This window comes from Syntrophomonas zehnderi OL-4, from assembly GCF_000983115.1.
Taxonomy (GTDB): Bacteria; Bacillota; Syntrophomonadia; order Syntrophomonadales; family Syntrophomonadaceae; genus Syntrophomonas_B; species Syntrophomonas_B zehnderi.
Genome location: NZ_CGIH01000047.1, coordinates 1 through 57626, shown reverse-complemented (window position 1 = coordinate 57626; position 57626 = coordinate 1). Strand labels below are relative to the sequence as shown.

Below are 57626 nucleotides of genomic sequence, written 5' to 3'. Positions count from 1 at the left end.
CTATTATATACTACAACTGTAGTATATACTGTACTACAATTGTAATATAAATGCATGGCTACATGTAGCCCAATTGAATCAGCTTTTGCAATCTGCAATGAAGAAAACCAATTTAAAAAACACGGCTGTCTTAGGCTACATTAAAAGCCATGTGCCCGGACAAAGCCTTTACAAGGAGAGGAAATTATAGTGAAAGACACTGTTATGCTTATTGCTTTTTATAATCAAAAGGCACTGGGGGTTAGGTACTTGGCTGAAGCCCTCAAAAAAAACGGTTATAAAGTGGTAGCGGTTTTTTTCAAAGACTTTAACAGTATTTCTCCCAGCAAAGTATCGGAAAAAGAATTACAATTACTGGTTGAACTTATAAATAAGACCGAACCCTCTTTTATAGGCCTAAGTGTTATGTCTTCCCTATATTTGGAGTCGGTATATCTGGTTAATGACACCATAAAAAAATACTTTAACCTCCCGGTGGTATGGGGAGGCGTTTATGCAACTTTATTTCCCGATCACGCACTGGAATACGCTGACTATGTCATCCGCGGTGAAGGCGAGGAAGCAATAGGGGAGTTGTTTGACACCCTGCGGGAGGGAGAAGATCCTTCGCAAATGGCCAACCTGGCGTATAAGGATAGTAGTGGACAAATAGTAGTTAATGATGTTCGGCCCATAGTTGATGTGGATGAACTCGGTTTTCCCTCCATCGGTGATCTGGACTTTTACTCTATCAACGCTGATAAAATTGCGGTCGGGGATCCGCAAATGGGTGGGTTCACCTATGAATTGACTGCTTCCCGGGGATGCCCTTATAAATGCTCCTACTGCAGTTCAATTAATTTACGCAGGATATATAAGGGTAAAGGTAAATATATGCGTTTTCGTAGCGTAGACAGTGTCCTGGCAGAATTAAATCAAGCGAAAAAAGCCCTGCCAAACTTAAAAGTAATCCATTTTTGGGATGAGATTTTTTCTAATGAGCCCGGTTGGGTGGAAGAATTTAGCCAACGCTACGCTCAGGAGATTGGCATTCCTTTTAGAGTCTGGGGACATCCCTTAATGGTTAATCACCGGATTATTAGCAACCTAGTGGAAGCCGGACTTTATCAGATTGTGGTGGGAATACAAAGTGGCTCCCCTCGAATCCGTAAAGAAGTGTTCCAACGCAATGAATCTCAAGAAGAAATTATCAACTGCAGCCGGGTTCTAGCTGAATGTAAGGTGCCCAAAGTAATCTATGACTTTATGATCCATCATCCCTTTGAATCACTTGAGGAACTGAAGGAAACTTACTACCTATGTTTAGAGCTGGAACCTCCTTTTGAACTGCAAATCCACGGTCTGCATTTTCTCCCCGGTACGGACATTGTACAGATGGCTTTGGATGCCGGGTATTACACCTACGAGGAAATGAACGCCAAAATGTATGGGAGTTTGGAAGAACAGTTTAATAGCTGGTACTGGGATGTATCTTCCTCAGATAATATTGATGAACTTACTTGTTGGACCAGTATGATATTCCTGACTCAGTTCCCCGCCTTGCGTCCGATATTAAAAAAATTAGAAAGTAATCTGCAAAATAATAGGGGATTGAAAAATATTTACCGTTTACATCTCATAATGAATAGAATGCTAAGGCTGCGCAATCTCGGTCAAAAAGCCAAATTAGTCTTAAAGCCCTAATAATTAAATTGGAATACAATCGGGTTGGATAACAGTAAAACAGGCGTATCGCTTTGGGATTTTCCAGCCCCTCCTAATAACAGAACCACCTGCCGCCCATTTGCCCGGCTAACAGGCGGTTCTGCCTTATTTACCGCGATATGATCATTATCTGGTTGCATTTTTTTCGCCACTATTTTTGCCAGGCACACAACCACCTTTTGAAAATTCTATACCCTTACTAACGATAGTTAGTATACCTCGTGTTTTTCAATAAGGTTTTTCACCGGCACCCGATACCGTTCCCGGTTACTCGGAAAAAGTATGACAGCGTTTTTTTCGTCCTGAATAGCTTCAATCCAAACCGGCGTACCCTGGTATAAAACCCCAATAGTCTCCGTTGAGTTGAAAATACTTCTGGCCCTTTCAATATCCATATATAACTATCCCTCCATTATGCTTTGGGGTTAGTATTCCTTAAAAGGGATAGAATTATTATTCCTGCTGTCATAGAAGAAACAACTTACTTATGCCGGGATTTTAGTTCGGCAAAAATGTCGTTTAGTTCTACCCCCTGCTCGACTAAAAGTACCAGCAGGTGATAGAGCAGATCAGCGGTTTCATAGATTACTTCTTCCTGGCTGCGGTTTTTGGCTGCGATGATGACTTCGGCGTTTTCTTCGCCTACCTTTTTGAGGATCTTATCCAGTCCTTGGGTGAATAGATAGGTAGTATAGGAGCCTTCCGGCAGCTTGGCCTGTCGCTCGATGATGACATTATAGAGTTCATAGAGGATACCTGGCCCGGCAGGCGCATCATATATCTGCTCCAGATTAAATCTGGCCGGTTCTACTTCCTCGCCTTCGATATTGCGATAAAAACAGCTGTAGTGCCCGGTATGGCAAGCCGCACCGGTTTGCTCAACCTTAATAAGGAGCGTATCTGCATCGCAGTCATATAATATTTCTCTTACTTTTTGCACATGGCCGGAGGTTTCCCCTTTGCTCCACAGGGCTGTGCGGCTGCGGGAATAAAAACAGGTAAAACCGCTCGCCATGGTTTGGCTTAGGGCATCCTCATTCATATAGGCCAGCATCAATACCTGGCCGCTGTTGACATCCTGTATAATAGCAGGCACTAAGCCCTGTTCATCAAATTTAATATTTTTTATCATAATCTTACCGCTACCCCTCTAGCTGCTAAATATTCTTTGGCTTGCCTAATCGTGTATTCCCGGTAGTGGAAAATAGAAGCGCATAATACCGCATCGGCTTTTCCTTCCACACAAGCAGCCCGCAAATGTTCCAGATTTCCGGCTCCTCCCGAAGCGATTACCGGAATTGACAGGCCGCTCGATACCGCGGCGGTTAATTCCAGGTCGTAACCGTCTTTGGTTCCGTCTTTGTCCATACTGGTTAATAGTATCTCCCCGGCTCCGAGGGCTTCTGCCCGTTGTGCCCATTGCAACGCATCCAGGCCGGTCGGGGTACGCCCTCCGTTGATATAGACTTCCCATTCGGGAGTCTGGCGTTCCGCAGGCTGAGATCCAACTGGATTGCGGCGGGCATCTATTGCTACAACCATACATTGACTACCGAAGCGGCGCGCCCCCTCGGTAATAAGGGTGGGATCATTGACAGCCGCCGAATTAATAGATACCTTGTCGGCCCCTGCCCTTAAAATATTGCGGATATCATCCAGGTTGCGGATTCCGCCTCCCACCGCGAAGGGGATAAAAACTTCTTTAGCAGTATTCTTTACCACTTCGATCATAGTCTGACGTTCTTCAGAAGAAGCGGAAATATCGAGAAATACCAGTTCATCGGCTCCTTCTTTATCATAATAGGCGGCCAGCTCAACCGGATCACCGGCGTCCTGCAGATTTACAAAATTAACCCCTTTAACTACCCTGCCGCCATGGACATCCAGGCAGGGGATTATTCTTTTCGCCAGCATCAGTGACCTCCCTTCGCTGCATCCAGGGCCTCTTGGATGGTGATTTTTCCATCGTAGAGGGCCTTGCCGATAATTACGCCGCTTACACCTTTTTTTTCAATTTCCCGGAGGCTTTTTATATTTTCCACACTGGATACACCTCCGGAAGCAATAATACTCAAACCGGTTTGTTCAGCTATTGTACGGGTAAAATCCAGGTTAGGCCCTTGTAATAGCCCATCGCGGGAGACATCAGTAAAAACTGCTGTTTTAAACCCCAGACTATGCATTTGCTTGCCAAAAACAAGGGCATCCAAACTGGATTTTTCCACCCAGCCTTCAATAGCCACCATCCCTTCCCTGGCATCCAGACCTAGAATGATCTTATCCGAACCGAATTCTTTTAATATTTTTTCCATAAAATGCGGGCTGGTAACTGCGCGGGTTCCAATAATAACACGGCTCGCCCCTATTTCCAGAACCGCAGCGATATCTTCCAGGCGGCGCATACCACCACCTACCTGAAAGGGTATATCAATACGGCCGGCGATCTGCTTAATGGCCTTAAGGTTTTGGGGTTGACCATTTAAGGCCCCATCCAGATCCACAATATGCAGCCACTGGGCGCCCTGTGCTTGGAATGAAGCAGCCATAGCTGCCGGATCGGATGAATAAACGGTTTTGTTTTCCACCTTGCCCTGCACCAGACGCACACACTGCCCGTCTTTTAAATCAATGGCGGGATAGATAATCATAATTACATCTCTCCAAAATTTCTAAGTATTCGAAGACCTACAACACCTGATTTTTCAGGATGAAACTGGGTTGCCATAATATGGTTTTCTTCCACCGCACACACAATCCTGATCCCATAATCGGTAGTCGCTGCCATTACTTCCTGATTCTCGGGCACAACATGATAGGAATGAACGAAATAAAAATAGCTGCCCGTGGGTATCCCGGTGAACAAACGGCTTTCCGCCTTGGTTGCAACACTGTTCCAGCCAATATGAGGTACTTTATAACCTGGGGAAGCCTTAATCTTTTCCACTGTTCCGGGAATCACATCCAAACCCCTATGAATCCCATCCTCTTGACTTTCAGTAAATAGCAGCTGATAACCAAGACATACCCCCAACAGAGGTGTCTGGCGGTTTACAAGTTCAAAGATGGTCTGATCGATTCCTCGGTTTTTAATATTCTTAATGGCATCTGCGAAGGCTCCTACTCCCGGCAGCACCACCTGGGATGCCGTCAGAATCTCCTCCGGATCCTGGGTAATCACGGCCTGATAACCCAGTTTGGCAAAAGCATTGCCCACACTGGCCAGATTACCCATACCATAATCGATAATGGCAATCAAATAACTACCTCCCCCGTTGAGTGGTTTTTTAGTTGGGTTTCCCAGCGGAAGCTAAAGCTTCCGCTACGGTGGTGGGTCTATGCATCCGCTCAAAAAAACTAGGTTTTTGAGCATATGCGATGGTGCTGCCAATAGCGTATTGTTAATTAAAGATAAAATCCCCCTTCAGGGATTTCTAGTCCTCCCTTAACTGTCGCTATTTAGGTTGCCGTATAAATCCGCGTAAGTCCGCGTTATCCGCTAAACTACTAAGTCAGCTTGCCTTTGGAGGACCAAACGCCTTCAACCTCGGATACAATTGTGGCTGCCTGCCGCCAGGCCCGGGCAAAAGCCTTGAAGGTAGCTTCTAAAATGTGATGGGAATTTTCACCGCGCAATAGATCGATATGCAGGTTGATTTCAGCCTGATTAACGACTGCCTGAAAAAACTCCCGGATATTTTCGGTAGCCAGATTCCCGATATTTGATACAGGTACGGCTACATTATATGCCAGGTAAGGCCTGCCTGATAAATCCATAACTACCCGTACCAAAGCCTCATCCATCGGCAGGGTAACTTCTCCGTAGCGGTTAATGCCATGTTTTTCTCCCAGGGCTTTTTTTAAGGCCTGGCCCAAACAGATTCCGATATCTTCAACGGTATGGTGATCATCTACTTCAGCCACATCGCCCAGGGCTGAAACACTTAGATTACACCGACTATGAACCGAAAACAAGATCAGCATATGGTTTAGAAAGGGTATCGGGGTATCGATTTGATGGCTTCCATCTCCATCTAAATTAAGCTCCAGTACGATATCGGTTTCAGTCGTTTTGCGCACGACCCTGGCAATACGATTCTCCCCCATTCTAATTCTCCTTCCTGACCCGCAGGCTGTTGGCATGAGCCGTCAGCCCTTCTACTTCCGCCAGTTTAATAATGTCATCAGCATCATCCTGCAATCCTTCCCGGGAATAGCAGATTATGCTGGAGGCTTTCATAAATGTATCTACGGTTACCGGAGAATAAAACCGGGCGGTTCCGCCGGTGGGAAGAATATGGTTGGGACCCGCCAGATAATCACCCACCGGCTCCGGGGTATAACTGCCCATAAATATAGCCCCGGCATTATGAATTCTGCTTATAATTTCAAAAGGTTTATCTACCATCAATTCCAGATGTTCAGGTGCCACGAGATTGGATACCTGACAGGCCTGGTTTATGTCTTCAACCAGTATAAAGGCTCCATAATCAGCCAGTGATTTTTCAATAATCTCCCGCCGGGACAGACCGGCTATTTGCTTATTAATCTCCTCTTCAACCTTATCCAACAGCTTTTTATCGTCAGTCACCAGAATACTGCGTGCCAAAACATCATGTTCCGCCTGGGACATCATATCCGCAGCCAGATAGTCGGGGCGGGCAGTAGAGTCGGCGATTATCAGAATTTCACTAGGGCCAGCCAGCATATCGATATTGACATCTCCATAGACCATTTTCTTGGCCAGGGTTACGTAAATATTGCCGGGTCCAGTGATCAGATCAACTTTTTTAATTGTCTGGGTTCCCCAGGCCAAGGCAAACACAGCCTGGGCGCCTCCCATTTTGTAAATTTCACTGATGCCTAATTCGGCTGCCGCCACCAGGGTATAAGGGTTCATTTTGCCATCGCGATCCGGAGGGCTGACCATGGCTATTTCTTCCACTCCCGCAACCTGGGCGGGAATGGCATTCATCAAGACCGAAGACGGGTAAGCTGCGGTTCCGCCGGGCACATAGATTCCCACCCTTTCCAGGGGACGATAAACCTGTCCCAGGATATTGCCTTTCTCATCAGGTTCCATCCAGGAATTGCGCAACTGTTTACCATGGAAAAAATCAATGTTGTCAATCGCTTTGCGTAGGGCAAAAATATAATCGTCATCTACCAGATCATAGGCTTCTTCAATTTCCTGTTCGCTGGCCATAAAGTTATCTGCATTGATTGCAACGCCGTCAAAGCGTAAGGTGAATTCGAAAACGGCCTGATTGCCCTGTGTTTTTACTGCGGCTGCTATCTCCTGCACACTTTGTTCATACTTTTTCATGTCGGTTTGATGAGCGGCCAAAAAAGCGGTTAGATCGTCCCGGGGGCTCAGTCTGCGAATTTTCATGTTATTATTCCACCTTTCACAATCATTTGTATTTTCTCTACCAAGGGCTGAATTTCCTGGTGTTTGGTCCTGTAACTGACCCGGTTGGCAACTAAGCGCGTAGTAGAGTCCATTATACTGACTAATTCGACTAGATTATTCTCTTTAAGGGTTCGGCCTGAAGACACGATATCTACAATCACATCTGACAACCCCATCAGGGGAGCTAATTCAATATTTCCATGCAGGGTAATGATCTCCACCTGCAGCCCGTTGGCGCGAAAAAAGCGTTCCGCTACGGCTGGAAACTTGGTAGCAACCCTTTTATAGTTAAGATCCTGGAGTTTTAAATCTTTGTCTTCAGCCGGCACCGCTACTACAAACCGGCAGTAACCGTATTTGAGATCCACCATTTCAAATAAATCCTTACCCTGTTCAACAATGACATCCTTGCCGACAAAACCCAGATCTGCCGCACCATGTTCAACATACGCAGGTACGTCAGTAGGACGGCAGATAATATACCTTATCTCCGGGTCGCCGGTAAAGCTAAAAACCATGTTGCGGCTATCGGCTGTGATGCCGGCACAGGGAAGATTAGCCTGCTCAAGCAGTTCAACTGTAGGTTTTAACAAGGTTCCCTTGGACAGGGCAATCGTTAAACAGCTGTCCATATTCGCTTACCTCCCCATTTTTACTCATCATCCAGATAGATCATAATTAAATCATCGCGGTCCCGGATTTTTTCCTCCAGTACTTCCCGACTGGCTGCTTCTACATCTAATTCAACGATTTTGCCTTCATGCCGCAGTTGATCTGCCCGCGCCGCTAAAACCTGCAGATTTTTGCCCCCCAGAATATAATGCGGGGGTTCCTGCTCCTGATTGGTCAATACCAGAGCCAGGCGATCCATTCCCAGGGCAAAACCGGTCGCCGGACAGGGGAAACCGAACTGCCCTAAGAGATTATCGTAACGTCCTCCCCCCAGCAATCCATAACCTAGTTCAGGGGAATAACCTTCAAAAATGATGCCGGTATAATAATCCATTTCCAGATCCCGCAAGACACCCATATCAACAACTATATGTTCTTCCACCCCAAAGGCTTGCAACGCCTCATAGACCCGCAGCAATTCCTCCACAGCCTCGTTGGCGGCTTTATTTTTTTCAACATAGGGAATCCGGTTTAATACTTCCAAGCCCCCATGCAGGATAGGCAAACGAGCAATCGTTTCTTTTAATAAATCTGGCACCGGCAAGGTATCAAGACACCGGGACAGTTCCACCAGATCCTTTATCTCCACCAGATTGCGGATGTTGTCTTTTTCATCAGGACTAACCGGACAGTCTGCCAAAAGACTGTTAAATATTCCGATCTGGTTGATGCTGATTTTAAAATTATCCAGTCCCATGGCCTTAAGTATTTTTACCGCCAGGTTTATAACTTCGGCATCAGCCCAGGGACCTGAGGCCCCCAGCATTTCAATACCGATTTGCCAGAATTCCCGGTATTGAGCCAAATGAGGCTGAACATGACGGAAAACGTTAGCCGAATAGAAAAAACGCTGTGGAAAACTGCTATCTTTTAAATGCATGGCTGCCAAGCGGGCAATCGATACGGTCATTTCCGGACGCAGGGATAGTATGCCGCCTTCCCGATCCATAAATAAAAAGAGTTTCTCCCGGTTTTTGCCCGCACCAGTTTCCACTACCTCCAAAAACTCAAAGGTAGGTGTGAGAACTTCTTTATACCCAAAAGCAGTAAATACTTCGATGGCCTTTTGCTCAAGCTTCCTGCGGTTTTTAACTTCATTAGGCAAAAAATCGCGCAGACCTTTAGGTATTTGTCTGTTTTTCATCTTCGGCCTCCTTTTTCAGCCTGTCAAGTACCGTGCGGTAACCATCGGCACCGTAGTTTAGACAGCGGTTTACCCTGCTGATGGTAGCTGTGCTGGCTCCTGTCTCCCGGGCAATAATATTATAGGTAGTATCTTCAAAGAGCAGCTTGGCTACATGTATGCGCTGGGTCATAGCCTTTACCTCCGCAATCGTGCAAAGATCATCCAATAAACGCCAGACTTCTTCTTCGGTTTTAAGACTCAGTAAAGCTTTGACCAGCAACTCGGAGTTTTTATCCTTCCAATGCGGTGTGAAACTCAATATATCCCTCCTTTGTTGAGTGGAGAGGGACAATCCCCGCCGAGCGTCTAGGAGGACTGTCCCCGACTGACTATAATAGACGGGTGTTGTTTATTACTAATTTGAATTCACAGCCTAGGAATTCTGCTGAATGTCGGCACATCATCATTTTAGTAAGAAATATCTCAAAAAACTCCATAACTGAACATACGTTGGTGTCTATTTCAAGCTTCATTGTTATAATGCGCTCTTCTGCCTGGATGATAATTTCGGAATGAGTAGCGGCATAATTTACCCGGTCGCGGGGTGTAAAAGTAGTCTGATCTGTTTTGCGGACTCGGGAGCGATTAACATCAGACTTGTCTGCCAGGGTAAGTGCAGCCGCCACGTTGTTAACGGCACAGCCTTGGGCATGTTCTTCGTGATTGCCGATAGCTCCCATGATGATGGCAATTTCATCGGCATCCATGTCCATCTCCATCAGTACCGAAAAAGCAATTAAGGCTCCTGACATCCCGTGTCCATAGCGATTAATCAGGTTGCCAATATCATGCAGGTAACCGGCTATGGCTGCTAATTCCGCCTCCCGGGGAGGAAAATCCAGTTCATCCAGGATACCCGAGGCCAGACGGGCGGTTAATTCAGCATGATGCAAATTATGTTCTATGGCTCCGATATTGCCCAAAAAAGCATTCCCGGAGTCCATAAATTCCTGAATAATAGGGTTGTTTTTAACCATTTCAAGGGTTACCATTGCCCTACACCTCCATTTGCAAATATCATCCTGTGTTATTATTTTTAAAGGCCTGCCAACCAATTCGAGCAGTCTACGGTTTTAGCTGGGAGCGCAATTCGCGAGCCTGGGATGCTGCCCGTGTACCGGGAGGAATCTTTTCAATTATCTCCCGGGCTCCTTGCTTATCACCGGCGGCCAATTTCTGTCTGGCCTGCTCCAATTGCTGTTGAGCACTTTTTTCCAGGCGGGCCTGACTTATCTTATCTTCCATTTTGGCTTTCTGCCCCAGTTTTTCCAGCTGCTTATATTTATCAATCGCCTGGTCATATTTGCCTTCAGCCACCAGGGTTCCGCCCTGGCTGATAATTTCGCGGGATTCAATACGTTCGGGCAGATGCAGCAGCAGATACCCATAAAACAGTAAAACACCCAAAACCAAAAGGCCGCATATTATCCAAAGCGGAGAATAGCGAGTCTGACGGCCCATAAGAGAATAAAACAGCAAACCAGGAATACCCATTATAAAAGTAATTTTTAAAAACTCCCGGGTAGGAGCGAAAAACAGCATCGTCAACACCGTAACAAATAAGAAAACCCTTATGAAAGGTTTAATTGGTGAATTGGCCGCGTCCACTCCCATCCCTCCCTTTAGCTATACACATCATTAAAGCAAAAAAAGTATAGCCTGGCACTCAAGTTGAGTGCCGACCGCAATCTCCAACAAAATAGCTTCGTGTGTTACGGATTGGAAACTTCGTTTCCTAGCGGAAGCTAAAGCATCCGCTACATCGGGCGAATAGAGGTCGCCCCTACAAATTGCCGGATCGCTATTAAGGTAGCACCCTGCGGGTACTACTGGTGCTCCCTAACGGTCGCTGTTAAGGTAGCCGCGTAAATCCGCGTTATCCGCGTCTATTTTCTCATTAAATCCGTGCCTTGCTGGCAATATCACGCCGGTAGTGCATATCCTTAAAATGAATTTTCTCGATCTCTTGATAGACTTTCTTTTGTGCTGCCGGGATGGATACGGCCTGCGCGACCACCGCCAGAACCCGACCGCCGTCTGTTACAAGCCGGCCGTCTTTTAGGGCCGTACCCGCTTGGAAAACGATCGTATCAGGGTTTAACTTATCCAGGCCCTGAATAACATATCCTTTCTGATATTCTCCCGGATAGCCGCCGGAAGCCAAAACCACAGCGACGCAGGCGCCTTCATTAATTTCCGGGCTTTCGTTTCCCAGGTTGCCGTCTGCCGCAGCTTCCAGTATAGGGAGCAGGTCTCCCTTAATCATGGGCATCAGCACCTGAGCTTCCGGGTCACCAAAGCGGGCATTGTATTCCAAAATCCGGGGGCCTTGCGGGGTTATCATCAATCCGGCGTATAATACCCCTCGATACGGACAGCCCTCCATTTGCATGGCTTTAATAGTAGGTTCGATGATCTTGGTTAAGATCTCTTGCTTTAATTCTTCATTATAAAGAGGAGGATTGGTATACGCCCCCATACCGCCAGTATTAGGGCCTTTATCATTATCATAAATCCTTTTGTGATCCTGAGCGGCCAGCAGAGATACATAGTTTTGGCCGTCACTGATGGCAAAAAAACTTAACTCTTCTCCCTGCAGACATTCTTCTACCAAAACCTTGTCACCGGCTGCACCGAAGGCCTTGTCAGTCAATATGCTGTCAATGGCGGCAGCAGCCTCAGCATAATCAGCTGCCACCACCACACCTTTGCCGGCGGCTAGTCCATCAGCTTTTACGACTGCTCCGGCACCGTTTTCAGTTAAATGGCGGGCAAAATCTTTTGCCTTTTGAGCTTCCTCAAAAACTTCAAAACGGGCCGTTGGAATTCCATATTTTTTAAACAGGTTTTTGGAGAATACCTTGCTGCCCTCCAAACGCGCTGCAGTAGCATTAGGTCCAAATATTTTCAGGTTAGCCGCCTGAAAACGATCCACAATTCCCAGGGTTAAAGGCGCTTCCGGCCCGACCACAGTCAGGTCAATAGCCTGGTTTTGGGCAAACTCAACCAGGGCCTCAACATCTGTAACCGCAATTTCGAGACATTCGGCCAAGTCAGCCATTCCCGGGTTGCCGGGTGCAGCATAGATTTTATTAACCTGCGGACTCTGAGCCAGCTTCCAGACCAGGGCATGTTCCCGACCCCCAGAACCAATAACCAGTATTTTCTTGCCCATATATATCTCCCCTCGATGTTCCGTAATCTAATAACCCCCAACGGTTAGCACTCAGGTTCGGTGCCGGGCCGCTTTTAGAATTGCAGCGCACATAAGAAGCTTCATCGTCCTCCTGCACCTAAAAAACCTTTTATACAATTAATGCTTAAAGTGGCGAATACCGGTGAATACCATGGCTATACCGTGCTGGTTGCAGGCATCGATACTTTCCTGGTCACGCACCGAGCCTCCGGGCTGGATGATGGCTTTGATACCTTGGGCGGCAGCCAGTTCAACGGTATCTTTAAAAGGGAAAAAAGCATCTGAGGCCATAACTGCCCCCCGACATTTTTCCGCATCCTGCAAGGCAATCGCAGCCGAACCTACCCGGTTCATCTGTCCGGCCCCCACCCCAATGCTGACACCATCCTTGGCGACAACGATAGCGTTAGATTTTACGTGTTTGACAATCTTCCAGGCAAATAACAAATCTTTTACTTCTTCTGCACTAGGTGCAGTCTCGGTTACCACCTGCAAGTCAGCCGCGGTGACTTCGGCCTGATCAGCCTCCTGGACCACAAAACCGCCTTCAACCGATCTGATTTGCAGTTCCGGTTCTGTATTTATTTCCAAGGCCAAGACGCGCAGATTCTTTTTAGTCTGCAAGCATTCCAGGGCATCGTCATCATAACCAGGAGCTATAATACACTCCATGAAAGGTTCCGCCGCTTTACGGGCTGTAGCTAAATCTACTTGGCGGTTGAAGGCTATAATACCGCCAAAAGCAGATACCGGATCGGCAGCGAACGCTTTGTCATAAGCTTCAACCAATGTATCAGCAGTAGCTGTACCACAAGGATTGGTATGTTTAATAATGACACAGGCGGTTTGGTCAAATTCTTTGACCAGTGCCCAAGCCGCCTGGGTATCAATAATATTGTTGTACGACAGTTCTTTCCCATTCAGCTGCTGGGCATCTGCCAAGCTGGTTCCTGGTGTCATGTTGCGATAAAAACAGGCTTTTTGATGAGGGTTTTCCCCATAGCGGAGATCATAAACCTTTTCACCGGCAACTACCATGTTGTCAAGGAAGGTATCGTTGGTTAAACCGGCCAGATAAGCGGAAATCATGGCATCGTAAGCAGCCGTATGAGAAAAAGCTTCCAGGGCCAGTTGCAAACGCATTGTTTTGCTTATATTGCCCTCCGTTTCCAGTTCCTTTAATACCGGCCAGTAGAATTCCGGTTTTACGACTACAATCACATCTTCGTAGTTTTTGGCAGCCGAACGCACCATGCTGGGGCCGCCGATATCAATATTCTCTATCGCTTCCTCAACTGTAACTCCGGCCTTGCTGATCGTTTCCCGGAAAGGATAAAGATTAACAGCCACGATATCAATAGTATCAATCTGGTTGGCTTCCAGTTGCTCCATGTGCGCAGGAATCCTTCGGGCAAGAATGCCGCCATGAATTCTGGGATGCAAGGTTTTTACCCGGCCATCAAGAATTTCTGGAAAGCCGGTGATATCAGCCACTTTTATTACCCTAACCCCGGCATCCTTGAGCGTATTATAAGTGCCGCCGGTGGAAATAATCTCATAACCCAGTTTCTCCAGTCCTTTGGCAAAATCGACTACGCCTTCTTTGTTAGAAACACTGATTAGTGCTCTTTTCATAATTGTCAACCCCTTCTGCTTGTTGTTCATAGCTGTATGTCTGCAATATGTATGTTACGGGTTTCAAGCAGTACCTTTGCTTAACAGTCCTTAACAATAGATCTTGATCCGTCAATAAACACCTTGCCTGCCGCGATCCATTGCAATACCTGCGGGTATAATCTGTGTTCTTCAACGAGGATACGTTCTGCCAAGGTATCCTCGTTATCATCCGGTAAAACCGGCACGACTGCCTGAGCAATAATTAGGCCTGTATCAACCCCATCATCTACCAAATGAACGGTGCAACCGCTGAATTTCACCCCATAATCGACTGCCTGTCGCTGGGCATGCAAACCCGGGAACGAAGGCAACAGAGCCGGATGAATATTTAGTATTCTCCGGGGGAAGGCATTTAGCAACACCGGCCCCACTAAGCGCATAAAGCCGGCCAGAACTAAAATGTCAACATTGTTTTCATGAAGTTTTTTTACGATTTCCGTTTCATAGGCGGCTTTATCATTAAACTTCCGTGGATCAATAAAACAAGCGGTAATACCAGCCTGCTCAGCTATTTTGAGTGCTTGCGCATATTCCTTGTCACTGATTAATATTTTGATTTGGGCGTTTAGTTGGCCATTTTCAATGGCTTCCTGTATAGCTGCAAAATTGCTGCCACGCCCTGAAGCCATAACTGCCAACTGCAAACATTGTGGTTCTATGATTCTTTCCATTATCTAATCACGACCTCCGCAGATTGGGCAGTAATCTTTCCAATCATTATAGGCTTTTCTCCTTTAACGCGCAAGCAATTTAACGCTTTATCAAGTTGCTGTGGAGCAAGGGCGATAATAAAGCCTATTCCCATATTAAATGTCTTAAACATCTCCTCACGTGGTACCCGTCCTCGGGCTTGGATGAGTTTAAAAATCGCCGGGGTATTAATGGCGGCAGAATCGATTTCTGCCCCCAATCCCGGCGGAATGCTTCTTTGCAGGTTTTCAGCAATGCCGCCTCCGGTGATATGAGCCATTCCTTTCACATTTGTCTCTTCCAGCAAAGCCAATACGGAGGGAACATAAATACGGGTAGGTGTCAGCAGTTCTTCGCCCAGACTCTTTTCCAGTTCGTCAAGCTGATCATCAAGCTTTAATCCGGCTTCTCCCAGCAAGGCTTGGCGCGCCAGGGAGTATCCGTTAGAGTGGATGCCGGAAGAAGGCAGACCGATCAGGACGTCCCCCTCTTCAATGGCGTCCCCGTTAATCAACTTGCCTTTATCAACCACCCCGACTGTAAAGCCGGCCAGGTCATATTCATCCTCTTTATAAAAGCCGGGCATTTCAGCGGTTTCCCCCCCAATTAGGGCACACCCGGCCTGCACACAACCTTCGCTGACGCCCTGTACTAAAGCTTCCACCAGTTCAGGCTGGAGCTTGCCTATCGCAATATAATCCAGAAAAAACAGAGGCTCTGCCCCATGAACCAGAATATCATTGACACACATTGCCACCAGATCTATACCCACTGTGTGATGAATCCCCATCATTTGGGCAATCCGCAATTTAGTCCCTACCCCATCGGTGCCTGATACCAGCACCGGTTCCCTATACTTTTGATTATTTAGAGCAAAAAAACCCCCGAAGGAACCTATATCCGCCAGCACTTCCGGCCTTTTGGTACGGCCTACCCACTTCTTGATCAAATCCACGGAGTAATTGGCGGCATCGATATCTACCCCGGCTTTTTTATAAGTCAATCCTTCGTTTTCCATATAGAACCTCCTGGTTTTAACATTAATGTTTTTTACAGACGCGGATAACGCGTATTAACTCGGCAACCTTAATTATAAAACATATCAGTAGTGCCCGTAGGGTGATGTTTCAGCTTCCGCTGGGAAACCCATTATCGGTTATGTTAAAGACAGGACAACTTGCGATTATCTGCCTCGTAAGTTTGCGGAAACTATAGCTTCCGGTGAAAAGCAGAGCTTTTCCATCCGTATAACGTAACGATTTTCAGGATGGTTGTTTCCTTGCGCCCTGCTGGGTTAATATGCCAGGCATATCAATTTAATTGTTTATCCGAGTCGCTTCTATGCCGGCTGGATATTTCCCGCTGAAACAGGCTGCACAATAATTGTCGGCATCATTTTTTAGGGCGGCAAACATCCCCTCCATGCTGATATAGTGCAGGCTATCCGCCCCGATAAACTCTTTTATCTGCTCATTACTCATGATGTTGGCAATAAGTTCTTCCTGACGGGAAGTATCTATTCCGTAATAACAGGAAAACTTGGTGGGAGGCGATGCCACCACCATGTGCACTTCAGCTGCACCAGCATTGCGCAGCATCTGCACAATTTTTTTGCTGGTCGTTCCCCGCACAATGGAATCATCTACCATTACGACCCGTTTGCCGGCCACGACCTCGGGAACGGCATTGAGTTTCAACCTTACTCCCAGTTCACGCATCTGCTGGGTAGGCTGAATAAAGGTGCGGCCAATATAGCGGTTTTTCATAAGCCCTTCTTCAAAAGGCAAACCGGAAGTTTCCGAATATCCCAGAGCAGCCGCTGTTCCTGAATCCGGTACGGCAATAACAATATCTGCCTCAATTTTGCATTCGCGGGCTAATTGTTTGCCCAGTTCGCGGCGGGCTCGGTTTACATTTATGCCATCTAAGGTGCTGTCTGGACGAGCGAAGTAAATATATTCAAATATACAGTGGGCTTGCCGGGGGGAATGTACGACCTGCAGGGAACGCATTCCCTCCTTGTCAATTACGATAATTTCTCCTGGTTTAACATCCCGAACCAGCTTCGCTCCTACGGTGTCCAAGGCTGCTGATTCCGAAGCCAGTATAAAATCACCATTTAAATTTCCGATACACAAAGGACGTATGCCCATTTGATCCCGAACCCCTACCAGACGATCCTCAGTCATAATAATAAGCGCAAAAGCCCCTTTAATATCGATCATACATTTGGCCAAGGCATCCTCCATCTTGTCCTGGGAATAACGGGCGAGGAGATTGGCAATTACTTCAGTATCAGTCGTTGTCTGAAAAACTGAGCCATACGTTGCCAATCGTTTTCTCAGTTCAAGGGTATTGGTTAAGTTGCCGTTGTGGGTCAGGGCCACCATACCATTCAGGTAATGAAACACCAGGGGTTGTGCATTGACTACCGCGCTGCCTCCGGTCGTTGAATAACGCACATGGCCAATCGCTATATGCCCGGGCAGTTCATCTATATGACGGGTTTTAAAGACATCGGAAACCAGCCCCATGCCTTTATGCAGCTTAATACTGTCCCCATCGGAAACCGCAATGCCAGCACTCTCCTGTCCGCGATGCTGCAAGGCATACAGCCCGTAAAAGGTGTTGCGGGCGGCATCGGTGCTGGCGGGCGGCTTATTCATGAAAATCCCAAAAACACCACATTCATCTTTCCATTTACTATCGGTACCAGACACCATTTCACTTTGATCAAAAAACATATTATAGCCTCCCCTTAGATTGCCGAACCTCTAAACCGCATCATCTTTACGCCAAAACGGCTTCTATTCTTTTAACGACTTCCTGGTAGGCTTCGGCTTCTTTGCCCATATCCCTGCGAAAACGATCTTTGTCCAGTTTTTCCAGACTCACTTTGTCCCAAAGGCGACAGGTATCCGGGGAAATTTCATCACCCAGAACCACCCGGCCTTCGTAAAGTCCAAACTCTAGTTTAAAATCTACCAAAATAATACCGATGCTATCATAGAATTGTTTTAGCACCGCATTAATTTCATGCGCCAGCCGATCCATTTCCTGAATCTGCTCCGTAGTTGCCCAGCCCATTACCCGTATATGGTACTCATTAATCATGGGGTCATGCAGTTCATCGTTTTTATAATATAGCTCAACTACCGGCTCAGATAATTCAACGCCTTCAGCTTTGCCAGTACGCTGGCTGAGACTACCTGCAATTACATTTCTGACCACCACTTCTATGGGGATAATAGCCAGTTTTTTAACCAGGGTATCGCGCTCATTAAGCTGTTTGATGAAATGGGTTTCGATACCCTCCTTTTCCAGGAGCTGAAAAAGCAGGTTGGAAACCCGGTTGTTGATTATACCTTTGTTTACAATCGTTCCCTTCTTTTGCCCGTCAAAAGCCGTAGCATCATCTTTGTATTTAATCAAAACAACCTTTGCATCGTCAGTGGCAAAGATTTGTTTGGCTTTGCCTTCATAAAGAAATTCTCCTACCTGCATATTATTCCCTCCTCAGATTAAAAAAACCGGGCTTTAACTCAAACCACAGCGTTTAAATATATAATCCACATTGGCAGTATATATCCCATAATCAAAAATCTGTTCCAGTTCCTCGACTGAAATCAGCTTCATAATCTCTTTATCGTTTAAAACCATTTGCTTAAAATCGATCTTCTCCTGCCAACTACGCATGGCATTTCCCTGCACCATACTATATGCCTGTTCCCGCAAAAGTCCTTTTCCTACCAAGACCAGCAATAACTGTTGGGAAAAGACCAGGCCTAGGGTAGTCTCAATATTTTTTGCCATATTGGCTTCATATACCACCAGGCCTTCCATAATGTCGGTAAATTTTTCCAGCATATAGTCCAGAAGGATACAGCTATCCGGTATTATTACCCGCTCTACCGATGAATGGGTTAAATCCCGCTCATGCCAGAGAGATACGTTTTCCAGGGAAGCCAAGGCATTTCCTCTGATTATGCGGGATAAACCAGCGACTCTTTCACTCATCATGGGATTGCGTTTATGCGGCATGGCTGAGGAGCCTTTTTGTCCTTTCTTAAAGGGCTCTTCGGCTTCCAGAATATCGGTTCTTTGCAGGTTGCGTATTTCGGTAGCCATTTTTTCCAGCGAGCTGGCTACAACCGCCAGATTTGTTAAAAAATCAGCGTGGCGATCCCGTTGAATAATCTGGGTTGAAACAAGACAGGGTTTGAGGTTGAGTTGTTCACAGACATACTCTTCCACCCGGGGATCCAAGTGGGCAAAATTGCCTACAGCCCCTGATATCGCCCCATAGGAGATAATATCGCGAGCCTGTTTTAAGCGTTCTATATTGCGCTCCATTTCCGTGTACCACAGAGCCATTTTCAGACCAAATGTAGTCGGTTCACCGTGTACCCCATGGGTTCGGCCAATACACATGGTATATTTGTGTTCCAGGGCTTTTTCTTTAATAACCCCTTTAAGTTTTTCCAGTTTGAGCAGGATGATATCGGCGGAATCTCTCATCTGCATGGCAATACCGGTGTCCAATATATCCGAGGAAGTAAGCCCCAAGTGAATATACTTGGAAGCGTCCCCTACATATTCACCCACATTGGTCAGGAAGGCAATCACATCATGCCTTACTTCAGCTTCGATTTCGCGAACCCGATCAATATCAAAGCATGCCCGTTCTTTAATGGTTTTAACTGCTTCAGGAGGTATCTTGCCGAGGCTGGCCCAAGCTTCACAGGCAGCAACTTCTATTTTAAGCCAGTTGTTCAACTTGCCTTCTTCCGACCAGATAGCCCCCATCTCAGGCAGAGTATACCTTGCTATCATGAACCGGCCTCCTTCTGTTTTAAGTATTTGCTATGCCCCAGTTCTTTTAAGAGCTGATCTTTTTGCAAAACCTCAGCACTCATCTTTTGACGGTACTTAAGGAGTTGGTTTTTAATATCGGTATCCTTTAAAGCCAGCATTTCCAGAGCCAAGAGAGCAGCATTGGCGCTTCCGTTAATGGCTACCGTAGCAACCGGAATCCCTTTGGGCATTTGGACGATAGAATACAAAGAATCAATTCCCGATAGCGTACTGGTTTTAATAGGCACGCCGATTACCGGCAAAATAGTAAAGGCGGCAATTACCCCAGGCAAGTGGGCTGCTCCTCCGGCTCCGGCGATAATTACTTCCAACCCCCGATCCTCAGCACCGGTGGCATACTCGGCAGTCTCATGGGGAAGCCGGTGGGCTGAACAAACCGTTACATCATAATCCACCTGAAACTCATCCAGTATATCACAGGCATCTTTCATAATGGGCAAATCCGAATCACTTCCCATTATTATCCCAATCCGGGCCATTAATCTTCACGCTCCTTGTTAATTGCTTATTTTGCCAATGTAAAAACCCAAGCGGAATGGCTTCGCAACCGAAACCTGTCCGCCTGGGCTTTTATCCCTATACGGTGTAGTGCTTTATAAAACACCTGTGTCACTCGGTCCTGCCCATGCTTCTGCACGCGGAACCCTAGACACACTTTCGTGCTCATATATTATTATACCCGATATATTTTGATATTAGCAGAGCTTTCCAGGGGTGTCAACAACCCCAGCAGGGAGTTGGTGCCTCTTAAAATTCGAAATGAACTTCATTAAAATCATGCGGATTACCCGGAACAAAGCTGCGCTCCCAGAAGCGTATGCGCTGACTTCGTTCTGCCAGTATAACTGTTGAGACCCTGGTACCGTACCTGGGGCTTGTTACAAAAGCAGGGGACAGCATCCTCTCAGTTTCCAGGCTGACACCGGTTCGGGGTAAGTCCTGGTCGGGCGGCTGCTCCTGGTCGGCCATAATCCTAAACAAAGGTTCCGCTGTGCAAGAATCCTGCTGCAGGCAATCGGCCATTTTTTTTATTCCTTGGCGTACTTTGGGCCAGGGCTCATTAAGACGTCCGTTGCTTAGGCCATGAATGCCCGGCTCAATTTCGCATAGCTGTTTATCACGGTTGGAAAAGCAGTATAATGAATCATACGTTCCCATTAAAAGATTAAAACCGTTATACGCCGCCCCCTTATCTGCCAGATTGGCTATAAAAGATTCAGGATCAAGCCGACTGGTCAGGTAGTTCTGAACCAGGTGCCCGCGGGAAGGAGCATCTGGTTTATAACTGGAAGGATCTCGGAAATTGGTCAGACCGGCAAACCGCCCCTCTCTGGTAACCCCCATCCAGGTTCCGCCCTCTTTTAGATCCCTGCCGGCCAGGATCAGAGGCTCATCCGGCCAAAAAGCGGCTGGCCGGGCGGTACGCTCGTAAAACTCATCTCGATTAGCAGCTACCACCAGTCGATAGCGGGGATGATAATCGTAGGCAAAAATAATCAGGCACATATTTCCTCCCTCATTAAATAGACGCGGATAACGCAGGTTTACACGGATTTATGCGGTTTTTATAGATATTATTTAACCACGGGCGCTCAGTGAAACGGGCCAGGGTTGCGCCCTACGGGTACTACTGATATGAACTTCGGTCATAATAAGTGTAAAACTGTTTTATCTGTGTAATCTGTGTCTATTAAAACCGCGAAAATCGGCGTTATCGGCGTCCATTTCCGAATTTAAGGTGGAGTTAATTAAAACCGGAATCGTAGTGATTCCGGTTTTAATTTTCTACGCCAACATGAGTTCTTCCAGTTCCAAGGGCTGAATATGCCTGCCATCCTTGAAAGCCCGCATATTGCCGCCGGAAATCTCATCGATCAGTACAATCTGCTGTTCTGGACCTACCCGTCCAAATTCAAATTTGATATCATAAAGCTCAATGCCTTTTTTAGCCAATTCCGCTTCAACCACTTGCGTAATCCGCCGGGTAAGATCTTTTAGAATCTGATATTCAGCCTTGGAGAGGATTCCCAGCATATCCAGTGCATCTTCGGTTATAGGCGGATCCTCGCGCGCATCATCTTTTAAAGTAACCTCCACAAAGTAATCCAGGGGCTGTCCTTCCTGCGCATAAGCGCCATAACGCCGCAAGAAGCTACCAACCGCTCTTAGCCGACAAATTACCTCCAGACCATCGCCAAAAAGAACGGCTGGCTTTACAGTCATGGTTGCTTTTTCAATATCAGCATCAATGTAGTGGGTGGGAATATTATGCTCTTGCAATACTTCAAAAAAGAACTTGGTCAAACGCAGACCGGCTCGGCCTGCCCCTTCTATAGTCAGCCCCACCGTATTGGAACCAGGATCAAATACACCGTTGGTTCCGGTGGCATCATCTTTGAATTTGAGCAGGAAATTGCCATCCTCCTGACGATAAACATCCTTGGTTTTACCGGTATAAACTACTTCCATTGCCACTTTCCTTTCGCCCATTATTTGGGGACAATTATAAGCATATCTGTGCCAAAAATCAATGTGGTTTTTCCTGATGCCAAGTCTACAATTCATAAATAAGTGTAATCCATTGCCTGCAAAGCCTATCTATATCTGAAATATAAGCGCACCAGCCGCATTTATTTCCTCCCATTAAGTAAAGAGGGATTTCTCCCTCTTTATCAACTTTATGCACTTGTCATAATCTAGCTTAATGCCTGGATCAACTCCGGCAGTACATCTTCCAAATCGGCCACCATGATATAATCAGCCATACGCATGATATCGGCATTTTCATCATTATTGACGGCCACAATGGTTTTGGCATCCCTAATACCGACCGTAAACTGCACCTGCCCGGATATTCCCATTACGATAGCCAAACTAGGCTTGCACTTCTTTCCGGACAAGCCGATGATTCTTTCTTCAGACAGCCATTTTTTATCGGTGGCTATTGGTTTGGAGCAAGCCACCTCTCCTCCCAGGGCTTTGGCAATTGCTTCCACCTTGGCCAGATCTCCTTGGTTTTCCAGGCCCTGTCCAACTGCCACCAGGATGTCGGCCGCTTCTATGTCCACACTGTCTCCGGCCTTGGGTTTTACCTCCAGTACTTTAATCCGGGGCCGTACCTCTACAGTCAACTCATGCAGGCTGCCGCTGCCTTCGGGAGCCTTTTCAAAGGCCTTGGGCATAATCGCAATAACCTGATTAGCCGTTTCAATCTGTTGCACAGCGACCGTTGCTCCACCTAACGCATTACGGGAGCACTCAATTTTGCCGCTGTTGATTGTGAAGCTGTTTACATCACTTAAGCAGCCGGCTTGCAAGGATTGGGCCAATCTTCCGGCAACTTCTTTGCCCCGCCGGTTGGAGGACAGTAAAATAATATTGGCAGACACCTGTTCGGCAGTCTGTTTTAGGGCTGAAGCAACCGCAGCCGTATCGGCCAGGTTAATGTCATCATTTGCAATCTTATAAACTTCAACCCGTTTACCCAGTTCAACTGCCTGGTCAGCATCATTGATACTGACCGCCTGCAGAGGCAAACCCAGATCTTTGGCAACTATTTGTCCAGCCGTTACTAATTCCAGCGCGTAAGGGGTTTTATCACTATATATCAGTATTCCTGCCATATTATCACCTCCCGATTAGGCCTTCAGTGGTGAGGGCCTTGACCAGTTCATCAACCGACTTGACCACGATTTGCTTGCGATCGGTTTCCGGTGCCAGGTTGCTTAAGGTAGTAACCTGAACTGAGCCAATTGCAATTTCCAACTCATGGGGAGATACTACCTCTTTTGGTTTTTTCCCGGCTTTAAGAATCTGGGTTACAGCCGGAATACGGGCTTCATTAATTTCCGATACTACGGTGATAACAGTCGGCAGTTCCACTTCGACCAATTCTTCACTTTCTTCCAGTGAACGGGTAACCCGCAGTGATTGGCCATTTAATTCAATTTCTTTGGCATAACCTACTTCCGGCAGTTCCAGGATCTCAGCTACCCGGGACGCTACCTGTCCGGAATAGTTGTCCCCGCTGCCTTCACCGAAAAGAATTATCCCGACATCATCTATTTTCTTAATGGCAGCGGCAATAAGTGTGGCACTGGTATCGCTGGCAATATTGTCCAAAGAATCGTCAATCACCAAATAGGCTTCATCGGCACCTGCGGCCAGAGCCTCTTTTATCGTATCTTCCAGTTCCTCATTGCCTGCTGATACTACAATCAATTTGGCATCAAGGGCTTCTTTTAAAGCGACACCTGCCTCCAGGGCATTCTTATCTATGTTGCCCAGGGTATAGGGCACATCTTCGAATACCGGCTGCCGATTACGAATCCTCACCTGCTGCAAATCTGGTATCTGCTTCATGGCTACAACTATATTCATGCCATCCCTCCTTAAAAATTATTTAAATAGGAATTTAACCAAAGCGAAACTGAACGCCGCAGCCGCCGTTGGGATAATTCCATTCCAAAACCTCTATCCCGCAGGCTATCCTACAGGTTCCGCATTCCAGACAACCATCTATGGTAAGCTCCACTTCACCCTGATCATTCTCGCTGTATAAGCCGGCCGGGCATACCCAAACCGCTCTTTTTAAGCGGGGGTCTTTTTCCATGCCTGGCTTAATCTTAATGTGAGCTTCCTTATCATGTTTAAAAACATCCAAGCCTAGTTTGGCTTTTAATCCCATTAGTTCACTCATATTTTCTTTACCCCCCTGAAGTCCTTGAACATGGCCCACATTTCACCGAAGGTCAAATACTTTTTGACAGTCGGATAAATCCTAGCCTTAGAACCAGCCGGAACCTCATAAAGATCTTTCATCACGTTGCCAGCCAGCTGCGGATAATGCTGGAAGAAGCGAGGATTCTCCATTACCCGGGGAGCATCCTTAAAATTCTTGAAGTCAGTCATTACAAAACTTTCATTAAGCAGTTTTTCATAAACCGCCAGGGTTTCTGACTCGAAGTTATCGGCTTCCTTAGCCTTTATAACTGCCTGGGCAGCATAATAGCCTGAAGCCAGGGCATATTCCATCCCCCGCACGGTAACCCCGATATTCATCGAAAAACCGGCCGCATCTCCAGCCAAGAGAATACCCGATCCGTAAAGTTTGCTTAGGCTGTTGTAACCTCCTTCAGGGATTACATGGGCTGAATATTCGCTCGTTTCGCCCCCTTTGATGAGACGGGCTATTTCCGGCCTGAGTTTAAAAGCATCTAGTAAGTCAGGGGCTTGTACCATGGGTTCTTCCATTAAATCTTTAATACCCACCACGATACCTAGGCTGACGCTCTCTTTATTGGTATACAGGAATCCTCCGCCGAATTTACCCCGGGTCACCTCTCCCATGAAAAGGCGAGCCGCTCCTTCATCCCCTTCCAGGTTAAAGCGGTCTTCAATAGTGGTGCGATCCAGCTCAATTATTTCCTTAAATCCCACCGCATGATCCTGGGGCACACCCGGTTTGCGCAAGCCGGCCTTTTCAGCCAACAAAGACAAAACCCCATCGCAAGCAACAACAACATGGGCGGTCAGATCTTCACCTCCGGCCCGTACCCCTTCAACTTTTCCGTTTTCAATAATCAAATCATCGACCCGGTTCTTGTTGACAATAGCTACGCCTTTTTTTTCAGCCTGTTTGGCAAACCAGCGGTCAAATTTTCCCCTTAATATACTATAGCTCTGGTATGGTGCCTGAACCAACTCAGCACCATCATAGCGCACGGTAATACTGCGTTCCTTATCCATAATGCTTAATTCTTCATGGGCAATAAATCTCTCCAAGGGAGCTTTTTCCCATAAATCTGGAAACATTTCCCGCACCGGGTTCAAATACAGGCGACCGCCGGTTACATTTTTGGCTCCCGAATAGTCGCCTCTCTCTAAAAGCAGTACTTCCAATCCGGCATCGGCTATGGTATAAGCGGCGGCTAACCCCGCCAATCCTCCGCCAACTACAATGGCATCAAAATCTTTTTCCATCCTCGGCACACCTTTCTATATGGCATATGGCAGATGGTTTTTAAAAAAGGAACCCTTTACGGGTTCCTATATTATTTTAACCTTAACCCTTCAAAATCACCCCGCTGATAATCATCTTCTGCATATCTGTAACCCCTTCAATCTGAGGACCCATGATGGCATCGCGATACAGCCGGGATATCTTGTAGTCTTCCATGGCACCATATGAACCATGCACATCCAGGGATATACGGGCCACATCCGCCGAATTTTCGCAAACTACTGTTTTGGTCAAAGCCGCTTCTTTAGCAAATACCGCTGGGTTCTTTACGTTATCGGCCAGATAGCCCAGACGATAGGTCAACCAGCGGGAAGCTTCGTATTTCATAGCCAGATCTGCTATTCTTAGCTGAATAGCCTGGAATTTTGCAATGGGTGCACCGCGGTGGGTTTTCTCCTTGGCGTATTTTAAGGCTTCTTCGTAAGCTGCCAGCATTCCGCCTAAAGCACATGAGCTTACGCCTACTTTGCCAAAAGAGATACCCATCTGGAGAATAGGATAACCCTGGCCAATCTGACCGAGTACATTCTCAGCCGGGACGCGGACATCTTTCAGATATACATCCAACAAAGGCCCGCCATGCATGCCCATCTTTTTCCAAGGCTCGGAGATGGAATAGCCTTCACAGAATTTATCAACGATAAAAGCCGTAATTTCATTGGACTCAGATTCCCGGGCAAAAATTACAATCGGCCCCGGGAAGTTGGCATTAGATATAAAACGTTTAGTTCCATTCAAAATATAGGAATCACCGTCTTTTACCGCTGTAGAAGTAATTTGTTTGGGATCAGAACCGGTTCCAGGCTCGGTAAATGCAAATGAAGCTATCTGTTTACCTTGACAACAAGGGGGCATATATTTTTTCTTTTGATCTTCTGTTCCAAATACGCCTATGGCCCCTACCGACAAGGTGTGGGCTGACATAATCATTCCGACCCCGGACGAACAACGGGCAATCTGCTCTACGGCCAAAACATAGCCTGCATATCCTCCGTCCGCTCCTCCATACTTCTCAGGGAAAGGCACCCCGAACAGTTCCAGTTCCGCCAAACCTTCCAAAATCTCTTTGGGCACCTCGTTTTCCTGATCAATTTTTTCTGCCAGGGGTTCAATATGCTTTTCGGCAAACTCCCGGGCCATTTTTTGTAACAGCGCTTCCTCTTTAGTGAATCCAAAATCCATCTGCCTAATCGCTCCTTTCTAACTTTAGTCAGGTCAAATTTATGAATACCAATATTACGTATTAGTATTATTTTATTGGTTACATTATAACACAACCATAACTTAACCTAAACATTTTTTTCAAGATATTTTTAGCTCTAAGTAGACAAATTTTGACTTCAATAAGTAAATGGGAAAAGCTTAATATTAGCTTTTCCCATTTTACTAAGTTAATTCTATTTTATAAGTCTCTGGATTTTATTACATCCAACAGTTCAATCATTGGTTTACCTGAGCTGATTACTTTTAATTCACCGTTTTCTAAAACCTCCCTAATAATCAAGCCGCTGTTGTACTGGGTGGGAGGATCCGGCCTTTTCGCCAGTTCTTCAATAAACAGAGCCGGTTCTATACATTCCGGGGCAATAACTCCCTTTTGAGTGATTTTGCCTGCGCCGAGTAACAATGCGCCGGCCGCGGTAGGGATAGCAGTTGATTCGCCCATTGATTGGGAGCTGATTCTCATGAGCTCAAATTTTTTAGGTGCGCCGTTTTTGGTGCCTTTTACCGAGACATACATCCCGCCCGCACCGATTGGGGCTTCAAACTGCATCAGATGTTGATTCTGCATCAGAAATGCTACGATAAAATCGGCCGGAGATACCGATGCGTTGCCGATTTTAACTGGTTCTTCCCTCCATAATTCCAGATCTACTATATTCTTAATCAGTTTGGTATAGGACATGACTGAACCTTTATTGGTAACTGTTTTGACCCCGTTGATAAAGTATGGGATAGTCATAGGTTCGGGGTGACCGATATCGTAAAACGTTACTTTTCCTAATGGGTCGGGAAATGTCACCGTTAATTCCCCGGCATCATTCATAGGTCTGACTTCTACAAATTCGGAGTTCTGGAAGGATGGCACGGTTCCCGCACAGGCATGCAGCAAGTGCAGCAAGACAGCCGCCCCTTCTTCCGACCCTTCTCCCTGTCCATCTCCCGTATCTCCCGTTGCCCAAGCGGTATGGATTTCTTCTACTTCATCGAGCCAATCAGAACCGATACGGGCAAACAGATTAGTAATTCCAGGTGAAGCGCCTGTGCAGATAAGGATGCTAACACCTGCTTCCTTAGCGGCCTTATCATATCCAAGGAGTTTTCGGGTGGCATCATAGTCATCACAAACATCCACATAATTAACTTTAGCTTCGATAGCTGCTTCGACAACATAATGCGCCAATCTGTAAAAAGGCCCGGCAAAGTTCATCACTACAGAAGCCCCTTTGATTACTTCCAATAGCTTAGGCCGGTCAGTCACATCAACCTGGGCTGCCGTTATTTTGGGGTTAGCCAATTGATCTTTAAGTTGGACGGCCGCATCGTAGTTGTAATCAGCAATTACGATTTCACTGCACTCAGGTCTTGTGGCTAAGTATTCGACCGCAACCGAACCCATTTCCCCAGCTCCGCCAATAATTACAATACGCATAACTATCCAGCTCCTTTATGTTTATTTTTGAAACTAACATAATTGTGGCCTTGAGACTAAGTCCAGATATTTTTCCCCTCAAAGGAAAAAAATATGCTGCTTTAAGCTATGCTTGATATTTTTTTCACAAATTGAGGTATAAAAATTGTCAGCAGTATGTTGCCTGCATACCCCTGACCCAATCGAAATTAACCAATTATATGTGTTTGTGTTGTCGAATCCTGTCTAAGACCATCATAAGACATCCCGGAGAGTCCGTCAAGTAAAATGATAGATAATAAAATCTTTAACCGCCAAATCCCCGCTCCTATATGGTTGGAGGAGCAAATCCACACCTATCTAAGTTGTCTGTATCATTTTTTATACGTAAACCTACCGGTTAATACTCATATTCACCAGGCGTCCTTTTCGGAATTCAAAATCGATCCAGGTTCCGCTGCCGCTTTGGGGAATGAATGTACCCCAGTAGTTTAGTACACCCGACCAATCCCGGGCATATTGCCATGATCTTTGCGGGGCACGAGGAACGCCGTATACTTTCAAAACTTCCTGTATTGATGCTCCTAGGCGGATTCCCCCTGGGGTTATGCCGCTTTTTTTAAGTATATAGTAAGTATTGCCTCCGGGGGCGGGTTCTACGCAGGGTATTTCTTTAAAATTGGTTTGGTTTATTTGAGCAATTTCTGCATCGGAAATTAATGTATAAGGCGTAATATAAACATCAACCTGTTTTTCATGCCAAAAATCACTGTAGGCAACTGAATAACCCAGGCTTTCTGCCAAAAAGCGCAGCGGTACAATGGTTGTATTCATCAACAAATAAGGAGCCGGGTCAATTTTAATGGAATCACCGTTTACCAATGCTTGGTTATTGCCGATCTGCATTTCAATCACCTGCTGGTTTCCATGAACTATTATTTTACGGCTGTCGGCGTGCCATTTTACCTTAAAACCAAGTGTTTCAGCAACGGTGCGCAAAGGGATTAGGGTATGTCCGTTTTCAATACTGGCCGGTATCTTTAATTCCAGATATCGAGGATACTCGTCCTGGGGGCCTTCTATAATCACTCCCACCGGCACTGCCAGAGCTGCGGAGGTAAAAACCATCAAAAAAATAATGGCCAGGGTTAAAACGACCGGTTTTTTAAACATACCGCATCTCCTTTCTAAGGGCTTACCACAATCTATGATCTCCGCAGTCAAGATATGATAAGAAAGCAGCGGCAGTCTGATGTGCTTTCTACAAACTTTTTGCGCCTCCCCTATTCGATGATTCCTCCGCCTAAAACCATAGCGTCTTTGTAAAACACTACGGATTGTCCGGGTGTCAAAGCTCGAACCGGTTCTTTAAAATCCACCCGCACATTTCCGTTGGTTTCGCTGCGCACGACTGCCGGCACCGGTTGGGCCGTATATCTGATCTGGGCTTCTACCTCGAGTTCTTCCTCAAGTCTGTCAAAAGCAACCCAATTAACATTGCTGGCGGTACATCCCCGGGAAAAAACGTCATCCTGGTCACCAACTATTACCGCATTGCGCTCGGCATCCAGGGCTACAACATAGATGGGATAGCCCCTGGCCAAGCCTAAACCGCGGCGCTGACCTATGGTATAATGGGCAATCCCCTCATGATAGCCCAGCACTTCCCCATGGGTACTTAATATTGGCCCAGGCAGGATTGAGCCGGGCTTGCGCTGGCGAAGAAACCTAATATAGTCATCATCTTCCACAAAGCAAATCTCCTGACTCTCAGGTTTTTGGGCTACCGGCAGATTCAATTCATCAGCCACATGCCTAATCTGAGATTTTTCGTACCCCTCCAAAGGAAATAGCACATGGGCCAATTGATCTTGTTTAAGATTATACAGGACATAGCTTTGATCCTTGCGGCGATCCCGGCCTCTGTAAAGTACATAACGCTGCCGCTCCTTTTCATATTCTACGCGGGCATAATGACCGGTTGCCAAATAATCCATTCCCATAGATAATGCCTGCTGCAAAAGATCGCCGAATTTAATAAATCGGTTACAGGCTATACAAGGATTGGGTGTTCGTCCCGTCAAATACTCAGCGCAAAAATAGTCAATAACCTTTTTTTCAAAACGTTCCTGGAAATTGAAAACATAGTGCTTGATACCTAGTTGTTGCGCAACCCGGCGTGCATCCTCTACTGCAGAAAAAGCTTTGGATTTAAGATTATCATCAGGCATTAGCTGCAATGTTGCGCCGCTTACGTCATATCCGGCATCAAGCAGTAGTTTAACAGCTACCGAACTATCCACTCCGCCACTCATCGCAACCAATACTTTGTTTCTCTCCATCACCTATCACCTCATCATCTTGTATATCAAACCGCCAGTGCGCCGTTAGGTTTTATTATAGACGCCGATTACCCGGTTGACACAAAATTTCATTTTTTTATTTAGTTAGTTGTCGGGTATTACTGTTTTTTCCCAATGGCGTAGTCTAAATACCCCCATGCTAATGAGCCGCGAAAATCAGTTCCCACGGTGTAGTTTTGGTCTATTGAGTGTTTAAAATTATCTCGCTAATTAAAAAACAGGAGGCAGACCTCCCGTTTTTGCGATTCTATTCCAAAACCAGCACTTTAAATATCGTCCATATCCTTTTAAAGTAGTTGCTGATTGAGTGCAGCAGTTTTTGGGCTTTATATATGGCTTGCCGGTTATCTTGTATTAATTCCCGGCCGGAATACGTATATTCCTCACCTAAAGCGACAACTTCAAGGTTCTTGTCCACAATTTTGATACTAAAAACTGATTTGCGGGCCTCCGCGGTCAAAATATTGTTGCCCTGATTACTCGTGTTCAACCCCGCGATTATCAGAATGATTATAACAAGTATCATAACCGACCGAAGTAGTCTCGTCATTGCGCCTTAAAAATCCTCCTTTAATACCTGAATCAGAACTTCGGTAAACAAGCGAGCCGCATAGTTTGCCTCTTCCAGAGTATTATAATCGCTACCGAATTCCAAAAGCAAGGCGCTCGAATGAAATTCTTGGTTGTAGGTTCCCGCTTTGGTGGTAATACCTTTGATCAGACCCGGATACATTTTTTCACCTTGCACATACAGATTTTGCGCAAAACGAAAATTCTTTTTCCAGTTAGGATGTGGTTTTCTTTCATCGGTTCCTACCACAATCAATATGCGGGCAGATTTTTTACCCTTAATTTCTATAGTAGGGGCTGTGCTTGCTCCAGGAATACTGTCCCGGTGAATATCAAGAAGCGCCATAATATTATTGTTATCTTGCAGCAATTTCTTGACAGTAGCCCGCGAGTTAGTATAACTACTGTTATAATCCGGAAAATCGTGGATGGTGTTTATATACTGGGCATCTATACCTTTAGCTTTAAGTTCCTGCTCAATCTTTTGGGCAACTGAGTTTATCAGACCCCTTTGGCCATCTACACGTGCCTGTCCGCTGTCGGGAATATAGGTTTCCGCGCTGTGGGTACAGTATAAGCAGATTGTCTTACCATTAAAAATGGTCGTATCAACCGGATCTGCCGTTTCGATACCATCCCGTCCGAAATCTTGGCTGACCGGATTATTAGCCTCGGTTTTACTGGGATCTTCATTTCCATATTCCTGGCTCTTTTCTTGCAACCCGGTATAAGCCAGAACCTGAATTTGCGAACCGATCATGTTTTGAGCCATATTATCGGAACTCAGATCAACCCATCCTAACTGTTTAATCAGCCCCGCACTACCAGTTAAAAGCAGACTATTTTCCTGCACAAGCTGTTCCGCCTGATCTTCGTTAATATTAATAATACCCAAAGGCTGCAGCAGATTTAAAGGTCGAGCCTTACTCCAGGAATTTAAAAAGCCGCCATTTAGATCAACGGTAAGTCCTAAAACAACTGTCAATAAAAAAAGCTGTATAAATACAATTCCTTTTAAAAATAAATACCCATTCCTACGCCTCATCCTGCTCACCTCACCCGCAATTATCCCCTAACCCGTACCAAAGATCTGGCGCATCAAAAAAAGTGTATGTCTGCTTCTGATTTATCTTATGGCATACCGGGAGGGCTTAGAACTTAAAGCGGGTATGCGGTTGTGCTGCTTTAAATTTAAATAGACCTATATAACTCGGGCTTTAACCGAAAGTTTTTTGAAAAACGGGAAGGCACTAAATACTATAAATAACACTGAATCAATTTAATTGCTATTTTAAAATGACGGTAGCGACAACGTCAGGAGTCCCCCATAGGGTGCTCTTGGCTGAGTCGCATTTACTTTGTCTCTTGAGGTGCCTTTTAGTAGAAATGACTTTATCAAGTCTGATATTGCATTTTAAAATACATAATGCTATAGTATTTCTGTTAGCTTTACATATCCAAGGAGGTGAAACGGTGGCAAAAAGTAAAACTCCCGCAAAAAGAGCCCGTATAGCAGAGGATAATCGTCTCAGAAACAAAGCCTACAAGAGCAAATTAAAAACTTCCGTCAAAGCTTATGAGGCTTCTTTATCCGCTGATAATGTTGAAGCAGCCAGGGAAAACTTGATTAAAGTAACCTCCCTGATTGATAAAAGCGTATCTAAAGGTGTACTCCATAAAAACACCGCTGCCCGCAAAAAATCCGCTTTAGCCAAAAAACTTAACGCTATGAACACAATAGCTGAATAGTAAAACACCTATCTTTTAAAGCGGCCAAAAGAAATTTAATTAAAAATACGGCATAGTTGTAATGTTACGGCTATGCCGTTTTTCGTTCACCAGCCAAGGATACTTTTTCAGTGGTCTCGTACTGTCCCCTTGGCTGATCTTTAATATTAAACCCCTGCTATATAAATAATGTAGCAGGGGTTCATTGACAGTCTCAGACATAATGCCCGTCTTAGACGTTTAATAGATATGCACTTTTTAAAACTCCAATAATTAAGCTTTTGCCATTCTAGCTGCTTCCAATTCAGCGTCAATTTCTTCCATGCTTTTGCCTTTAGTTTCAAGAGCAAAGAAGAAAAGTATTGCCTGGATTAAAAATAATACTGCCAGGAACAGGTAAACCGGGGTAATAGCTTCAATGGTAGCTTTAGGGCTAACCAGGTTGGATGAACCGGCAAATAAAGCTACTATAACCGGTCCAACCAGTTTACCGATACCACCCATGCCATATGCAGAACCCATGCCGGTTGCCCTTAAATTGGAAGGCCAAACTTCGGAACTATAAGGTCCTACCAAAGCATAGCCGCCATCAGCAAAGAAGTAAATACCGATCATACATAGCCAAAATACGGAGACCCCACCGATGTAGTTTCCGGTATTAAATATGGCAAATAACAACATCACCGCTGCGCCAACCCCCAGGATCATTCCACTAACACGGCGACCAATGTGGTCAGACATGAAAGACCAGAACCATCTGCCAATAAAACCACCTAAAGTAACAACGATAAATAGTTTGGCTGCTTCTGCAGGAGTCCTGCCGATAACCATGGCTAACAAAGCTGGTCCCCACATGGTAAACAAAGAGTAGCCCGTCTGTTGACAAATATTGGTTCCCCAGCTAATGATAACACTACGGGGATACTTGAACAGTTCGCTGAACTTAACCTGAGGCTGGGCAGGCAGATCGTCAATCCATTCTTCGCCCACTTCTCTGACATCGCGGAAGTCATGGTGTTCTTTAGTAACCCAATCCACAGCTGCAGCAGCTTCATCATATTTCTTGTTACGGATAAGCCAACGGGGGGACTCTGGTACCCAAACTCGAATTAGCAGAGCCAGAAGGGCCGGAATCAATCCCACTAGAAAAAGACCTCTCCAGCCTATAAACGGCCTTAAATAGGCGGCACTGGTGCTGGCCAGCAAGGTCCCAATCGGAATAAAAGCGGTTACTATCCCACCTACCCGGCCACGGTAATTGGCCGGTGCGAATTCCTGAACCAAGGGCATATCAACACAATATAACCCGCCCAAAGCCAGACCAACGAAGAAGCGAAGTACCACCAGATATATCCAATTACCTTCCGGGGTAAAGAACATGAGTCCCGTCATTACCCCGCTAAATATGATGGTAAACATAAAAATTGGTCGTCGTCCTACTCTGTCAGCTATATTGCCGAACATTATCGCACCGATAATGGATCCAAACCCCGCAGCGAGCAAAATACTGGCAGACGCGGTATAAGTAAGTCCCCAAGGAACAGCGATAAATGCAATAACAAAGCTGATAAGGGCCAAATCAAAAAATTCCAACATGTCTCCTAAGACAGCGGCACTAATAACCCTAATATGATTCCCGGTCAGCTGGGATTCGTCAAGTGTAGTAATCAGTTTCGATGTATGCCTTGCCATTTTATTCCTCCTTACTACGTTCAATAGCATCCGAAGCTTTTTGTCTTGATTTGATTATTACTGGGTTGAACATTATTACCAGGCCGTCCAGCCCCCGTCAACCATAACCATCGAGCCTGTTACAAAATCAGCGGCACTGGAAGCTAAATATAACACCGTACCAGTAACATCACGTACCTCACCGATACGATTTAGCAAAATTCGGCTTTCAACATCAGCCTTAAATTCGGCGTCTTTAAACATAGGCTCTGTAAAAGGTGTATTTATAAAAGTAGGGGCCACGGTATTAACCGTAATGTTATACGGTGCCCATTCTCCGGCTAATACTTTGGAAAATTGGGCAACGGCTCCTTTACTGGCACAATAAGCTGCCCTTTTTACGTATCCCACTACCGACATGGCTGAGCCAACGTTGATTATTTTGCCATATCTCTGCTCCATCATTTTTTTGCCGGCTGCCTGACAACAAAAAAAGGTCCCTTTAACATTGACATTCATAATCTTGTCCCATGCTTCTTCCGTAACCTCATGGGCTACCTGTTGAATATTTATTCCGGCTGAGTTAAGCAGGATGTCAATATGCCCTTGGGTATCATAAATGTGATCCATCATGTCATCAATCTGCTTTTTATTAGTTACATCACAAACATAAGTTATGCATTGACCACCTAAAGCTTCAATCTCTTGTTTAGCTGAAGTTAAAGCTTCTTCGGATAAATCAGCAAGGGCAACCGCTGCACCAGATTGGGCAAAGGCAATACCACAGGCCCGGCCTATACCATTGCCGCCACCAGTTACAACTGCTACCTTCCCGGTCAAATCCACCTTAAGGTCAGACATTTTCATTCCTCCTAGTCTTCCCAGATAGCAAATGCTCTAACGGGACTGCCGGTTAATCCTACAAATTTAAGCGGGAATAATGCAAAGTAGAAATCTTTCTTTTTAGGTATCTTAGTAATATTCACTAAGCTTTCCGTATGAATTATTTCTCTTTCCGCATGAACAGTATGGTTAGGGTAATCAATGTCTGCAGGGGTATCTAAGCTAGCTGCGTCAGTGCCAATATTTACTAGCCCTTGATCTAAAAGCCAGGTAGTTGCTTCTTTATTTAATCCGGGATATTGGCTTAAATAATACTGGGCATCGGTTTCCCCATATGGTTCAATTCCAGTCCAGTAGAGTAAGCTCATACCTGGTTTTAATGTTACTTCAGCCGCATCTAACCCTTTTTTTACTGCATCTAAAGTTATATGAGTACGTCCGGTTACAAAAGATAAGTCAATCCATGCGGACGGGGTTATTAATTCCGGTAAAGTAATTTTATCTACGGATAGATGCGATTTGCTGGGATCAAAATGGTAAACTGCATCAACATGTGTAGAAGTATGGTCACAAGTAACTATACCCTTTACTCCAAAACCATAGGGGTAATTACTAGATTCGCCTAAGCTAAATTTAGTTTCTTCATGGGTCTTATGCCACCAGAATGAAGTTTTCATATGACCGGGATAGACAGGTACATCAGGGCCAACATCCTTACCCAAATCTAAAAAATTTAACTTTTTCCCAAACATTTCAATAACACTAGTTGGCAAATTGTTGTTCGACATTTGAAAATTCCTCCCAAAAAAATAATTAAAGTATTAGGTATGTTCTCTCCTTTCATTTTAATATGGGGACTACTTTGTATAATATAAGTAGCAATAACCATGCCAATTATTAAGGCTAGGAGAAACTATTGATTTCTTGGGGGAATTCTCATTTATACTTTCAAAGACACGCAGACCAGCGACGCATATTTGTTACGCATTATCAGAGTTTAGGAAAAAATTCACGAAATCAAGGCAGAAGCGCCCGACACCTTTTGGTGACGGGCGCTTCTTTTTGGTGACGCTATTATTCTTTTTGCAGGTCTATTTCATACTGGAGGGCTTTACGCCAAATCGTGGTTTGGCTTACTCCTAAGGCAGCCGCAGTTTTTCGAGTAGACTTATAACGAGCTATATATTTCACTAGCAACTCTTTCTCGTAAGCTTCTACAGCCTCTTTTAAAGTAATATGAAAATTGGTATCCAAGCCTGGTTTTTCTATATTCTCTTCAGTTATTAATAGTCCGGGTATCTCCATTTCACTTATTATAGATTCACTGGAGGTAACTAAGGCTCTCTCAATATGGTTTTTTAATTCCCTGACATTACCAGGCCAACTATATTCCATCATATGCTTTATTAGATTATGGTCTAATGATTTGTCCAAATTATATTTTTTGTTAAACAGATCTACAAAGTAATTTATTAATTCGGGGATTTCTTCCTTCCGCTCCCTTAGGGGAGGAACCTGCAGGGGCACTACATTTAATCTATAATATAAATCGTCTCTAAACGCATTTTTTTCTACCATTTCATACAAGTTCCGGTTAGTTGCAGCGATTATCCGCACATCAATTTTTATTGGGTAACTTCCTCCGATTCTGGTAATTTCACCTTCCTGCAAAACACGCAAAAGTTTACCCTGAAGTTTTAGAGGGAATTCACCAATCTCATCTAAAAATAAAGTACCTTTATTAGCCAGTTCGAAAATACCTACTTTTCCTTTTTTAGAAGTTCCGGTAAAAGCCCCCGGCTCATAACCGAAAAGTTCGGATTCTAAGAGTGATTCGGGTAAAGCTGCACAGTTAATCTTAATGTACGGCCCCTCACTGCGCAGGCTGTATTTTTGAAGCTCTTGGGCCACAATCTCTTTACCAACCCCAGACTCCCCTTGAATTAATACGGTTGAGTCAACTTGTCCTAACCTTCTTACCATTTCCATCAACTCTTTAGATTTCCTAGATCTAGCTATATAAGTTGGCGAACCGTCCTGAAGCACTCTTTTTAGTTCCTCTTGATAATGACGGTTAAGGCTTTGGGCTTGTTCTATTTCAAGTTTTAGTTTATTTAATTCCGTTAAATCACGGCAATTGACTAATACCCTGACTATGTTCCCTTCTTCATCATAAATTGGATTTCCGGTAGCCAATATAGTTTTTCCGGTTTCCTTCACCTTTTGGGTTAAGGTAACTGGTTCTTTATTTTCGATAACGGCCACCGAAGCAGCTTGATCATAATAACCCTTATCTATAAGGTCATACATATTTTGGCCTTCGAGTTCCTCTAAAGTAAATCCTGTAATTCTAAGATATGCTTCATTTACCCTTAAAATATTAGCCTTATTATCTGTAATAAAAATCCCGTCAAAGGATGCTTCTATAACTGCATCAAGTTCTTCCTTTAGCTGTCTTGTGTATTGTAATTCGGTTGAGACCGTTTCCAATTCGGTTATATCATGAATATTAACCAAGGCATTTACTATTTCTCCTTGTTGGTCAAAAATCGGAGTTCCTATGAATAAGGCTGTTTTTCCGGTAGAAGTCCTTTCCGTATACGCAACCGAACGTTTTTCTTCTAATACCATTATAGCGGCAGCTCTATTGTAATAGCCCTTTTCTATCAATTCATACATGCTTTTACCCAATATATCTTCTGCCTTAATTCCCGTCATAAGGGTATAAGCTTGGTTAACACTTACTACTTTCGCATTAGCATCAGTTACAAATATACTGTCTAAGGAGGCCGCAATAATTGCTTCCATCCCTTCTTTTGACTGCGTGGCATTATGCAGCTCATTCGTAATACTTTCCAAATCAGATATATCTTGCACCACAGCTACAGCTCCGGTTACTTTTCCATCTACCAGTATCGGCGTACGGTTAGCAATCAAAACCTTATCCAGATATTCAAATTTCTGGTTAGTCTCCGTTGAACCGGAATGAATAACTTCCGCTAAAGGCCCGTGAGGGAAAATCTCATCATATGGTCTACCTAGGGCAAATTCTTTAGGAATACCAAAAATCTTCTCGGCTGCCCGGTTAAAAGTTCTTATATGATAACTTTCATCTATACTCAAGATACCATTGTACACCGAATCTAAAACGGTATTTAACTCCGTAGAAACATCCTTAATCTGATCGAGATAGGCAGCCGCAATATCAGATTTAGTTATCATTCCAACTACCTTATCACCGTCAACTACCGGCAGTCTTCTAAAATCATTACCATAAAAACGTTCAGCATCATTGTCTTTATTTATAGTAGTAACATTTTTAGTCATGATTGATTCGACTAATACCTGAGAATCCAAATTGTTTTCTATAGCTTTATAAAAGTGGGTTTTAGTTATAATACCAACCAACTTATTGGTATCATCTACTACCGGAGCACCGTCAATATGGTGTTCAAGGAAAAGGCGGGCAACATCCTTTAAGGTATGAGTGGGATTTAAAACTACTGGGTTGGAAGTCATGACTTCAGCTACGAGCATTTTTCTCACTCCTGTATAGTTTAGAATTATTGCGAATATTGCATTAATTTTATTTTACCATACAAACCAAGGGCTCACGACTTACTTATTTTGCTTGATAGCGTCAAAATACTATTGGTTTTCAAGCAAAAAACTCCTGTATTAGTACTAAGACTTAATTCTATTAGTATGACAGTATTTTTAGGGGAAAGAGATAATACCTCTTTCCCCTGCTGAAATTACTGTTAAAAATCCAAGACCGGTCTTACGCTTAAGCCAATATATATTCCCTGGCTTCACCAACAATAACAACTTCATTATTCTGGTTAACACAGGTAGTTTCAATCTGAACCATACGTTTGTCTTCCAATTTTTCTTTTATTACAGCGGTAGCGGTAATGGTATCGCCAATGTAAACCGGCTTAACAAATTTTAAATTCTGCATGGCATAAACATTACCAAAAGTAACCTTAGTTACAGCCGCCGAAATCAAGCCGGCCACACATAGACCGGGCACCACTACATCCTTAAAACGGGTATTTTCACTATAAACACGATCGATGTGAACCGGATTCATATCTCCGGTAATGCCTACCCAAAGCATAATATCCGATTCCGTCATGGTCTTGGTCATTGTTTCGGCATCACCCAGCTTTAGCATCTCCCAGGTTTTTATTTTGTCCTGATAATTCATAAATTGCGCCTCCTAGTATGATGGTTACCTAAAAAGTTAACGTAAAATACTGTTACTGATGACGACCCTCTGAATTTCGCTTGTTCCCTCATAAATCTCCGTTATCTTAGCATCCCTCATGATTCTCTCTACGGGGTACTCCCGTGTATATCCATAGCCTCCATGAATTTGTACTGCCTGATTAGCTACCTTATTAGCCGTTTCAGATGCTTTCAGCTTTGCCATGGCAGCGTCTATTCCAAAGTCCATATTTTGACTCTTTTTCCAGGCGGCATTATAGGTCAAAAGTCTTGAGGCTTTGATTTCTAATGCCATATCGGCTAATTTGAATTGAATAGCCTGCAAAGCAGAAATAGGTTTACCAAACTGCACTCTCTGTTTGGCATAGTCCCGGGCAAGTTCAAATGCACCCTGGGCGATACCTACCGATTGAGCAGCAATTCCTATTCTTCCTCCATCCAAAGTCTGCATGGAAATCTTAAAGCCTTCTCCTTCTTTCCCCAACAGGTTTTCTTTAGGTATGCGGCAATCTTCAAAAACCAAATCACAATTCTGAGTGCCCCTTAACCCCATTTTCTTTTCAAATTTTCCAAAAGAAAAGCCAGGGGTGCCTTTTTCCACGATAAATGCACTGAATGCTTTGCTCCTCAATTCTTTGGGGCCTGTGCGGGCAAATACTACATAGGTATCAGCTGCACCTGCATTAGTAATAAATATCTTCCTTCCGTTCAAGACATAGCTTTCTCCATCCAAATCCGCCTTACAGGTCATGGCAATAGCGTCCGAACCTGCTCCCGCTTCAGTGAGGCCAAAAGCACCTAATTTAGTTCCCTCTGCCAGGGGGATCAGGTATTTTGACTTTTGTTCTTCGGTGCCAAAGGCCAAGATAGGCCAAGCGCCCAGACTCACATGGGCGGAAAGGGTATCTGCGGCAGAGGGATCAACTCTCCCCAGTTCTTCTACTGCTATAGCATAGGCCAAGTAATCCATTCCCGCACCACCGTATTTTTCTTCAAAGGGAATGCCGGTCAGCCCTAATTCTCCCATTTTATCGAATACACTGCGGTCAAAGTATTCATTTTCATCCCGGTCAGCTACCCCAGGAGCCAATTCTCCTTCGGCAAAATCCCTGACTGACTGTCTTAACATTTCATGTTCTTCACCTAGTTTAAAATCCACTATTCTTCCTCCTTTGCCATGTTTCAACCAATACCTTGAATAGACTACCCTTAGCACCTATTCCCTTGTCTTGCTGATATAATGATGCAAGAAACTTGCCAACCCCAGTAATCAAACCCTCAAAGTCTTAGCAAATGCAACTAGCAAGTGCCCCCTCCCTGTCAAATCCTAAACCCGAACCAACCATAATTACTGCCCAGTCATTTCAAGATCGGTTCAGCATTAGCATAATGTTGCTATCTTCCCAACCAAACATCGTGATTCATTTTCGGCTCATGTGAACTATGCTCGGTTCACCTCTTCTTGTCCCCCCAGACTTATTCCATAGAGAGCAACTTTGCGCATGATAGTTGTTTGACTTACGCCCAGGGCTTTTGCCACTTTGCGACTGCTTTTATAAGTTTCAACATAATGCTTTATCAGGTCCCTTTCGTAAGCATTAACCTTTTCCCGCAAGTCAATTTCGGGCGAATCTTCCGTTCCCGTAACATATTCTTTTTCATCCAGGATAATATTGCCGTTTAATTTAATGGATTTTATCACTGTATCCGGACTAGTTACCACCGCCCGTTCAATAACGTTTCTTAATTCCCTAATATTACCTGGCCAATCATGTTCCATTAATCTGGCTATTAGTCTTTGATCGAGCTTCTTTTGCAAGTCATATTGCTCGTTAATAATCCGCAAGAAATGATACGCCAGCGCAGGTATTTCTTCTTTTCTATCCCGTAAGGGAGGTACGTGGATGGGAACTACATTCAAGCGGTAATAGAGATCTTGCCTGAATTGTCCTTTTTTAGCCATCTCCCATAAATTTCGGTTAGTGGCGGTAATTAAGCGTACATCAATCTTTATCGGTGTGGTTCCTCCAACTCGCAGGATCTCTTTTTCTTGAATCACCCGCAATAATTTAGATTGCAGGGTAATAGGCATTTCGCCAATTTCATCTAAAAAGAGGGTGCCCCCGTTGGCAATTTCGAATATCCCCATTTTACCGCCCTTTTTAGCCCCAGAAAAAGCACCGCTGTCATAACCAAATAGCTCGGACTCCAGAAGGCTCTCCGGAATGGCAGCACAATTTATGCTTATCAGGGGCCGGTCTTTTCTAAGGCTATTTTTATGCAGTTCCCGGGCAACCAATTCTTTGCCCACCCCTGATTCCCCGTAGATTAAAACACTTGAATCCACCTTGCCGAGCCGTACGGTCAGATCCATAATTTCTCGGGATTTATCAGAGTTAATTACCATTTCCCTGGAATTCATGGTGGCCTTTTTCAGTTCTTCTTCGAAATGCCTACTTAAACTTTGGGCCTGCTCAACCTCTTGCTTGAGTTGCATCAGTTCGGTAATATCACGGCCATTGGTCAGTACCCTGACAAACTCCCCTTTATCATTAAACACCGGGTTGCCTGTAACCAGGAGAGTCTTACCGGTCTTGATGTTTTGCGTAAAGGTAACCGACCGATGCGTTTCTATAACCTCTATCGTAGCCGAACGGTCATACAAACCCTCTTGCACCAGATCGTACATATTCTTACCCATAATATCTTCGGCTTTGATACCCGTAATTCTCGTATAAGCATCATTAATACTCAAAACATTTCCCTTAGCATCAGTTACAAAAATACTGTCAAACGAAGCTTCAATAATGGCGTCTACTTCTGCTTTAAGCTCTTTAGTATATTCCAATTCATGTGTTATACTCTCCAATTTTGATATGTCCTGCAAAACCGCAATGGCACCTATTACTTTATTTCCGATCACAATCGGGCAGTTTATTGACAAAAGGGTTTTATCCTCATAGCTTACCTTTTGGTTCAAGGCGCCTAGCCTGTTTTCCAGCACTTGAGGCAAGATTCCCTGGGGAAAAATCTCCAGGTAAGACCGGTTCAGGATTGATAATCTACTTATGCCTAGTAGCTCTTCAGCAGCTTTATTGAAAATGAGAATGTTTTGATTAACATCTATGCCAATAATAGCATCGTAAACGGCATCAAAGGCAGCTTCCATCTGCACTGAGTAATGACTGGAATTTAGGTTGCTAAAACTGGCAACCGTTTCCCGGGTGACCACACCCAATATTTTGCCATTCTGAATAACCGGCACCATACTATTACTTAAGGGGAGTATTTCCTCTAACGTGGTTTCCGGCGCCACCACCGACATGTTACTCACCATTAATTCATGCACCGGAGTATTAAAATCAATGCCTTTAGCAATGGCGCTATACATTTGCTTTTTACCAACCCATCCAACAAATTCCTCCAGGTTGTTAACAACTGGAAGTCCATCAGCATCGTGCAACAAAAACAAATTTGCCACTTCTTTTAAGGTTTGTTCATGCTTACATACCCAAGGTAAAGGTATCATGATATCCTGTACTTGCATTCATATCCCTCCTGAAATAAAACTTCAATAACAAGCACTTTCGAGGTTAGTTCCAGGTTGTTAAATCTTAACTTAATTTCATCTTATAATAATTAACCACGTTTCAGCAAACTTATTGTCGAATTATTTCGAACTATTCTGCAGGTTATGGAAATCATAAAAACGCTATCCCTTCAGGCAGTTATGCCCAAAGGGATAGGGAATTGCTACCATAAACATTACAAACCCAGATAAGCTTTCTTTATATGAGGATTGTTTAATAATTCCTCCGAGGAACCTTCCATGGAAAAATAGCCGTTTTCCAGAACATAACTTCGCTGGCTCAGGCGCATGGCTTTTTTAACATTCTGTTCCACCAGCAGTACGGTTATATTTTGTTCACCTATTTTAGAGATAACATCGAATACTGTATTTACTAATAATGGTGATAATCCCATTGAAGGTTCATCCAACATCAAAAGCCTGGGCATAGCCATTAAGGCTCTGCCAATTGCCAGCATTTGCTGTTCGCCTCCACTCATGGTGCGACCTACCTGATCCTTGCGCTCGGCTAAGCGTGGTAGTAAATCGAAGACATATTCCAGGTTTTCTTCGCGTTTACTTTTTGCCCGCGGCAAGGAAGAGCCTATTAATAGGTTTTCATATACAGTCATGAGTGGGAAAATCCTTCTCCCCTCAGGAACCTGAACAATTCCCAATTCGGTTATTTTATGTGCAGGAAGTTTGTCTATTCTCTGATTATCTAGCCAAATCTCTCCACTTTTTGGACGGATGATTCCGGAGATGGTATTTAGTAGCGTAGTTTTACCAGCACCATTGGCACCAACAATGCTTATTACTTCTCCTTCTTCTATACTTAAGGTAATATCCTTTAATACGGTTATGTCCCCATAACCTGAGTCTATTCCTTTAACTGTCAGCATTTTCATATTCATCACCTAAATATGCTTTAATTACTTCGCTGTTACTAGTTACCTCTTGTGGGCTTCCCTCAGCTATTTTTTTACCATAATCCAAGACTACAATGCGGCTGCATATGGCCATGGTTGCCTGTAATACATGTTCAATCATCAATATCGTGATTCCGTCACGATTTATGGTTTTAATTAGTTGAACCGCCTCCTCAATTTCCGTTTGATTCAATCCAGCCAATACCTCATCCAATAATAGCAGTTTGGGTTGAGTAGCTAGAGCCTTGGCCATCTCCAATCTTTTTCTTTCAGGGATGGTTAGATTTTGGGCCAAGTAGTCTCTTTTTCCTTGAAGGCTCATTTTTTCCATGATTTCTGTAGCTATCAGCCGAGCTTCACTTTTTTTGGATGTATTGACAAAGGCTCCCACCATAATATTTTGCAGTACAGTCATTTTACCGAAAGGTTTTACTACTTGGAAGGTACGACCGATACCCTTACGACATACCACATGGGGAGCTAAACCAGTAATATCCTCTTCGTCAAAGATTACCTTACCTACAGTTGGTTGATGAACACCGACAATAAGGTTAAAAGCGGTGGTTTTACCCGCTCCGTTGGGCCCAATCAATCCTACTGCTTCGCCAGCATTTATCTTCAAATTTAACCTGTTTACAGCTGTAAGGCCACCAAACTTAATGCTTAAATCACTAAGCTCCAGAAGGGTCTTCTGCACCGCTTCTCCCTCCTTCATCGTTATGTTTTCGTGAAAAGCGCCGACCGATTTTTTCAAAAAGTTCAATAATCCCTCGTGGTTGATAAATAATCATAAGAAGAACAATCATTCCATAAATGAATAAGTGTAATCCCATCAACTGACCGCCCAGATAGAAACGAATTATCTCACTAATTAAAGCTAGGAGTATTCCACCAATAACCGGGCCCAATACTGTACCAGATCCACCCACTATAGCCAGAAACACCATCTGGGTAGACATACTGGCACCAGCAATTGCATTTGGTTCCAGGTAACGTATCAACATAGCATAAAACACACCGCCTAAGGCAGTAAAAAATGCACTAATTGCTCCGGCAATAAGCTTGTTATGCCGTACATTAATTCCCATAGCCGCAGCTGCGTCCTCATCTTCCCGTAAAGCCACCAAATAATAGCCCAGTTTTGATTCTTTTATCCATTTTGCAATAAAAATGATTAAAAATAGCATGATCAAAACTATATAGTAATAAGGTATTTTGGAATTAAACTGGAACGCAGCTGCCGAACTACCAACCGATTTAACGATTAATCCTTCGGCTCCGCCCACGGTAAATCTTCCAATACTACCGGTATTATTTAGTAACACTACTATTCCCTCGGAAATAGCTACCGTAGCCAGAGCGTAATAAGCCCCACGTAAACCAAACGTTGGATAGCCAATCATCAGGCTAAGCAGTATTGCAGCCCCACCGCCGACAAATAGTCCCAACCAGGGCGAAAGACCAAAAGTGTTAAAAAGAATTACTGTTATATAGGCGCCTATTGCGGTATATATGCCATGACCTAATGAAAGCTGACCCGCAAAGCCACCAATTATATTCCAGCACGAAGCCAGGTAAGCCCATAGTAGGCATATAATAATAACGTGCAGATAATAAGGCTTGGTAACAACCATAGGCAGTAGTAATAAGAGTACTACCAAAACAGCTAATATTACGGAATTCTTATTAATATTAATACCTGTCACAAATCTCACCTACCATTCATAGGGCGAGCCAAATATACCCGATGGCTTGGTGAAAAGAACCAACAAGAATACTGCATAAACCAATATAACCGTCAAAGTAGCAGTCATATACTGCGCAGCTATTGATTCAATCAATCCGATTATTATGCCACCCAAAAGAGCACCGGGCACACTACCCAATCCACCCAAAACTACAACGATAAAAGCTTTGGTCATAAAGACCTGTCCCACTGATGGATGTATGTAATAAAAGGGTATTAGAGCTACCGCTGCTACAGATAGCAAGGCGGTTCCTATCCCAAAGGCGATGGCATAAGTTCTAGTAATATCTATGCCCATCAATGATGCTGCATTACGATCCTGACCAGTAGCCCTAAGATTGCGTCCGGTTTGGGAATACATAAGAAATAGGTAGAAAAGCCCCGCAACCACTAGAGCAATAATTAGTCCGTAAAAACGGGCAGCGCTAACCGTAACTGGTCCGAAAGCTAGCGTAACATCTGAAAAACTAGTTTTGGCCATTACATAATCGGCACCAAAAACCATCAAGGCCAAATTTTCCAGGACTATTGCCAGGGCGGCTGTAAGCAAAAGTACACTTACCGGTTCACGTACATCTTTTTGTGCATCCAGCACTGGTTTTATCAAAACCCGTTCACATAAATAACCAACCACAAACATTATTGGGGCAACTATAATGATTAAAACGTACGGACTAAGGCCAGTGGCTGCCCACAGCCAATAAGATATCATCATTGATAACATAAGCAGTGCACCCTGTGCAAAGTTAATTATCTTCATTATGCCAAATATTAGAGTTAAACCCAGAGCTATCAGACCATAGATAGCCCCCATACTAAGACCATTAGCAACTACTGATAAGAAGCCCACTTAAAATAACACCCCTTTCAATTGGGAGGAGAGATTGACCAGATACTCTGGTCAACCTCTTACACTCTTTTCCGGGTGATTTATTTTGCTACACCTGGATACGGCCAAATTATTTCAGAACCAACCCGAGCTTCATTTTCCGGCCATACCGTTACACGTTCCATTTTGCCATTTACTTTCTGATACTGGCAGATTACTAGAGGCGCATTAATCATCTGTCCAGTTTTGTCAAATTTTGTCTGGGATGCATACATTTGAGTCGGACCTTCATTGATATTGGTCGCTGCAAAAGCTTCCCGAATCTTTTCAGGTTCAGTTGAGCCAGCTCTTTCGAGTGCATCAGCAATAACATACATACCCGCATAGGCTTTAACCGCCTCGGCGTTCATGCCGTAACCATATTTGGCCTTGAAACGCTCATTTACTTCTTTAGATGATGGCCGATTCACATCGGGTTCCCAGGTGAAAATATCAAAGTAATATTCAGAGGCATCTCCAGCCAGATTATAATAAGTGGGATCAGCAAAGCCTCCACTGGTACCAATAAAAGCCAGGGGTTTAACCTGATGTTCGGCAAATGTTTTGGTCAAAAGGGCAGCATCAGATACATAGGATACCATCATGATAATATCCGGATTAAGTTGCTTGGCTTTTAACACAACTGGGGTAAGGTCTGAAGAATTGGTGGGATAGGGTTCTTTCATTATGATTTGTAAACCTGCTTCCGGCAAATATTTTTCCCAAGCTCGTACGGCACCTTGACCCCAGGCGGTATTTTCATATATAAGACCTACGGTTTTGACGGGGGTATTATATTTCTTGGACATTTCAGTTACAAATTCAGTCTGAGCTAGATTTCGCCAGCTAGTTTTTTCCGCCAAACGGAAGATATACTTATAACCACGTTCTGTAATCTGATCTTCTGAAGGAACATCTACAAAGTACGGAATCTGATAACGTTCTGCTACTTCAGTGGAAGGCATTGCTACTCCGCTCTGATAGCAACCAGTAATCAAGCATACTTCTTCCTGGGTTATTAAACGTTCTGCTTCAGATACACCAACAGCAGGGTCACCTTTACTATCCGCATAGACCATTTTTATTTTGGCACCGCCCAAAGACTTAATGCCTCCTGCCTCGTTTATCTCTTCTATAGCCATGTCGCGGGCTTGCTGACCTATCTTACCAAGGGGAGCAGCTGAACCGGAAAGAGGAAGTATAGTTCCCATTTTAACCTCTTTAGTAGCGGTTCCGCTATTTTGTCCTCCACATCCTACAACTAGAGTAAAAGACATAGCAACTGTTAATAATAAGCCTAAAAACCTTTTACATTTGTTATTCATCCTATACACCTCCATTACAAAAATACATCATTCCTTCCTAATGGGCCAGTAACTATACAGATTAAATCAATTATCACCCGCCTTCTATATTGCACTTCATCTCTTCAGTACTACAAACGCAAATGGTCGCAAACCGATCCTTATAACTTAAAATAAGTACTATATGCGTCTTTTCTTATCTCTGCTCTAAAATCAGGGTGAGCAATGCTGATAAGAGCTTCAATTCGCTCTTTTACCGTTTTAGCTTTTAAATAAGCAATACCATACTCGGTTACGACATATTCCACGTCGTGCCGGGAAGTAGTTACCGCTGCTCCTTTGCTTAACACCGACACTATTCTGCTCGCTTTGCCTTTCATAGCCGTGGCTGGAAAAGCTATTATAGCCTTGCCACCCGGTGAACGAGCCGCACCCCGGATGAAGTCTACCTGCCCCCCTACTCCGCTAAACTGTCTTGGCCCCAGCATATCTGCCGCGACCTGTCCCAAAACATCAACTTCCAAAGCCGAATTGATAGCTACCATGCGATAATTCTGAGCAACTACGAAGGGATCATTTACATAGTCTTCCGGATACAGACATATGGCGGGATTATCATGTACCCAGTTATACAGTTCGGGAGTGCCCATCACAAAGTTTGCCACCACTTTGCCCTGATGCAGTGTCTTTTTCTTACCGTTTATAACTCCTGCTTCCACCAAGCCTCTGACTCCATCGGAAAATAACTCTGTATGCACTCCCAGATCATGTTTTTCGTGCAAAAAATTTAGTATTGCATCCGGTATGGATCCTATACCTAGCTGTAAAGTAGATCCGTCATCGATAAGTGAAGCTACATTCATTCCAATCTGTTTTTCTACCGGCCCAATAACCGGAGGTTCCAGTACAATAAGAGGTTCTTCCGCAGGTACAAAGTAATCTATTTCACTTACATGCAGGAGAGTATCTCCATAAGTACGAGGCATCTCCGGATTTACCTGGGCAATGACCATTTTTGCCGCCCGAGCGGCCTGAATAGTGTAATCGATGGATATGCCTAGAGAGCAATACCCATGGCTATCGGGTGGAGTTACCGTTATCATGGCTACATCAAGCGGAATTTTCCCCGTTAAAAACAAATCTGGAATCTCACTTATAAAACAAGGGGTAAAATCCGCTCGCCCATCAGCTATGGCTTTTCTAGTGGGGGCACTGCCAAACAACGAATTTAGTTTAAAATGGCCCTGCATTTCTGGGTCAACATAAGATGATTCTCCCATAGCCACTCTCTGAACTATTTCGACATCCTCCAGTTCATCAGCTCTCGCTACCAGAGCCCGGGTCAATACCTGAGGTTCTCCACAAGCATGTCCAAGTATTACCCGTTGGCCAGAATTGATATATTTTACAGCTTCAGAAGGTGTCCTTATACGATCGCGATAATAATTTTGCCAGTCCAACACCTTTGTCTACTCCTTTCTGTAGCTTGATAATATTTATATACGCAATTTGCATACCAACCCAATAGAACAAGACCTGCTGTTCCAGTAAAATACGCTTTTAATCACCATAATTTATTGTTTAGATTAAATTTAACTAGAATAATGCTGTTTTTATTTTTTAAAAAAACTGCATCGGCAACCAAAGTGAATCGTATTCGTTTCATCAAAATTTAACAACAACTGTCGGAACCTACGTTTTTAGCTACAAACAGCCTGTGATTCGTTTTCGGTTCAATTGAAAACAGGGTGATTTATAAATGGTTCAGGTTAGATCTTGCTATAAACGTTTTAAACTTCGCCGCAGATCCCCTCAAACCCGGCCTTAAAGCTGCTTGATTCAGCACTCATTTATATTAGGCCTGCTCCTTAACTTAAGTGCGAGTAGATCTATGCTTTGGTTAGATCGCTTATTTAATAATTAATCGGTAGCAAGTTGTTTTAGTGTTGATATTCCCAACAGCAGGCAGCCTCCTATCCAGGTTGGTTCCTGCCCATGGCATAGAAATTGCATCACATTAGTATTGGTAGTACAGCATACGCAAAGATAGTATGTATTGCAGTGCACTAACCAAGTTGTAGAAGTATTAGAGAAAGGTGGGACAACTATGTCTTTAAAGACAGCCCAAGAGTATATTGATAGCTTGCGCACCAGAAAGCTAAATCTATATATGTTTGGGGAAAAAGTTGACAATTATGTAGACAATCCAATTATTAGACCATCAATTAATGCTATGGCCATGACCTATAAACTGGCCGAGGAGCCTGAATATGAAGACTTAATGACGGTTACCTCCAGTCTTACCGGGGAAAAGATTAATCGTTTTACCCACTTGCATCAGAGTACAACCGATTTGATGAATAAGGTTAAGATGCAGCGCCTGCTGGGGCAGAAAACCGGTTGCTGTTTTCAACGTTGTGTAGGTATGGACGCCTTCAATGCAGTTTTCAGTACCACCTTCGAGATAGACGCTAAATATGGTACCAATTATCATGAACGCTTCACAAAATACCTAATATATGTACAGCAAAATGATCTGGTTGTAGATGGATGTATGACTGATGCACGTGGTGATAGATCTAAATCACCGGGACAACAACCCGATCCCGATGCTTACTTGCGTGTTGTAGAGAGGCGGGAGGATGGGATAGTAGTAAGGGGCTGTAAATTGCACCAAACCGGTATGGTTAACTCCCATGAAATACTGGTTATGCCTAACAACTCAATGAAAAATGATGAAAAAGACTGGGCGGTTTGCTTTGCCGTTCCTACTGAGACCCCAGGTATTATCTATGTATATGGTCGGCAGTCCTCCGACACCCGTAAATTGGAAGCAAACAAAATCGATACCGGCAACATCAATTTTGGCGGTCAGGAAATAATGACTATATTTGATGACGTGTTTGTACCCTGGGAGCGGGTTTTTATGAATGGCGAAACTGATTTTTCCACTATGTTGGTAGAACGCTTTGCAGGATATCATCGCCAGAGTTATGGGGGCTGTAAAGTTGGAACAGGTGATACGCTGATTGGCGCTGCCAAAGCCATTACTGATTATAATGGTGTCTATAAGGCTTCCCACGTAAAAGACAAAATAGTGGAGATGTGCCATCTTAACGAGACCCTATATGCCTGTGGAATAGCCTGCTCAGCTGAGGGGCGCAAAACACAGTCCGGCAACTATATGATAGATCTGTTGCTGGCAAACATTTGTAAGCAAAATGTAACTCGTTTTCCATATGAAATAGCCCGCATTGCTCAAGATCTAGCCGGAGGTCTACTGGTTACCTTACCCTCGGCAGAAGATTTTGATCATCCAGAAATTGGGCCGCTAGTAAAAAAATATACTCAAGCAGCCGGCGATAACACCAGCGAGAAAAGGCAACGGTTATTAAGACTAATTGAAAACATTACGATGGGATGCGGTGCAGTTGCTTACCTGACTGAATCCATGCATGGAGCAGGTTCACCCCAGGCTCAAAGAATAATGATTTCCCGCCTGGTTGATCTGGAACATAAAAAGGAACTGGCTGAAAAAATCTGCGGAATACAAGAAAACAGCGATATTAATTGGAAATAGGGCATTTTCTCTAACGTGGATTACCCCCTTGTTGATGCAAAACAATATAACCCGACAACTTGAATAGCTTACCCATAAAACAAGCGGGGTTTAAAAAGCCCCGCTATTACAAAACTCTACAATCAAGGTCTCCATCAGTAGCTGGGGGTTTTTGCTCTCTCCTTTAAGACTGATATCAACCTCCAACAATCTTTTAAAAAGGACACGAATATCACTGTCTGAAAAACGTCTGCCTTTTTCCATCATCTTACGGATAACAAAATCCTTCTGCTTGCTTAAACCGGCAATCTGCTCCGGTGAGTAACCCGCCTCCTGATAAAACTTTATTTTGCTCATGACAACCAGCTGGTTGCTAATCATATGCAACATAAGCAAATAATGCATGCCCTGTTCCTGCAGTTGATAAAAAGCTTCCAGTGATGCGGCCAGATTACGGCTAAGCAGTGCATCCGTTAATTTAAATACCTTTATTTCCTGTTTGCGATCCAACTCCGCCTCTATTTCAGCTGGATCAATCCGCCCTGTTTTCATCAGAGATAGCTTCTCCAAAAGGTTTATAAGGTAATACATATCCTGACCGCTGTTTACCAGGAGATTTTGGGTGGCCGAATCCAGCTTCAGATCCCTGCGCTCAGACTCCTTTTTAAGCCACTCCCCTAATGCCTTGGGGGTCAGGGGTTTAATATTCTTTGTTTGGGCTTCCTTGTCCAGCATTTTAACCAGCGGGTTTGTACTATGATGCTCCGGGCTGCAAATTACGAGCAGTTGTCCAGCTTGATTTCGGGATAAATAATCTTTGAATACCCGGGCAATTTCCTCTGCCTTTTTAACCTGGCGAGCGTTTTTGCCTAGCCAGGCAGGGTTTTTAATAACAACGATCCGGCTTAAGGCAAATAAAGCGCTGTGCTGCAGGGTTTCACCCAATTCCAAAGGGCTTAACTCATCTGCATCCACTAAAACCAGCTCAGGTTCTTCGCCGGTGTCCTCATGCATCCGGGCTGCCAGACCTTTTATTTCCTGGTCAATCAAATATGATTCTGCACCCCAGAGGTAATATACGCGTTTTGCTTCCATAATGTATACCCCTTGTATTTACCCCCCCACCAAACATCTGGGTGGGGGGCAAGCGATTCTAATTCTATACTATGATATAATCAAACCGTACTCAAGTATATCATCATTCCACCGCTTAATCAGACATCGGTGCAACACTGTTTCAAAAAGGGGGAAGCTTTTTGTCAAATAATTATGACGTAATAATTATCGGAGCAGGCCCAGCCGGTATTTTTGCCGCCCGTGAACTCAGCCTGCATAGCTCTTTAAAGGTTGTGCTGCTTGAAAAAGGCAAAACCGTTGATAAACGCAGTTGCCCGGTAAATGACGGAGCCAGCACCTGCTTAAATTGCCAACCTTGTTCCATTATGAGCGGCTGGGGCGGCGCGGGAGCGTTTTCAGACGGCAAGCTTACCTTGACCACAGAATTCGGAGGCTGGTTAAATGATTATATCGGCAAAGAAAAACTGTCCGAATTAATCGATTATGTAGACCAGATATATCTTGCCAACGGAGCCCCGGAGAAGTTATACGGCAATAATGACGAGGAATTTGAGCGGCTGCGCCAGCACATGGCTCATGTCGGCCTCAAACTGCTGCCGGCCCATATCAGGCATATGGGAACGGACAATACCCTTAAGGTTCTCCAAAACCTGAAAAATAACCTGGATAAAAGCATAGAAATAAAAACCAGCGAAATCGTGGAGGATATCCTAATTGACGGTGCGAGGGTGCAAGGGGTCAAAACCAATAAAGCCACTTATTATGCTCCCCGGGTGATCTGCGCTCCGGGACGGGAAGGTGCCCACTGGTTTTCAGAGCAAGCCCGTAAACTAAATATCCCCTTAAGTAATAACCAGGTGGATATCGGGGTGCGGGTTGAGCTGCCGGCGGTAACCTTACAGAACTTTACCGATAAGATCTATGAACCTAAAATCGTTTATAACACCAGAGAGTTCGATGATCTGGTACGCACCTTCTGTGTTAACCCTAACGGCCATGTGGTAATGGAAAACACTAATGGAATTATTACCGTAAATGGGCATTCTTTCGCGGAAAGTAAGAGCAATAACAGCAACTTCGCCCTGCTTTTAAGCCAGGAATTTACGGAACCTTTTAACCAGCCAATTGTATATGGACGTTGTATTGCCAGCCTGGCCAATATGCTAAGCGGAGGCATTATTGTGCAACGTTATGGAGATTTGAAACGGGGCCGACGCTCCACCGCAAGAAGAATCTCCAAAGGTCTGGTAGAACCTACCCTAAAAGCAGCGGTTCCCGGTGATTTATCTCTGGTACTTCCCCACCGTTACATGGTGGGAATCAAAGAATGTCTGGAAGCTTTGGATCAGGTCATTCCGGGGATGGCTTCAGATCATACCCTTCTTTACGGGATTGAAGCCAAATTTTATTCAGCCCGGCCACAATTAAGCAATCACCTTAAAACCTGTATTGACGGCTTGTGGGCCAGCGGTGACGGAGCTGGCATAACCCGCGGCTTGATCCAGGCCAGCGTTTCCGGGGTGATAGCCGCCCGGGATATTCTAAACGATGTCGGTTAAAAAGAGCGAAACGTTCTATTGGGCGGAACTTCTCTCTTGCTTCATGACCAGCAGTTCCTGGACATTCTTTAAAATAGCTTCGCTTTTCACCGGGATTGATAGCCATTTGGTGCCATTAAAAGGACGAGCGGATGCAACGATGTCTAAAACCACAGGCTCAAATACTTCAGTCATGGCGCTTATAATGTGAGCTAATTCCAACTTAACCACAATCAGAATAGTAAAGAAATGTTGTTCAGGATAAAGTGTGCACAGCGATTTGCCGGACTTTTGATATTTCACGTTCCAGCCCTTTTGCATCGAGCAATTACTGTAAGTGGTTTTTGGCTTTATATGGTACTTTTCCTGAATAAAAGTATTAAGCGTCTTCCACCAGGTTAAAGCCGGTTCTGCCATATAGGTTAGTATTTCCTCGTAGGACGGTTTATGATCGGCATCTAAAATTAAATCATTATGCACCATTGTACAAAGCTCCTTTTCTTCCTTACTTGAGAAGAAATACTATTTGGGTTAACAGTTCACTTTCCGGCGTTTGGGCGGGATCATTAAGATAAAACTCATAACAGACACCGGTTGCTTCGTACCCATTGGCAGGTATCCACTCCATAAGGGCATTATAAGCAGAATCGATTTTATTATAGGGACCGGTATATAGGCAGGATGCCTGCTTGCCTGCTGGAATCTCGCTGGCTTGAAGATCATCCCTGCCCAATATAGCCTGCCCCACGGGGAATCCTATCTCTATATCCATATCCTGCATATCCATGTTAAAGTAGCCCACATAAGATGCCCCGGCAGGCTGTACACCTATTTCAAAAAGAAAGTTCATAATGGTTCCATAGGCTTTCCCCAAAACCTGGGGCAGATTTTCCACCGCTGTCCGGGTACGTATGGATATAGTAGGCTGAGCCGCCTTTTCTTCCACAGTAATTTGGTCTTGCATTTCATACCTCCTGAAATTTTTTTACTTATTATAAGGCAACTATGTTACAGGTTTAAAGTAAATTTTTTTAAATTTTTTCGGCAATAGTTTACCGAAATACAATCTCATTAGGAGGGATATCCAAGTAAAGCAAATATCAAAGAGATTGCTACCAGCATAAATGCCAAAAGCAATCTCTTTTTTAAAAAATATTAATTTACTCGAATTTATTATGCGGAAAATGGATTAGCAATTATTGGGTGCGACTGACTGTTTTTCTTTCCCAGTCTGCTATCCCCTGGACTGTCCTTTTGTCTGCCTGATTTATCTTAACTCGGTGGGTATAAATGCATCCACCAGACCGATTACCAGGGCTGCCAGCAAGCTTCCCAGCAGAGTTACGCTTAGATAATTGGGAATGATGAACTGGGCCAGGTATATTACTATAGCTGCCACCACAAAACCAACAATTCCTCTGCTGCGCGGCGATACTCTCTCTCCTAACACCAGCTCGACCAGATATCCTAAAATAGCTATAACCGCTGCTGCCAGCAATGCACCCCAAAAGCCTGATACCTTGATTCCGGGCAAGAGATAACTAATCAGTAATAAGACAATGGCTGATACAACAAATCTTACGATAGTTTGAACCATTGGATTACCTCCTTCAAAAAATTATATGTTTTGATATAAAGTAGTTTTACCCGGATAGTTTGATAAAATACATGCATATTTTAATGCGCAGCACCCGTAGCAAAAAAATTAATGATATCTTTAACCTGATAAACACTTCCATTTTTAAAAATAGAGGATTACCACTTTAACCAAGCAAAAAAACGATTTAATATATATCCCTTTTTAAAAAGGAACATAATGGTATAATGCTTGTATTCCTGTAGTTGTATCCAAAGCCTTATGAAAAAAAAGACGGCTAAAAATCCCGACAACAATTCGCTAATCGAAAAAGCCAGCCATACCCCGTTCAGACCGAAAAAACGCGGCAGTAACACCAAGGCCGGCCAGAAGAATCCAATTTGCCGGATAAGTGAAAGCCACATGGCTGATGTACCCTTGCCGATTCCCTGCAACACAGTGTTTAGGATGATGATGGGCCCCATAATTGGCAGAAAAAATGTCGCTAGTTTCAGGCAGTTTACTCCTAATACAGTCATTTTAGGATCTTGGGAAAACAGCTGTATTATTTCCAGTGCATAATTATGCATTACCAACCAGGCGACCAGCAGAATCCCGGCAGCGATCATCGATGCTTTAATTATGGTCTCCTTAACCCGGTCATTTTGCCGGGCACCATAGGCAAATCCGGCGATTGGCATGGCTCCTTGGGCCAAGCCATAAATAGGCATAAAAAACAAGGATCTTATTCTGAAAAAGACCCCCAAAGCTGCCACCGCCGTATATCCGAATCCGGCCAAAATCTTATTAAGGCTGGTCATAATGATAACTGTCAAGAGTTCCATTACCAAGGTGGGCAGTCCTACCTGATAAATCTTGGCTATTACAGTCGGGCTGGGATGAAAATGGCGAATCGACCAGGTGAGCATAACCCGGCTGTGATACATTTTAAACAGAATAAATAAGGTAGTGATTATTTGGGCTAGTACCATGGCAACGGCCGCACCTGTCAGATTCATAGCCGGCAGCGGCCCTAGACCGAATATGAAAAGCGGATCTAGCATCACATTTAACGATATGGCTATAATGGAGGTGAGCATTGGTAAGTAGGTATTTCCCTCGCCTTGAAGAATATGGCCGGCGATCAAGGGGATAAAGGTAAATACGCTGCCCATCAATACAATGTATAGGTAGTCCCGGCACAGAGAAAAAATCTCCGGGGTGCAGCCAAAAAGGATTAAGAGCATATCCAGATTAGTTACTCCCAGCCAGGAAAAAAATATTCCATAAAATACTCCGATGGCTATTCCGTGCCAGGCAATATTATCGGCCATTGCCAGTTCGTTTTTCCCCAGGGTACGGGATAGCAGCGAAGTTATTCCCACTCCTGTAGCCGATCCCATTGATACCAGAAGTATTTCAATAGGGATACAGATGGTCAAGGCGGCCAGGGCAGCCGAACCCAGGCGAGAAACGAAGAAGGTGTCTATCAATCCTAACAAAGCTGATAACAACATGCCGGCCATCGCAGGGAATGATAATCTTACGATCAGCCTGCCCACCCGCTCCTCGCCCAAAGCATATTTTTTAATAACCATCTCCCCTTCCTTCCTATACCTATGTACAGGCAAAGGGAAATAGTAGTGGAATAAACGGATCGGGGAGATTGTCAAGGGGTGTCAAGGGGACGGTTCGAGATCACTGAAAAAGCAACCCTTTTAAGCCGCCCTGGCGGCTACCCACAGCCCATCAGGTAGGTTAATCTGTACCCGACAGAATAAAAACCTCAAAATAAACGAAGATAACCCTTTTGAAGCGGATATCAGTTTGGCTATCCGCTTTAAGTTTACCGCCAGGGCTGTTAGTTTGGCCTGAATGCGGATGCTTCGTAGACCATAGCCTTTGGCTCGGTCTAGTCCGTGGAATCGTTTTAGTTCTGCATTCTTGGGTTCGATTTTAGCTCGCTTGCGGAATTCTTGAATGAATTCCGG

General features: G+C 44.4%; 55 protein-coding genes. 4 read left to right on the top strand and 51 right to left on the bottom strand.

Annotation, left to right across the window (positions count from 1 at the left end; translation table 11 throughout):
• Positions 1-189: 189 nt before the first annotated feature.
• The gene (locus AAV90_RS12615; protein WP_046499753.1) at positions 190-1683 is read left to right on the top strand and encodes a B12-binding domain-containing radical SAM protein; all 1494 of its coding nucleotides are present in this window, start codon (positions 190-192) and stop codon (positions 1681-1683) included.
• Between the two features lie 230 nt (positions 1684-1913).
• Here the strand turns inward: AAV90_RS12615 and AAV90_RS12605 are convergent, their stop codons facing one another.
• The 32 genes from AAV90_RS12605 to spoIIP all read right to left on the bottom strand — a co-directional run bounded on the left by AAV90_RS12605 (position 1914) and on the right by spoIIP (position 31982).
• The gene (locus AAV90_RS12605) at positions 1914-2099 is read right to left on the bottom strand and encodes an H-type small acid-soluble spore protein (RefSeq protein ID WP_046499749.1); all 186 of its coding nucleotides are present in this window, start codon (positions 2097-2099) and stop codon (positions 1914-1916) included.
• 86 nt (positions 2100-2185) lie between these two features.
• A complete protein-coding gene (gene hisIE / locus AAV90_RS12600; RefSeq protein WP_046499748.1) occupies positions 2186-2836 on the bottom strand; it encodes a bifunctional phosphoribosyl-AMP cyclohydrolase/phosphoribosyl-ATP diphosphatase HisIE in 651 nt (216 codons plus the stop codon).
• Positions 2833-3618 carry an imidazole glycerol phosphate synthase subunit HisF gene (gene hisF / locus AAV90_RS12595; protein WP_046499745.1) on the bottom strand — a complete coding sequence of 262 codons (786 nt, stop codon included), beginning with the start codon at positions 3616-3618 and terminating at the stop codon, positions 2833-2835. The genes hisIE and hisF overlap by 4 nt, the downstream gene beginning before the upstream one ends.
• Positions 3618-4352 (bottom strand): 1-(5-phosphoribosyl)-5-[(5-phosphoribosylamino)methylideneamino]imidazole-4-carboxamide isomerase, encoded by a 735-nt coding sequence (gene hisA, locus AAV90_RS12590; protein WP_046499743.1) that lies wholly within the window; start codon positions 4350-4352, stop codon positions 3618-3620. Before hisA ends, hisF begins: the two co-directional genes overlap by 1 nt.
• Positions 4353-4354: 2 nt before the next feature.
• The gene (hisH, locus tag AAV90_RS12585; RefSeq protein ID WP_046499741.1) at positions 4355-4960 is read right to left on the bottom strand and encodes an imidazole glycerol phosphate synthase subunit HisH; all 606 of its coding nucleotides are present in this window, start codon (positions 4958-4960) and stop codon (positions 4355-4357) included.
• Between the two features lie 248 nt (positions 4961-5208).
• Positions 5209-5808 carry an imidazoleglycerol-phosphate dehydratase HisB gene (gene hisB, locus AAV90_RS12580; protein WP_046499740.1) on the bottom strand — a complete coding sequence of 200 codons (600 nt, stop codon included), beginning with the start codon at positions 5806-5808 and terminating at the stop codon, positions 5209-5211.
• A 1-nt stretch (position 5809) separates the two neighbouring features.
• Positions 5810-7093, bottom strand: a complete 1284-nt coding sequence (hisD, locus tag AAV90_RS12575) for a histidinol dehydrogenase (protein WP_046499737.1) — start codon at positions 7091-7093, stop codon at positions 5810-5812.
• On the bottom strand, positions 7090-7746 hold the full coding sequence (hisG, locus tag AAV90_RS12570; RefSeq protein ID WP_046499735.1) for an ATP phosphoribosyltransferase: 657 nt from the start codon (positions 7744-7746) through the stop codon (positions 7090-7092). The genes hisD and hisG overlap by 4 nt, the downstream gene beginning before the upstream one ends.
• 20 nt (positions 7747-7766) lie before the next feature.
• Positions 7767-8930, bottom strand: a complete 1164-nt coding sequence (gene hisZ / locus AAV90_RS12565; RefSeq protein ID WP_046499734.1) for an ATP phosphoribosyltransferase regulatory subunit — start codon at positions 8928-8930, stop codon at positions 7767-7769.
• A complete protein-coding gene (locus AAV90_RS12560; protein WP_423229778.1) occupies positions 8908-9234 on the bottom strand; it encodes a YerC/YecD family TrpR-related protein in 327 nt (108 codons plus the stop codon). The genes hisZ and AAV90_RS12560 overlap by 23 nt, the downstream gene beginning before the upstream one ends.
• 67 nt (positions 9235-9301) lie before the next feature.
• Entirely contained in the window at positions 9302-9964 is a 663-nt protein-coding gene (locus tag AAV90_RS12555) for an HD domain-containing protein (RefSeq protein WP_046499731.1), read from the bottom strand.
• A 73-nt stretch (positions 9965-10037) separates the two neighbouring features.
• Positions 10038-10580: a hypothetical protein gene (locus AAV90_RS12550; protein WP_046499729.1), complete on the bottom strand. Its 543-nt coding sequence runs from the start codon at positions 10578-10580 to the stop codon at positions 10038-10040.
• A 289-nt stretch (positions 10581-10869) separates the two neighbouring features.
• Positions 10870-12147, bottom strand: a complete 1278-nt coding sequence (gene purD / locus AAV90_RS12545; protein WP_046499726.1) for a phosphoribosylamine--glycine ligase — start codon at positions 12145-12147, stop codon at positions 10870-10872.
• Positions 12148-12285: 138 nt separating this feature from the next.
• Positions 12286-13803: a bifunctional phosphoribosylaminoimidazolecarboxamide formyltransferase/IMP cyclohydrolase gene (purH, locus tag AAV90_RS12540; protein ID WP_046499724.1), complete on the bottom strand. Its 1518-nt coding sequence runs from the start codon at positions 13801-13803 to the stop codon at positions 12286-12288.
• An 80-nt stretch (positions 13804-13883) separates the two neighbouring features.
• Positions 13884-14516 carry a phosphoribosylglycinamide formyltransferase gene (purN, locus tag AAV90_RS12535; protein WP_046499722.1) on the bottom strand — a complete coding sequence of 211 codons (633 nt, stop codon included), beginning with the start codon at positions 14514-14516 and terminating at the stop codon, positions 13884-13886.
• Positions 14516-15553 (bottom strand): phosphoribosylformylglycinamidine cyclo-ligase, encoded by a 1038-nt coding sequence (gene purM / locus AAV90_RS12530; protein ID WP_046499720.1) that lies wholly within the window; start codon positions 15551-15553, stop codon positions 14516-14518. Before purM ends, purN begins: the two co-directional genes overlap by 1 nt.
• Before the next feature lie 298 nt (positions 15554-15851).
• Entirely contained in the window at positions 15852-17279 is a 1428-nt protein-coding gene (gene purF / locus AAV90_RS12525) for an amidophosphoribosyltransferase (RefSeq protein WP_046499718.1), read from the bottom strand.
• A 46-nt stretch (positions 17280-17325) separates the two neighbouring features.
• Entirely contained in the window at positions 17326-18039 is a 714-nt protein-coding gene (gene purC, locus AAV90_RS12520) for a phosphoribosylaminoimidazolesuccinocarboxamide synthase (RefSeq protein WP_046499716.1), read from the bottom strand.
• 33 nt (positions 18040-18072) lie between these two features.
• The gene (purB, locus tag AAV90_RS12515) at positions 18073-19368 is read right to left on the bottom strand and encodes an adenylosuccinate lyase (RefSeq protein WP_046499714.1); all 1296 of its coding nucleotides are present in this window, start codon (positions 19366-19368) and stop codon (positions 18073-18075) included.
• Positions 19365-19889 carry a 5-(carboxyamino)imidazole ribonucleotide mutase gene (gene purE, locus AAV90_RS12510; protein WP_046499712.1) on the bottom strand — a complete coding sequence of 175 codons (525 nt, stop codon included), beginning with the start codon at positions 19887-19889 and terminating at the stop codon, positions 19365-19367. Before purE ends, purB begins: the two co-directional genes overlap by 4 nt.
• Before the next feature lie 268 nt (positions 19890-20157).
• Positions 20158-20916 carry an NRDE family protein gene (locus AAV90_RS12505; RefSeq protein ID WP_046499710.1) on the bottom strand — a complete coding sequence of 253 codons (759 nt, stop codon included), beginning with the start codon at positions 20914-20916 and terminating at the stop codon, positions 20158-20160.
• 279 nt (positions 20917-21195) lie between these two features.
• Entirely contained in the window at positions 21196-21879 is a 684-nt protein-coding gene (locus tag AAV90_RS12500) for a phosphoribosylaminoimidazolesuccinocarboxamide synthase (RefSeq protein ID WP_046499708.1), read from the bottom strand.
• Between the two features lie 227 nt (positions 21880-22106).
• Positions 22107-23033, bottom strand: a complete 927-nt coding sequence (locus tag AAV90_RS12495) for an electron transfer flavoprotein subunit alpha/FixB family protein (RefSeq protein WP_046499706.1) — start codon at positions 23031-23033, stop codon at positions 22107-22109.
• A 4-nt stretch (positions 23034-23037) separates the two neighbouring features.
• Positions 23038-23790, bottom strand: a complete 753-nt coding sequence (locus tag AAV90_RS12490; RefSeq protein ID WP_046499704.1) for an electron transfer flavoprotein subunit beta/FixA family protein — start codon at positions 23788-23790, stop codon at positions 23038-23040.
• Between the two features lie 34 nt (positions 23791-23824).
• Positions 23825-24109, bottom strand: a complete 285-nt coding sequence (locus AAV90_RS12485) for a ferredoxin family protein (RefSeq protein WP_046499702.1) — start codon at positions 24107-24109, stop codon at positions 23825-23827.
• Positions 24106-25392 (bottom strand): FAD-dependent oxidoreductase, encoded by a 1287-nt coding sequence (locus tag AAV90_RS12480; protein WP_046499700.1) that lies wholly within the window; start codon positions 25390-25392, stop codon positions 24106-24108. Before AAV90_RS12480 ends, AAV90_RS12485 begins: the two co-directional genes overlap by 4 nt.
• A gap of 82 nt (positions 25393-25474) precedes the next feature.
• Positions 25475-26614 carry an acyl-CoA dehydrogenase family protein gene (locus AAV90_RS12475; RefSeq protein WP_046499698.1) on the bottom strand — a complete coding sequence of 380 codons (1140 nt, stop codon included), beginning with the start codon at positions 26612-26614 and terminating at the stop codon, positions 25475-25477.
• A gap of 220 nt (positions 26615-26834) precedes the next feature.
• The gene (locus AAV90_RS12470) at positions 26835-28085 is read right to left on the bottom strand and encodes a saccharopine dehydrogenase family protein (protein WP_046499697.1); all 1251 of its coding nucleotides are present in this window, start codon (positions 28083-28085) and stop codon (positions 26835-26837) included.
• A 372-nt stretch (positions 28086-28457) separates the two neighbouring features.
• A complete protein-coding gene (locus AAV90_RS12465; protein WP_046499695.1) occupies positions 28458-29237 on the bottom strand; it encodes a copper amine oxidase N-terminal domain-containing protein in 780 nt (259 codons plus the stop codon).
• 110 nt (positions 29238-29347) lie between these two features.
• Complete coding sequence (gene mnmA, locus AAV90_RS12460) at positions 29348-30406, bottom strand: tRNA 2-thiouridine(34) synthase MnmA (protein ID WP_046499694.1); 1059 nt, start codon at positions 30404-30406, stop codon at positions 29348-29350.
• Positions 30407-30674: 268 nt separating this feature from the next.
• Positions 30675-30977, bottom strand: a complete 303-nt coding sequence (locus AAV90_RS12455) for a hypothetical protein (RefSeq protein ID WP_046499692.1) — start codon at positions 30975-30977, stop codon at positions 30675-30677.
• Positions 30978-30983: 6 nt separating this feature from the next.
• Positions 30984-31982 carry a stage II sporulation protein P gene (spoIIP, locus tag AAV90_RS14225; RefSeq protein WP_207642067.1) on the bottom strand — a complete coding sequence of 333 codons (999 nt, stop codon included), beginning with the start codon at positions 31980-31982 and terminating at the stop codon, positions 30984-30986.
• 488 nt (positions 31983-32470) lie between these two features.
• On the opposite strand from spoIIP, the gene rpsT reads away from it, so the two are divergent.
• Positions 32471-32746, top strand: a complete 276-nt coding sequence (rpsT, locus tag AAV90_RS12445; protein WP_046499691.1) for a 30S ribosomal protein S20 — start codon at positions 32471-32473, stop codon at positions 32744-32746.
• Positions 32747-32998: 252 nt separating this feature from the next.
• Here rpsT and AAV90_RS12440 read toward each other — a convergent pair whose 3' ends face one another.
• The 13 genes from AAV90_RS12440 to AAV90_RS12380 form a co-directional block, all read right to left on the bottom strand.
• On the bottom strand, positions 32999-34417 hold the full coding sequence (locus AAV90_RS12440; protein ID WP_046499689.1) for an MFS transporter: 1419 nt from the start codon (positions 34415-34417) through the stop codon (positions 32999-33001).
• Between the two features lie 75 nt (positions 34418-34492).
• Positions 34493-35257 (bottom strand): SDR family NAD(P)-dependent oxidoreductase, encoded by a 765-nt coding sequence (locus tag AAV90_RS12435; RefSeq protein ID WP_046499687.1) that lies wholly within the window; start codon positions 35255-35257, stop codon positions 34493-34495.
• An 11-nt stretch (positions 35258-35268) separates the two neighbouring features.
• Positions 35269-36027 (bottom strand): cyclase family protein, encoded by a 759-nt coding sequence (locus tag AAV90_RS12430; RefSeq protein WP_046499685.1) that lies wholly within the window; start codon positions 36025-36027, stop codon positions 35269-35271.
• A gap of 286 nt (positions 36028-36313) precedes the next feature.
• A complete protein-coding gene (locus tag AAV90_RS12425; RefSeq protein ID WP_052729781.1) occupies positions 36314-38776 on the bottom strand; it encodes a sigma 54-interacting transcriptional regulator in 2463 nt (820 codons plus the stop codon).
• Between the two features lie 250 nt (positions 38777-39026).
• A complete protein-coding gene (locus AAV90_RS12420; protein ID WP_046499684.1) occupies positions 39027-39449 on the bottom strand; it encodes a MaoC family dehydratase in 423 nt (140 codons plus the stop codon).
• 36 nt (positions 39450-39485) lie between these two features.
• The gene (locus AAV90_RS12415; RefSeq protein WP_046499682.1) at positions 39486-40628 is read right to left on the bottom strand and encodes an acyl-CoA dehydrogenase; all 1143 of its coding nucleotides are present in this window, start codon (positions 40626-40628) and stop codon (positions 39486-39488) included.
• A gap of 282 nt (positions 40629-40910) precedes the next feature.
• Positions 40911-43016 (bottom strand): sigma-54-dependent Fis family transcriptional regulator, encoded by a 2106-nt coding sequence (locus AAV90_RS12410; RefSeq protein WP_046499679.1) that lies wholly within the window; start codon positions 43014-43016, stop codon positions 40911-40913.
• A gap of 218 nt (positions 43017-43234) precedes the next feature.
• A complete protein-coding gene (locus AAV90_RS12405) occupies positions 43235-43939 on the bottom strand; it encodes an ABC transporter ATP-binding protein (protein WP_341363022.1) in 705 nt (234 codons plus the stop codon).
• Positions 43926-44663 (bottom strand): ABC transporter ATP-binding protein, encoded by a 738-nt coding sequence (locus AAV90_RS12400; RefSeq protein WP_242847564.1) that lies wholly within the window; start codon positions 44661-44663, stop codon positions 43926-43928. The genes AAV90_RS12405 and AAV90_RS12400 overlap by 14 nt, the downstream gene beginning before the upstream one ends.
• Positions 44638-45672 (bottom strand): branched-chain amino acid ABC transporter permease, encoded by a 1035-nt coding sequence (locus AAV90_RS12395; RefSeq protein WP_052729780.1) that lies wholly within the window; start codon positions 45670-45672, stop codon positions 44638-44640. Before AAV90_RS12395 ends, AAV90_RS12400 begins: the two co-directional genes overlap by 26 nt.
• Positions 45673-45681: 9 nt before the next feature.
• On the bottom strand, positions 45682-46563 hold the full coding sequence (locus AAV90_RS12390; protein WP_198142858.1) for a branched-chain amino acid ABC transporter permease: 882 nt from the start codon (positions 46561-46563) through the stop codon (positions 45682-45684).
• Between the two features lie 80 nt (positions 46564-46643).
• Positions 46644-47906 (bottom strand): ABC transporter substrate-binding protein, encoded by a 1263-nt coding sequence (locus tag AAV90_RS12385; protein ID WP_052729779.1) that lies wholly within the window; start codon positions 47904-47906, stop codon positions 46644-46646.
• A 140-nt stretch (positions 47907-48046) separates the two neighbouring features.
• Positions 48047-49345: an acetyl-CoA hydrolase/transferase family protein gene (locus AAV90_RS12380; RefSeq protein WP_198142859.1), complete on the bottom strand. Its 1299-nt coding sequence runs from the start codon at positions 49343-49345 to the stop codon at positions 48047-48049.
• A 647-nt stretch (positions 49346-49992) separates the two neighbouring features.
• Between AAV90_RS12380 and AAV90_RS12375 the strand changes: the two genes are divergently transcribed.
• Positions 49993-51465: a 4-hydroxyphenylacetate 3-hydroxylase family protein gene (locus AAV90_RS12375; RefSeq protein WP_046499671.1), complete on the top strand. Its 1473-nt coding sequence runs from the start codon at positions 49993-49995 to the stop codon at positions 51463-51465.
• A 90-nt stretch (positions 51466-51555) separates the two neighbouring features.
• Here AAV90_RS12375 and holA read toward each other — a convergent pair whose 3' ends face one another.
• The gene (gene holA / locus AAV90_RS12370; protein WP_046499669.1) at positions 51556-52539 is read right to left on the bottom strand and encodes a DNA polymerase III subunit delta; all 984 of its coding nucleotides are present in this window, start codon (positions 52537-52539) and stop codon (positions 51556-51558) included.
• Between the two features lie 161 nt (positions 52540-52700).
• Here holA and AAV90_RS12365 point away from each other — a divergent pair, with 161 nt between their 5' ends.
• Positions 52701-54080, top strand: a complete 1380-nt coding sequence (locus AAV90_RS12365; RefSeq protein WP_046499665.1) for an NAD(P)/FAD-dependent oxidoreductase — start codon at positions 52701-52703, stop codon at positions 54078-54080.
• Positions 54081-54095: 15 nt separating this feature from the next.
• On the opposite strand, the gene AAV90_RS14220 is transcribed toward AAV90_RS12365, so the two are convergent.
• The 5 genes from AAV90_RS14220 to AAV90_RS12340 form a co-directional block, all read right to left on the bottom strand.
• Complete coding sequence (locus AAV90_RS14220) at positions 54096-54542, bottom strand: DUF3788 domain-containing protein (RefSeq protein WP_052729778.1); 447 nt, start codon at positions 54540-54542, stop codon at positions 54096-54098.
• Between the two features lie 22 nt (positions 54543-54564).
• Complete coding sequence (locus AAV90_RS12355) at positions 54565-55023, bottom strand: GyrI-like domain-containing protein (protein ID WP_046499663.1); 459 nt, start codon at positions 55021-55023, stop codon at positions 54565-54567.
• A gap of 303 nt (positions 55024-55326) precedes the next feature.
• On the bottom strand, positions 55327-55656 hold the full coding sequence (locus AAV90_RS12350) for a phage holin family protein (RefSeq protein WP_046499661.1): 330 nt from the start codon (positions 55654-55656) through the stop codon (positions 55327-55329).
• 158 nt (positions 55657-55814) lie between these two features.
• Positions 55815-57233 carry an MATE family efflux transporter gene (locus AAV90_RS12345; RefSeq protein WP_046499659.1) on the bottom strand — a complete coding sequence of 473 codons (1419 nt, stop codon included), beginning with the start codon at positions 57231-57233 and terminating at the stop codon, positions 55815-55817.
• Positions 57234-57353: 120 nt separating this feature from the next.
• Positions 57354-57626 (bottom strand): transposase (locus tag AAV90_RS12340; RefSeq protein WP_046499317.1); only part of this gene is annotated, 273 nt, incomplete at its 5' end.

Bases quoted from the DNA above. Each gene is read 5' to 3' on its own strand.
- hisA (WP_046499743.1), bottom strand. From the start codon at position 4,352: ATGATTATCTATCCCGCCATTGATTTAAAAGACGGGCAGTGTGTGCGT.
- AAV90_RS12385 (WP_052729779.1), bottom strand. From the start codon at position 47,906: ATGAATAACAAATGTAAAAGGTTTTTAGGCTTATTATTAACAGTTGCT.
- purB (WP_046499714.1), bottom strand. From the start codon at position 19,368: ATGATAGCAAGGTATACTCTGCCTGAGATGGGGGCTATCTGGTCGGAA.
- AAV90_RS12345 (WP_046499659.1), bottom strand. From the start codon at position 57,233: ATGGTTATTAAAAAATATGCTTTGGGCGAGGAGCGGGTGGGCAGGCTG.
- AAV90_RS12495 (WP_046499706.1), bottom strand. From the start codon at position 23,033: ATGGCAGGAATACTGATATATAGTGATAAAACCCCTTACGCGCTGGAA.
- AAV90_RS12375 (WP_046499671.1), top strand. From the start codon at position 49,993: ATGTCTTTAAAGACAGCCCAAGAGTATATTGATAGCTTGCGCACCAGA.
- purF (WP_046499718.1), bottom strand. From the start codon at position 17,279: ATGTTTTTTGATCAAAGTGAAATGGTGTCTGGTACCGATAGTAAATGG.
- hisZ (WP_046499734.1), bottom strand. From the start codon at position 8,930: ATGAAAAACAGACAAATACCTAAAGGTCTGCGCGATTTTTTGCCTAAT.
- mnmA (WP_046499694.1), bottom strand. From the start codon at position 30,406: ATGGAGAGAAACAAAGTATTGGTTGCGATGAGTGGCGGAGTGGATAGT.
- AAV90_RS12435 (WP_046499687.1), bottom strand. From the start codon at position 35,257: ATGTCTGACCTTAAGGTGGATTTGACCGGGAAGGTAGCAGTTGTAACT.
- AAV90_RS12500 (WP_046499708.1), bottom strand. From the start codon at position 21,879: ATGGAAGTAGTTTATACCGGTAAAACCAAGGATGTTTATCGTCAGGAG.
- AAV90_RS12480 (WP_046499700.1), bottom strand. From the start codon at position 25,392: ATGGAAAAAGATTTTGATGCCATTGTAGTTGGCGGAGGATTGGCGGGG.
- holA (WP_046499669.1), bottom strand. From the start codon at position 52,539: ATGGAAGCAAAACGCGTATATTACCTCTGGGGTGCAGAATCATATTTG.
- hisG (WP_046499735.1), bottom strand. From the start codon at position 7,746: ATGGACAGCTGTTTAACGATTGCCCTGTCCAAGGGAACCTTGTTAAAA.
- AAV90_RS12605 (WP_046499749.1), bottom strand. From the start codon at position 2,099: ATGGATATTGAAAGGGCCAGAAGTATTTTCAACTCAACGGAGACTATT.
- AAV90_RS12490 (WP_046499704.1), bottom strand. From the start codon at position 23,790: ATGAATATAGTTGTAGCCATGAAGCAGATACCAGATTTGCAGCAGGTG.
- AAV90_RS12405 (WP_341363022.1), bottom strand. From the start codon at position 43,939: ATGCTGACAGTTAAAGGAATAGACTCAGGTTATGGGGACATAACCGTA.
- purH (WP_046499724.1), bottom strand. From the start codon at position 13,803: ATGAAAAGAGCACTAATCAGTGTTTCTAACAAAGAAGGCGTAGTCGAT.
- AAV90_RS12425 (WP_052729781.1), bottom strand. From the start codon at position 38,776: ATGCTCGTAGCTGAAGTCATGACTTCCAACCCAGTAGTTTTAAATCCC.
- AAV90_RS12555 (WP_046499731.1), bottom strand. From the start codon at position 9,964: ATGGTAACCCTTGAAATGGTTAAAAACAACCCTATTATTCAGGAATTT.
- AAV90_RS12410 (WP_046499679.1), bottom strand. From the start codon at position 43,016: ATGCAAGTACAGGATATCATGATACCTTTACCTTGGGTATGTAAGCAT.
- AAV90_RS14220 (WP_052729778.1), bottom strand. From the start codon at position 54,542: ATGGTGCATAATGATTTAATTTTAGATGCCGATCATAAACCGTCCTAC.
- purC (WP_046499716.1), bottom strand. From the start codon at position 18,039: ATGCAGGTAGGAGAATTTCTTTATGAAGGCAAAGCCAAACAAATCTTT.
- AAV90_RS12455 (WP_046499692.1), bottom strand. From the start codon at position 30,977: ATGACGAGACTACTTCGGTCGGTTATGATACTTGTTATAATCATTCTG.
- AAV90_RS12355 (WP_046499663.1), bottom strand. From the start codon at position 55,023: ATGCAAGACCAAATTACTGTGGAAGAAAAGGCGGCTCAGCCTACTATA.
- hisF (WP_046499745.1), bottom strand. From the start codon at position 3,618: ATGCTGGCGAAAAGAATAATCCCCTGCCTGGATGTCCATGGCGGCAGG.
- AAV90_RS12505 (WP_046499710.1), bottom strand. From the start codon at position 20,916: ATGTGCCTGATTATTTTTGCCTACGATTATCATCCCCGCTATCGACTG.
- AAV90_RS12350 (WP_046499661.1), bottom strand. From the start codon at position 55,656: ATGGTTCAAACTATCGTAAGATTTGTTGTATCAGCCATTGTCTTATTA.
- AAV90_RS12465 (WP_046499695.1), bottom strand. From the start codon at position 29,237: ATGTTTAAAAAACCGGTCGTTTTAACCCTGGCCATTATTTTTTTGATG.
- AAV90_RS12420 (WP_046499684.1), bottom strand. From the start codon at position 39,449: ATGAATTATCAGGACAAAATAAAAACCTGGGAGATGCTAAAGCTGGGT.
- AAV90_RS12475 (WP_046499698.1), bottom strand. From the start codon at position 26,614: ATGGATTTTGGATTCACTAAAGAGGAAGCGCTGTTACAAAAAATGGCC.
- AAV90_RS12470 (WP_046499697.1), bottom strand. From the start codon at position 28,085: ATGCGTATTGTAATTATTGGCGGAGCTGGGGAAATGGGTTCGGTTGCG.
- AAV90_RS12440 (WP_046499689.1), bottom strand. From the start codon at position 34,417: ATGGCAAGGCATACATCGAAACTGATTACTACACTTGACGAATCCCAG.
- AAV90_RS12485 (WP_046499702.1), bottom strand. From the start codon at position 24,109: ATGAGTGAACTAATGGGATTAAAAGCCAAACTAGGCTTGGATGTTTTT.
- hisB (WP_046499740.1), bottom strand. From the start codon at position 5,808: ATGGGGGAGAATCGTATTGCCAGGGTCGTGCGCAAAACGACTGAAACC.
- purM (WP_046499720.1), bottom strand. From the start codon at position 15,553: ATGGAAAACGAAGGATTGACTTATAAAAAAGCCGGGGTAGATATCGAT.
- purD (WP_046499726.1), bottom strand. From the start codon at position 12,147: ATGGGCAAGAAAATACTGGTTATTGGTTCTGGGGGTCGGGAACATGCC.
- hisD (WP_046499737.1), bottom strand. From the start codon at position 7,093: ATGAAAATTCGCAGACTGAGCCCCCGGGACGATCTAACCGCTTTTTTG.
- purE (WP_046499712.1), bottom strand. From the start codon at position 19,889: ATGGCCCGGATTGGGATAATAATGGGAAGTGATTCGGATTTGCCCATT.
- purN (WP_046499722.1), bottom strand. From the start codon at position 14,516: ATGGAAAGAATCATAGAACCACAATGTTTGCAGTTGGCAGTTATGGCT.
- hisIE (WP_046499748.1), bottom strand. From the start codon at position 2,836: ATGATAAAAAATATTAAATTTGATGAACAGGGCTTAGTGCCTGCTATT.
- AAV90_RS12430 (WP_046499685.1), bottom strand. From the start codon at position 36,027: ATGTCGAACAACAATTTGCCAACTAGTGTTATTGAAATGTTTGGGAAA.